Origin of the sequence: Phaeodactylibacter luteus, assembly GCF_007993045.1 — a bacterium.
GTDB classification, from domain to species: domain Bacteria; phylum Bacteroidota; class Bacteroidia; order Chitinophagales; family Saprospiraceae; genus Phaeodactylibacter; species Phaeodactylibacter luteus.
In genome coordinates this window covers 1-57,671 of record NZ_VOOR01000012.1, presented here as the reverse complement: position 1 = coordinate 57,671, position 57,671 = coordinate 1, and the positions used below count along the sequence as shown (strand labels likewise).

At 54.9% G+C, this 57,671-nt stretch carries 38 protein-coding genes (1 of these 38 running past the window's edge); 15 read left to right on the top strand and 23 right to left on the bottom strand.

Features of this window, described 5'->3' with window-relative positions; all coding sequences use genetic code 11:
• The 3 genes from FRY97_RS07540 to FRY97_RS07530 form a co-directional block, all read right to left on the bottom strand.
• Nucleotides 1-973 carry the beginning of a transglycosylase domain-containing protein gene (locus tag FRY97_RS07540; protein WP_147166836.1) on the bottom strand. 1,631 nt of this gene lie to the left of the window's left edge, so only the first 973 of its 2,604 coding nucleotides appear in the window; its start codon is at nucleotides 971-973; its stop codon lies off the left edge, out of view.
• 921 nt (nucleotides 974-1,894) lie between these two features.
• Nucleotides 1,895-6,595: a T9SS type B sorting domain-containing protein gene (locus FRY97_RS07535; RefSeq protein ID WP_147166835.1), complete on the bottom strand. Its 4,701-nt coding sequence runs from the start codon at nucleotides 6,593-6,595 to the stop codon at nucleotides 1,895-1,897.
• A 657-nt stretch (nucleotides 6,596-7,252) separates the two neighbouring features.
• Nucleotides 7,253-9,253: an alpha-ketoacid dehydrogenase subunit alpha/beta gene (locus FRY97_RS07530; protein WP_147166834.1), complete on the bottom strand. Its 2,001-nt coding sequence runs from the start codon at nucleotides 9,251-9,253 to the stop codon at nucleotides 7,253-7,255.
• A gap of 185 nt (nucleotides 9,254-9,438) precedes the next feature.
• Here FRY97_RS07530 and FRY97_RS07525 point away from each other — a divergent pair, with 185 nt between their 5' ends.
• The 7 genes from FRY97_RS07525 (at nucleotide 9,439) to FRY97_RS07500 (ending at nucleotide 21,642) form a co-directional block, all read left to right on the top strand.
• Nucleotides 9,439-10,290 carry a dienelactone hydrolase family protein gene (locus FRY97_RS07525; protein ID WP_147166833.1) on the top strand — a complete coding sequence of 284 codons (852 nt, stop codon included), beginning with the start codon at nucleotides 9,439-9,441 and terminating at the stop codon, nucleotides 10,288-10,290.
• Nucleotides 10,291-10,845: 555 nt separating this feature from the next.
• Complete coding sequence (locus FRY97_RS07520) at nucleotides 10,846-14,235, top strand: sensor histidine kinase (protein WP_147166832.1); 3,390 nt, start codon at nucleotides 10,846-10,848, stop codon at nucleotides 14,233-14,235.
• Complete coding sequence (locus FRY97_RS07515) at nucleotides 14,232-14,843, top strand: HAD family hydrolase (protein WP_147166831.1); 612 nt, start codon at nucleotides 14,232-14,234, stop codon at nucleotides 14,841-14,843. Before FRY97_RS07520 ends, FRY97_RS07515 begins: the two co-directional genes overlap by 4 nt.
• 177 nt (nucleotides 14,844-15,020) lie before the next feature.
• Complete coding sequence (locus FRY97_RS23195) at nucleotides 15,021-15,149, top strand: hypothetical protein (RefSeq protein WP_262712229.1); 129 nt, start codon at nucleotides 15,021-15,023, stop codon at nucleotides 15,147-15,149.
• Between the two features lie 74 nt (nucleotides 15,150-15,223).
• Nucleotides 15,224-18,358, top strand: a complete 3,135-nt coding sequence (locus FRY97_RS07510) for a WD40/YVTN/BNR-like repeat-containing protein (RefSeq protein WP_147166894.1) — start codon at nucleotides 15,224-15,226, stop codon at nucleotides 18,356-18,358.
• Nucleotides 18,359-18,549: 191 nt separating this feature from the next.
• Nucleotides 18,550-20,379 (top strand): cytochrome c oxidase subunit I, encoded by a 1,830-nt coding sequence (locus tag FRY97_RS07505; protein WP_147166830.1) that lies wholly within the window; start codon nucleotides 18,550-18,552, stop codon nucleotides 20,377-20,379.
• Nucleotides 20,380-20,757: 378 nt separating this feature from the next.
• Nucleotides 20,758-21,642: a helix-turn-helix domain-containing protein gene (locus tag FRY97_RS07500; protein WP_147166829.1), complete on the top strand. Its 885-nt coding sequence runs from the start codon at nucleotides 20,758-20,760 to the stop codon at nucleotides 21,640-21,642.
• A 69-nt stretch (nucleotides 21,643-21,711) separates the two neighbouring features.
• Here FRY97_RS07500 and FRY97_RS07495 read toward each other — a convergent pair whose 3' ends face one another.
• The 7 genes from FRY97_RS07495 to FRY97_RS07470 all read right to left on the bottom strand — a co-directional run bounded on the left by FRY97_RS07495 (nucleotide 21,712) and on the right by FRY97_RS07470 (nucleotide 29,122).
• On the bottom strand, nucleotides 21,712-22,410 hold the full coding sequence (locus tag FRY97_RS07495) for a thioredoxin family protein (protein ID WP_246141623.1): 699 nt from the start codon (nucleotides 22,408-22,410) through the stop codon (nucleotides 21,712-21,714).
• Between the two features lie 60 nt (nucleotides 22,411-22,470).
• Complete coding sequence (locus tag FRY97_RS07490) at nucleotides 22,471-23,037, bottom strand: TlpA disulfide reductase family protein (protein ID WP_147166828.1); 567 nt, start codon at nucleotides 23,035-23,037, stop codon at nucleotides 22,471-22,473.
• Between the two features lie 288 nt (nucleotides 23,038-23,325).
• On the bottom strand, nucleotides 23,326-25,896 hold the full coding sequence (locus FRY97_RS07485; RefSeq protein WP_147166827.1) for a carboxypeptidase-like regulatory domain-containing protein: 2,571 nt from the start codon (nucleotides 25,894-25,896) through the stop codon (nucleotides 23,326-23,328).
• A 94-nt stretch (nucleotides 25,897-25,990) separates the two neighbouring features.
• On the bottom strand, nucleotides 25,991-26,671 hold the full coding sequence (locus FRY97_RS07480; RefSeq protein WP_170254540.1) for a GLPGLI family protein: 681 nt from the start codon (nucleotides 26,669-26,671) through the stop codon (nucleotides 25,991-25,993).
• 79 nt (nucleotides 26,672-26,750) lie between these two features.
• Nucleotides 26,751-26,927 (bottom strand): hypothetical protein, encoded by a 177-nt coding sequence (locus tag FRY97_RS22290; RefSeq protein ID WP_170254539.1) that lies wholly within the window; start codon nucleotides 26,925-26,927, stop codon nucleotides 26,751-26,753.
• 301 nt (nucleotides 26,928-27,228) lie between these two features.
• Nucleotides 27,229-28,041: a prohibitin family protein gene (locus FRY97_RS07475; protein ID WP_147166825.1), complete on the bottom strand. Its 813-nt coding sequence runs from the start codon at nucleotides 28,039-28,041 to the stop codon at nucleotides 27,229-27,231.
• Between the two features lie 283 nt (nucleotides 28,042-28,324).
• Entirely contained in the window at nucleotides 28,325-29,122 is a 798-nt protein-coding gene (locus tag FRY97_RS07470) for a tetratricopeptide repeat protein (protein WP_147166824.1), read from the bottom strand.
• A 184-nt stretch (nucleotides 29,123-29,306) separates the two neighbouring features.
• Between FRY97_RS07470 and mscL the strand changes: the two genes are divergently transcribed.
• Nucleotides 29,307-29,732 (top strand): large-conductance mechanosensitive channel protein MscL, encoded by a 426-nt coding sequence (mscL, locus tag FRY97_RS07465; protein ID WP_147166823.1) that lies wholly within the window; start codon nucleotides 29,307-29,309, stop codon nucleotides 29,730-29,732.
• A 62-nt stretch (nucleotides 29,733-29,794) separates the two neighbouring features.
• Here mscL and dnaE read toward each other — a convergent pair whose 3' ends face one another.
• The 8 genes from dnaE to FRY97_RS07425 form a co-directional block, all read right to left on the bottom strand.
• Complete coding sequence (dnaE, locus tag FRY97_RS07460; protein ID WP_147166822.1) at nucleotides 29,795-33,328, bottom strand: DNA polymerase III subunit alpha; 3,534 nt, start codon at nucleotides 33,326-33,328, stop codon at nucleotides 29,795-29,797.
• Nucleotides 33,329-33,762: 434 nt separating this feature from the next.
• Nucleotides 33,763-34,953, bottom strand: coding sequence for a hypothetical protein (locus FRY97_RS07455; RefSeq protein WP_147166821.1), 1,191 nt, complete (start codon nucleotides 34,951-34,953; stop codon nucleotides 33,763-33,765).
• Between the two features lie 190 nt (nucleotides 34,954-35,143).
• Nucleotides 35,144-35,878, bottom strand: a complete 735-nt coding sequence (locus tag FRY97_RS07450) for a LytR/AlgR family response regulator transcription factor (RefSeq protein WP_170254538.1) — start codon at nucleotides 35,876-35,878, stop codon at nucleotides 35,144-35,146.
• Nucleotides 35,859-37,883, bottom strand: a complete 2,025-nt coding sequence (locus FRY97_RS07445; RefSeq protein ID WP_147166819.1) for a histidine kinase — start codon at nucleotides 37,881-37,883, stop codon at nucleotides 35,859-35,861. The genes FRY97_RS07450 and FRY97_RS07445 overlap by 20 nt, the downstream gene beginning before the upstream one ends.
• Nucleotides 37,884-38,061: 178 nt before the next feature.
• Nucleotides 38,062-39,702: a protein kinase domain-containing protein gene (locus tag FRY97_RS07440; RefSeq protein WP_147166818.1), complete on the bottom strand. Its 1,641-nt coding sequence runs from the start codon at nucleotides 39,700-39,702 to the stop codon at nucleotides 38,062-38,064.
• A gap of 533 nt (nucleotides 39,703-40,235) precedes the next feature.
• Complete coding sequence (locus tag FRY97_RS07435) at nucleotides 40,236-40,508, bottom strand: acyl carrier protein (RefSeq protein WP_170254537.1); 273 nt, start codon at nucleotides 40,506-40,508, stop codon at nucleotides 40,236-40,238.
• Nucleotides 40,509-40,640: 132 nt separating this feature from the next.
• A complete protein-coding gene (locus FRY97_RS07430) occupies nucleotides 40,641-41,357 on the bottom strand; it encodes an LOG family protein (RefSeq protein ID WP_147166816.1) in 717 nt (238 codons plus the stop codon).
• A gap of 673 nt (nucleotides 41,358-42,030) precedes the next feature.
• Nucleotides 42,031-43,302, bottom strand: coding sequence for a sigma-54-dependent transcriptional regulator (locus FRY97_RS07425; protein WP_147166815.1), 1,272 nt, complete (start codon nucleotides 43,300-43,302; stop codon nucleotides 42,031-42,033).
• A gap of 282 nt (nucleotides 43,303-43,584) precedes the next feature.
• On the opposite strand from FRY97_RS07425, the gene lepA reads away from it, so the two are divergent.
• The gene (lepA, locus tag FRY97_RS07420; protein ID WP_147166814.1) at nucleotides 43,585-45,378 is read left to right on the top strand and encodes a translation elongation factor 4; all 1,794 of its coding nucleotides are present in this window, start codon (nucleotides 43,585-43,587) and stop codon (nucleotides 45,376-45,378) included.
• A 989-nt stretch (nucleotides 45,379-46,367) separates the two neighbouring features.
• On the opposite strand, the gene FRY97_RS07415 is transcribed toward lepA, so the two are convergent.
• Nucleotides 46,368-47,168, bottom strand: coding sequence for an anti-sigma factor (locus FRY97_RS07415; protein WP_147166813.1), 801 nt, complete (start codon nucleotides 47,166-47,168; stop codon nucleotides 46,368-46,370).
• 9 nt (nucleotides 47,169-47,177) lie between these two features.
• Nucleotides 47,178-47,756, bottom strand: coding sequence for an RNA polymerase sigma factor (locus FRY97_RS07410; RefSeq protein WP_147166812.1), 579 nt, complete (start codon nucleotides 47,754-47,756; stop codon nucleotides 47,178-47,180).
• 233 nt (nucleotides 47,757-47,989) lie between these two features.
• On the opposite strand from FRY97_RS07410, the gene FRY97_RS07405 reads away from it, so the two are divergent.
• The 3 genes from FRY97_RS07405 to FRY97_RS07395 all read left to right on the top strand — a co-directional run bounded on the left by FRY97_RS07405 (nucleotide 47,990) and on the right by FRY97_RS07395 (nucleotide 50,263).
• Complete coding sequence (locus tag FRY97_RS07405) at nucleotides 47,990-48,262, top strand: hypothetical protein (RefSeq protein ID WP_147166811.1); 273 nt, start codon at nucleotides 47,990-47,992, stop codon at nucleotides 48,260-48,262.
• Nucleotides 48,263-48,628: 366 nt separating this feature from the next.
• Nucleotides 48,629-49,192: an acyloxyacyl hydrolase gene (locus FRY97_RS07400; protein ID WP_147166810.1), complete on the top strand. Its 564-nt coding sequence runs from the start codon at nucleotides 48,629-48,631 to the stop codon at nucleotides 49,190-49,192.
• Nucleotides 49,193-49,282: 90 nt separating this feature from the next.
• Nucleotides 49,283-50,263, top strand: coding sequence for a hypothetical protein (locus tag FRY97_RS07395; protein WP_147166809.1), 981 nt, complete (start codon nucleotides 49,283-49,285; stop codon nucleotides 50,261-50,263).
• Nucleotides 50,264-50,613: 350 nt separating this feature from the next.
• Here FRY97_RS07395 and FRY97_RS07390 read toward each other — a convergent pair whose 3' ends face one another.
• Both FRY97_RS07390 and FRY97_RS07385 read right to left on the bottom strand, forming a co-directional pair.
• Nucleotides 50,614-51,939 (bottom strand): ABC transporter permease, encoded by a 1,326-nt coding sequence (locus FRY97_RS07390; RefSeq protein WP_147166808.1) that lies wholly within the window; start codon nucleotides 51,937-51,939, stop codon nucleotides 50,614-50,616.
• Nucleotides 51,932-52,846 (bottom strand): ABC transporter ATP-binding protein, encoded by a 915-nt coding sequence (locus tag FRY97_RS07385; protein ID WP_147166807.1) that lies wholly within the window; start codon nucleotides 52,844-52,846, stop codon nucleotides 51,932-51,934. Before FRY97_RS07385 ends, FRY97_RS07390 begins: the two co-directional genes overlap by 8 nt.
• A gap of 264 nt (nucleotides 52,847-53,110) precedes the next feature.
• Here FRY97_RS07385 and FRY97_RS07380 point away from each other — a divergent pair, with 264 nt between their 5' ends.
• The 3 genes from FRY97_RS07380 to FRY97_RS07370 all read left to right on the top strand — a co-directional run bounded on the left by FRY97_RS07380 (nucleotide 53,111) and on the right by FRY97_RS07370 (nucleotide 56,352).
• Nucleotides 53,111-54,052: a diacylglycerol/lipid kinase family protein gene (locus FRY97_RS07380; RefSeq protein ID WP_147166806.1), complete on the top strand. Its 942-nt coding sequence runs from the start codon at nucleotides 53,111-53,113 to the stop codon at nucleotides 54,050-54,052.
• Between the two features lie 186 nt (nucleotides 54,053-54,238).
• Nucleotides 54,239-54,901, top strand: coding sequence for a hypothetical protein (locus tag FRY97_RS07375; protein WP_147166805.1), 663 nt, complete (start codon nucleotides 54,239-54,241; stop codon nucleotides 54,899-54,901).
• A gap of 350 nt (nucleotides 54,902-55,251) precedes the next feature.
• On the top strand, nucleotides 55,252-56,352 hold the full coding sequence (locus FRY97_RS07370) for an alkene reductase (RefSeq protein WP_147166804.1): 1,101 nt from the start codon (nucleotides 55,252-55,254) through the stop codon (nucleotides 56,350-56,352).
• A 219-nt stretch (nucleotides 56,353-56,571) separates the two neighbouring features.
• Here the strand turns inward: FRY97_RS07370 and FRY97_RS07365 are convergent.
• A partial coding sequence (locus FRY97_RS07365) for a Cache 3/Cache 2 fusion domain-containing protein (protein ID WP_147166803.1) occupies nucleotides 56,572-57,671 on the bottom strand: 1,100 nt, incomplete at its 5' end.

The following is a 57,671-nucleotide window of genomic DNA, read 5'->3' as shown; positions in this document are numbered from 1 at the left end:
GCTTGGTTTTCCCCTCTAGCAGGCGCTCCACTTCGTGCCGGAGGTGCTCCCGGAAATACGTGGCCAGCCCCTGATTGTGCCCTTCCCTCACATAGCGGGTCTCCAAGGGCAGCCCGGCCAGGGAATCCTTGACAGCTGCCTCCAGATAACCATAGCGCACCATTTGCCCCAACACAATATTGCGGCGCTTCACCGCCCGCTCAGGGTGGCGCACCGGGTTGTAGTAGGTCGTGGCTTTGAGCATGCCTACCAGTACCGCCCCTTCCTCTATCGTCAGGTCTTTGGGCGATTTATTGAAAAAACGCTGCGCGGCAACCTTTACCCCAAAGATGCTTTCGCCAAAGGATACGGTGTTGAGATAGAGCCGGAGCAGTTCTTCCTTGGCGTAGGTTTTCTCCAGCCGGCGGGCGATGATCATCTCCCGCATCTTGTTGACCACCATAGAGAGCATACGGTAAGACTGCCGCGGATAGAGGTTTTTCGCCAGCTGCTGACTTAGCGTACTGCCCCCTCCAGAAGACTCGTCCATGAGCAAAACCGACTTCACCAACACCCGCCCTGCAGCCCGGAGGTCGATACCGCTGTGCTCAAAGAAACGGGCATCCTCTGTAGCAACCAGTGCATTGATCAGCTCAGGGGATATTTCCTCAAAGTCGGCGTTGACACGGTTTTCTATGTAGTAACGGCCGAGCAGAACCCCATCTGCCGCGTAAACTTCAGAAGCATTGTGATTGCGGATAGCCCGGAGCTCAGGGTAGCCTGGCAAGGGGCCTAACACCTGGGTGTACACCAGCAGGGCGATGCCCAGAACGGCCGTTGCGCCTAAGGCAAAGACACTGCCTGCGCCCATTAGGGCGAGCTTCCACTTGGGGTGGCTGCGGTAAAAGCTGAGGGCCTTAGCCCGGAAGCGGCCAGCTTGGGCGCTGCCCCATTTCCTTACGGCCTTGCTCCATTCTTCTATCATCGCTCTCATTCGGAGTTTTTTTACTGCTACAGCCTGAGCGCTTAAGCGGAGGGGTTAAGCACCTGTTCTTGGCCCGGCTAAAATTACCATTTGACAGCGCCCGGCATCTGCGGCCACTTCCTCTGGCCCACCATTTTTGCGATAGCTCAATAGCCGCTAGCCAACAGAGGTGTATCACGACCGCTAAGCAGGGCGCCCTATGTTCTTGAAGCCCTACCTCTTTGCACGGAAGCACAAACGGCTTCATCCGCCTTTTCAACACCCTGGGGCACTAGGGGGGCATAAGCTTGGTTTTCGATGTGCCATACAACGCCTTCTATGCCGTTTTTATTTTGACAACCTCACCCGCCCAGTCAAAGTTAATCAATTTGTTTCAAACAAAAGCAAAACAGCCGCTGCCTGCACAATTTGCAAACAGCGGCTGCCCGCTCTAAGCGATCTGTGCCCTCTTTCTATCAAGAGGGCGGAATGCGCTATTTATGGTCATTGCGGGGGCAAAAAAGGCACTTTCCTGCCCACCCTATGGCTTTTCCAGGGGCGCCAACCCGATTGCCGTTTTTTTTCGGGGGCCTGCCCCTGCCGCAAGGGCAGGTGCCGCTATGCTCCGGGGCTCGCTGCCCGCTCGGCCCTATCGGGCTTACACCCCTGCGCAGCGCTAGGCCAATGCCAGGCTAGAGCCCAAAAGCATCAACACCTGCGGTATTTTCGTTCACGCTCTTTTTCAGTCACCTAGTGCCTTAAGTCATAAATCTCTGATACTTAAGTTGAAGTTATTTGCCGGCTAATCAAGGCGAAGGTTCGCGACTTTAGCCCGAGCTAAAGGAGCGGTTCTTTAACGAAGAGTAGACGGAAAATAACGAAACTTGGGGTGTCAAGGATTTATGGCTTGAGGCACTAGCTAAGCTCCTGAAGGCCCGGCGCATCATGTGTCTATTTCAAAATCGAGACGTCCCCACGGTACGTCAAGCGCACACCGTCCAGGAATTCGACCTGAATGACGTAGACGAACACGCCCTTGTTCATGTCTTCGCCCCGGGCATCCCCCTCCCATAGGGGCAAACCGCCAGAGCAGAACTGCCCGCTGCGCACATCTATCCCGCTGCGCTGAAACACCTGATTGCCCCAACGGTCATAAATGCTCACGTTGTTGATGGCTGTCACGCCTGTGCAAGGGTACACGCGGAACTCATCGTTGATACCATCCCCATTCGGAGAGAACGCATTAGGGATGTAGATATTCCTATTGGCATCCAGCTCGACGAAGATGCTGCCGAAAGCGGTACAGCCATTCTCATCTACCACCTGAAGGGTATACTCCAAAGATTCCAGCGGGAAGACTATAGGTGCCTCCACTGTATCCGAGGATAGATAATCAGCTGGTGTCCAAATGAAAGAGTCAATAACAATGCCTACCGGTGTGATGATAGGCTGTAGCCGGGTGGTGCTGTCGCCCAGCTCCACCTCAATGAAAGACTCTGGGAAGGTCACCAGTATTTCTTCCGGCTGATCGATATCTACAAAGTAGACCGCAGAACAGCCATTAGGGTCAAAAATCTCCACGGTATGCTCGCCATCACCGAAGATGTCTGCCGGGATGTCGGGCGGCAGCAGTACGCCGTTGCCGTCCACCATATACCGATAATCATCAAGGACAGTACCTACCCCACCGAAGACCGTATCAATGAAGACCAAGGTGGTCGCGTCAAAGCAAAGGGGGTCTTCCGGGTCTGGGATAACAGCCATGATCTCGGGTGGAGAGGTCAGTGTGACAGATACCGAATCCCGACAGCCGCGCACATCTGTGATCGTGATGCCGTACGTCCCCGCTGCCAAGCCATTGGCAAAGCCGGTGCTTGGGGAGCCTGCACCGGGCGGCACATTGGCGGAGAAGGTAAAGGGATTGGCCCCTACCGGGTTGATGTTGTCGTTAAAATTGTAAGTGACCGCCACCTGCCCATCTTCGAGCCCAAAGCAAGATACGTCTTGTGTGTTGTTGGGGTCAATGCTCAGCACCAGTGGGTCCGGCTCGGTGATCTCTACCAGCTGATCTTGCTCGCAGCCATTGGCGTCGGTCACAACGATGGTGTAAAGCCCGGAAGCCAGCCCGCTCACCGCTGCCGTATCTTCGCCCAAATCAGGCCAAGAGAAAGTGAACAGCCCGGTGCCGCCGGATGGCATAGCCAGTGCCGTACCGTCCTCTTCGCCTGCACAACTAACATTGCTTACATCTACATTAATTTCAATAGGATCGGGGCTTGGGATAAAGACCTCGGCTGTAGCCACACAGCCGTTTTGGTCGGTCACTACAACGGTTTGTGAGTCGCGGCACAGCTGTACAGCGGTAGCGGACATGACATCGAGCGTTACCTCGCCGCTTTCCCAACTGAAGTTGAACAGGCCAGTTGTCCCGTCTTCGTAGATTGCAGCTGCAGTAGCCTGCCCATCGCACACCCCTTCGAAGCAGCTTACCTGCTGAACATCACTGAAGGCAATGTCTATATCTGCCGGGTCTTCCAACACGACTGAGGCGACAGCCGGCGCACAGCCGTTCGCATCGGTGACGGTCAGGTTGTATGTGCCAGCTGCCAAGCCAGGATAGAGCACGGTAGCCAGGGTATCGTTTTCGGGGGTATTGCCCCAAATGTACTGATAAGGCGCAGTGCCACCGCTGGCAAAGACGGCGAGGCTGCCATTGGATTGTCCTACGCAAAGCGGCAAGTTGCTGTTGACACTGTCGATAGCAAGGGGCGCAGGCTCAAGGACAAAAGCGGTGTCAGAAAAAACGCAGCCATCGGCAGAAGTGATGGTAACGATATATTGGCCCGCTGCGAGCCCATTAATCGTCGGGCCCGTTGCGTTATTGCTCCAGGCATAACCACTGATCGGCGCGCCGCCGGGTGCAGGCACTGCATTGATGGTAAGGCTCCCGTTGGCATCCCCATTGCATGCCAGGGTGTCATTCTCGAAAGAGACAATGGTCGGGGGTGTAGGCGCTGTCACTGCAAAAGTATCGATCAATTCGCAGTTGTTGCCATCCGTCACGGTCAGGAAGAACACCCCTTCGCTCAGCATAGTAAGGGAAGAATCTGTCGACATATTGGACCAGTTGTACTGATAAGGGGCTGTGCCGCCGTTGGCCGCTACCGCTATCGCCCCGTCGTTGCCCACCTGGCAGCTCTCATTTTGGAGGTTCGTCAGACCGACCAGCAGGGAGTCCGGCTGCCCGATGTCGAAAGTATCGACTGCAAAGCAGCCAAGGGGGTCCATATCCGTGATGGTGAGCGCATATTGGCCGGCCCCGAGGTTTTGGATGAGCGGGGTATTGAATGTCTGTGCGCCGTCTACCTCCTCCCAGCTGTAGGTAAACGCTCCAAAAGGCGCCTGCCCCTGGCTCGACCCGTTGACCTGAATGAAGGCATCAGAGAGGCTGTTGCAGGAGACGTGGCTCGAATCTACCAAGTTGATGAGCAAGGTTTTATCTGGTGTGATATTATACGTTGCGGTGTCTGTACAGCCATTCGCATCCAATACGGCCAGCTGATAAGTGCCAGGGTTGATATCGGCCAGCTGAGCCGTAGCAGCCGTATCCGGAGGCAGCCCGAGCCCTACCCAAGTATAGATGTACTCGCCCCCAGCAAAAGTAGAGCCACCGGTAGCCATTGCGGAGATATCCCCATCTTCTGCCCCTAGGCAGGTTGGGCTATTGACCGTCAGGTTGGGATCGGGCGGCGTTTCGTTCTGCCCGGGCAACTCTAATACCGCTGGCCCGCCGAGGAAACCATTATCTGAATTCATGCATTCCCCATCCAAAGTAGTCACCGTAACAGCATAAGAGCCCGGGGCGATACCGGAAAGGACCTGACGGGTAGAATCAGCAATACTCCAAGTAAAGTTGTACAGCCCATCAGCGTTGTTGTTGGTCACCCCATTTTCAATGACCACAGCAATCAGAGCGCCATCGGCATCCCCTGCACAGGTAGGTGGCGTGAACACCTCTATGTTCACCCCAAGGTTGAGCCCCGCGCCTATCGTGATCGTATCAATGACGGTATTGGCTGGCACTTCGTTGTCGGTAATGGTCACTACATAATCATTGGGGCTCAGCCCATTGACGATAAGGCTGTCGCCAGCAGCCACTGTGCCCGTAGTGGGGGGATCGGTATCGTTGAGCTCGTTCCAGCTATACAAATAAGGAGCAGCACCTCCGCTTATCGCTACCGTAAAAGAACCATCATTGTCCCCGTCGCAAGTCTCATCTTCTGCAAAAGACTGTACAAGCAGCGCGTTGGGCGTCACAATAACGCTGCCGGGCTCTGTATCTACCGGCAAGTCCGATTGCCCTGTGCTCGCATTGCCCACCTGTATGATGGAAGGGTCATCGACAATGCTCACCCCAGCCTGATCCCCAATGTCGCCCAAGATTTCAAAGCAGACTTCAAACATCACCTCACCGTCAGCCAGAGAAATGGGGTCGCCCAAGAAGTTGAGCCAGCCCATTGTCAACCGGCCTGTATCCGTGACCGATGGAGAAGTGTTGAAGCTCCCGGTATCAAAGGAAGGCAAGTTGCCCGTGAGGTTGTCGACCCGCACAAAATCAAGCAAGGCCGGGTCCCAGGCCATAGAAAACTGCACATTGGTGAGGTCCACAAAGTTCTGTACCACAATCGGCACGCACACCGTATCGCCCGGAGGGCCGTTCACATCGCCTACGTCGAAAAGCACAGGCATATTGATGACCGTAGAAAAGGAACAGCTTTTGCCATCCTCAATAACGACCTCGTACTCCCCGTGGGCGGGCACCTCGTAGCGGAGGGTATCCCCATGCCCTGCATTGGGGGTAAGCACCGTGCCGGCCAGTGTGCCAGCTGCATTCTGAATACTCACAGTATAAGTGGCAGCAGGGTCAAACTCGGGCAGCCCCCCTTCCACGATGAGCGCGCCCTGCAGGCCAGGGCCAGCATTGGGCAGCTCTTCCGCCACCGTAATGGCTTCCAGATAAACGACGGAGAAGGCTTCATCTATAGCGACACTTACGCAGGGGCCGCCGTTCTCAAAGTACATATTCCCTGTACCTGCACCGTTGTCTACCGTTATTGGGGCAAACCAGAACTGTATCGGCTCGGGTATGCCGCCGTTGTAAGCAGATTGCAGGCTGCCGTTGTTGATCAGGTCGAGGTCTCCCTGCCCATTGATAGAGGGAGACACCCATATGCCGTTAATCTGAGAAAAATTCATGCCGTTCACCACAATAGGGGAAGTGGTATTGAGAGAAGGGTCTGCCAGTACCGCATCGAGGTCGGGGCCGTCCACGTTGGGCATATCGTCATAAAAAACGTATGCAATACCTGGAGCAGTGGCGTTGTTGGGGTCTCCATTTAAAACAAAATCCCCAGCATGATCAACCCGGAGGGTATCGCCCATACACAAATAGATGAGGTCAGGGTCGGTGTCGTTCGATTCGCCCACAAAAGGGCCAAAGCCGGCAATTGTCCCTGCATCAGCATTGGAGCAGGGCACGCGGTTCCATCCCGCAGGGGCATCCGTGATTTTAATATTGACAGGAGTTTGGGCACTTAGCCAGGAAACAGCGGCCAATAGAAGGAAGGCGGTGGGAAATACAGCTCTTATCATTGTTCTGAGTTGATGGTATGTCGTTTATGGGATTTGTTCTGCCGGCTGCGCAAAAGCCCCGGCGGCCTCTCAATACGCAGACCCCCTTCTAACTTAAACTGCTGCTTTGCAACATGGAAAAGCACAGATGGAGCTCGCACGAAAGGGGCAAAAATAGGCATCCAATACCGACTATTGTAATTTGCAGTGGCCTTTAATCGCATGCTACTGCCCCTTAAAGTGCAAAGAACGAAACGCCCAAAGGAAAAAGTGTAACCTTTGGGAAAAGAGTTGGCAGCCTTGGCGGGCCGCTGACAGAACCTTTACCGACGCAGCCCCTTTGCTTTGCCCCCAAAAGCAGATTGAGGGTATACCCAAATGCAGCAGGCGTTGATGCTTTTGGGCTCTAGCCTGGCATCGGCCTAGCGCTGCGGAGGGGGGTAAGCCCGACAGGGCCGAGCGGATAGCGAGCCCCGGAGCATAGCGGCACCTGCCCACAGGCAGGGGCAGGCCCAAAAAAACGACATTCGGTTGGCGCCCGGCAGATTTACAGGGGGATCGCCCAAACACAAAAACGCCCGGAGCCTTTGCCCCTTATGGGAACCTAGGCTCCGGGCGCATTACCCGTGCTCTGCAGCACTCGTTGGGCCGGCCCAAACCTACCCGCCCAAGACCGTCTTAATAAGCTGCTAAATGCTGCAGCTGCTCCCGCAGGCGCTGCTGAGGCATAAACTGGGCTTCCAACGCGCTCGAGAAAGGCACAGGGGTATCCAGCCCGCCCACTCTGACCACAGGGGCGTCCAGGTATTGGAAGGCATGCTCCGCCAGATAGGCCGACAGCTCGCCCCCAATGCCTCCGGTCAGGGTATCCTCATGCAGAATGAGGGCGCGGCTGGTCTTCTGTACAGAGGCCAGCACAGCTTCATAATCCAATGGGAGCAAGGTGCGAAGATCAACGATATCCGCATCTATACCCAGCTCTTCGCAAGCTTCCGCAGCCCAGTGCACGCCCATGCCATAAGTGATCACAGACAGCTCCGAACCCTCACGGGCCAGGCGGGCTTTGCCGATCGGAGCCGTGTAGTACCCCTCAGGTACTGCCCCTGAAAGCTTACGGTACAGCCCCTTGTGCTCAAAGAACAAAATAGGGTTGGGGTCTTCAAACGCGGCCAGCAGTAGCCCTTTGGCATCTTCCGGGGTGGAAGGGTAGAGCACCTTCAGCCCGGGGGTATGGAAAAACCAAGCTTCATTGCTCTGTGAGTGGTAGGGCCCGGCCCCTACGCCACCGCCAGCCGGCATGCGGATGACCACATCAGCATGCTGCCCCCAACGGTAGTGCAGCTTGGCCAGGTTGTTCACAATCTGATTGAAGCCGCAGGTCACGAAGTCCGCAAACTGCATCTCCACCATAGCTTTGTACCCCTTCAGGCTCAAGCCCAGGCCAATGCCAATGATGGCGCTTTCGCAAAGGGGCGTGTTGCGGACGCGGCTGCTGCCAAACTTGGCGGTGAACCCATCTGTTATTTTAAATACGCCTCCATAGTCTGCGATATCCTGCCCCATCAGTACCAGATTGGGGTGGGCCTCCATAGCCATTTCCAGCCCTTTGGACACCGCGTCTACAAAACGCAGCTCTACCGTTGGGCCAGAAGGGGGCTTGGCTTCCTGTTCGAAGGGGGCATACACATCGCTCAGCTCCTGCTCCAGGCTCACGTCAAGCGGCGGCAGGGCATAGGCTTCTTCCAGCCCTTGGTTGATGTCTTTCTTCATGGCTTTGCGCAAAGCAGAAACCTTGTCTTCTGAAAGGAGGCCCTCCCGCAGCAAGTAGCGCTCGAAATTCTCTAGCGGGTCGCGTTGTGCCCACTCCTCCATCAGGGATTTTGGCACATACTTGGTGCCGGAAGCCTCCTCGTGGCCCCTCATCCGGAACGTCTTGCATTCTACCAAAACAGGCTCAGGGCTGCTGCGCAGCTCCTCGGCCAAAGTTGAAAGGGTACGGTATACCTCCAGGATGTTGTTGCCATCGATGATGACCGAGCGCATGCCGTAGCCCTTAGCCCGGTCGGCCAGGTCTTCGCAACGGTACTGCTCCTGTGTAGGGGTAGACAGCCCATAGCCATTGTTCTCGATGATGAAAATAACGGGCAGCTGCCATACAGCTGCCGTATTCAGGGCTTCATGAAACTCGCCTTGGCTCGTCCCCCCTTCTCCGGTAAATGCCAGAGCGACTTTGCCCTCACCGCTCAGTTTGTGCGCCAGCCCTACACCGGCGGCCAGCGAGAGCTGTGGCCCAAGGTGAGAAATCATGCCTACGATATGGTAATCCATAGTGCCAAAATGGAAGGAGCGGTCGCGCCCTTTCGTAAAACCGGCGGCCTTGCCCTGCCATTGGGCGAACAGGCGGTAAAGCGGTATTTCCCGAGTAGTGAATACGCCCAGGTTGCGGTGCATGGTAAACAACAGCTCATCAGGATGCAGGGCAGATGCAGCCCCCACAGAGATCGCCTCCTGCCCAATGCCGGAAAACCACTTGCTGATTTTGCCCTGCCGCAGCAGGATCAGCATTTTCTCCTCGATCAGGCGGGGCAGCAAAAGGCGTTCGTACAACAGCAGGAGCGTTTCATCGTCCAGCCCCTGACGGTCAAATTGTAGCACGGGCTGCGTTACGTCGTTAGTCATGGTTGTTATCTGGTTATTTCCGGGCTTAAAGGTAAACAACGTTTGGGAAGCCTGCCACGCCTCGGCCCCAATCCCTCATAAATAACTTGCCACAAGGAAAAATCCGCTCATAGCCAGAACATTACCCCTGATCCCGCTCTTCCATAAGTGCAACTAAACTGAAAATCATAAAAACCCTTAGCCATATGCTTAAATGGACCTTACCCCTTGCCTTCTTGGGGCTGCTCAGCCTCGTAGCCTGCCAAAGCGGCGGCCAGGCAGCCGATAAAAGCCAAAGCTCAGCCGACACCACCGGGATAGAACAGTTTGCCGGCGACAAGCAGTTTCAGGAGGCGCACGAAATGCCGGGCAAAGCAGCCCCTTCCCATGAAGGGCAAATGATAGCTTTCCCGGCTCCAGACGGGCAAGACGGCAGGGCCTATGCGCTCATGCCAGAGAAAGCCTCCAACAAATACCTCCTCGTCATACACGAGTGGTGGGGGCTCAACGGCCACATCAAACAGGAAGCAGAGCGCTTTTTCGACGACTTGGAAGGGGTCAATGTCCTTGCCCTCGATCTCTACGATGGCCAGGTAGCTGATACCCGGGAAAAAGCCGGCGAACTGATGCAGGGCGTCAGCGAAGAGCGGGCCCGGGCTATCATACAGGGGGCACTCGACCAGGCTGGCCCCGATGCCCGCATTGCCACCATCGGATGGTGCTTCGGCGGAGGTTGGTCCCTAAAAGCAGCTATCATGGCTGAAGCCCGCGGGGAAGCTTGCGTCATGTACTACGGCATGCCCGTCACAGAAGCAGAGGCGATCGAACCGTTACAAGCCCCCATCTTGGGCATCTTTGCCCGTCAGGATGAGTGGATCACCCCTGAAGTCGCCCGTTCTTTCGAAAGCCTCGCCCGCGAAACCGGCAAAACGATGCAACTACAGTTGTACGATGCAGACCATGCTTTTGCCAACCCCAGCAGCCCACGCTATGTACAACAAGCTGCCCGGGAAGCCAACCAGGCTGCGCTAGCTTTTTTGCAGGCCAACCTCAAGTAAACCGCATCCGCCAGCTTGGCAGCTTGGCACTTTTGGGGCCTCCCCCCGCCTAAGGGCGCGGGGCGCTACGTTCCGGGGCTCGCTCATCGCTCGGCCCTCACGGGCTTGACACCCCTCCACATCGCTAGGCCAATGCCATCTTGAGGGCTCAGAGAGCGTGTTGGGAGTTTAAAATTTGGTCTGCACTTGCCGAATTTTGTGCTACGTTCGCCTCAAACTTAAAGTCCCAACACGCTCTTAGGCCAACACAGCTTGCGCGTCGGGGCAAGCCCACATCTTGACACTATGTTGCATGGTGCCAAAAGAGAAGGCACAGCCCCGAGCAAGCCCAAAGACCAGCTGCTAAAGCCCCCGCTGGGCGGAAAGGTGGCCACATCGCACCTCTTACCGAAAGCGGTTGGGGCTTGAGCACCACCACCTGACAGAGCGCCTCTGCTCAGCAGCAATCTCCCGATTGCCCTGCCTTGCCAGCCCTACGGCTTTGTGAAGCGTGTTTCTTTGTTTAGATTGCATGGCCATTAAGCGCCCCCCGCCACACGCAAGCTAAATAAACCATTGGACCACAAGCTGACATACCGTGGAAGAGAAGTGCCCCTCAGAGGGCTGGGCTTGTTCTTGGGGGTAGCACTATTTGCGCTATTGGCATGGGCACAGCAGCTCAATGCACCGGAAATAGCCTCCCGGCACCTACAGCAGCTGATACGCCATCATCAGCAGGCCGCAACACCCTGGCTGGCACAGCCGGCAGGGCAAGCCCCGGCCAATAGCCTGCGTTTTGTTTTCCAAGATGGCCACCTCGCTGAGTGGTCGGCAGCAGTGCCTTGGCCGCTATCGCCGGGCGCTACAGAAAAGATCATATCCCCTGCCCACGCGCCGCCCCAATATTGGCTCGCCCGAGCGGAAGGGCAGGACGTTCACGCCCTGGCCTTCCCCTTGCCCGGTTACGCCCATTATTCAGCCGTACCCACCCCATTTGCCCTACAAGGCGCGAATGGAGAACCCCTTGCCTACCTCTCCCCTTCCTCCCCCCTTCCTCCAGACTGGCAGCGTTGGATAGTGGCGCTCAGCCTGCTAAGCGGGTTGTGGTTGTTCATCTGGGCAGACCAAACCGCCCTATGGCTGAAGCGGTCAAAATGGGCCACATGCTTTGCCCCCGCTGTGCTTGCAGGGACAGCAGCCTTCTATCTGCTGCCCGTAGCCAACAACTTGCCTAGCCTGCCTTTTGTGCACGGCCTACTCAATACGCCCCTGGGGCCCGGCCGGCTGGCCCACCTGCCGTTGCTTGCTATACTCGCTTTATGGTGGCTCAGCCTGGCACAGCGGCTGGCCCCGGATGGGCTGCACCTCCCAACAAGCCATACCGTACGCCTCATGGGCAGCACCGGGCTCTACCTGAGCATTGCTATTGGCCTGCTATTCCTTGGCGGCCTTTTCCGGCTGCTCCTCCACAGCACCGCCCTGCCCTTCGATTTCAATAACGTCATGAGCTTGAGCCCGCTCGAACTCACCGCCCTGGGCAGTATGGCTTTGCTGCTGATCGCGCTACTGCTCTACAGCCTTTGGGCCGTAAGGGGCGTACACCGGATGCAGCTGGGGCGCAACGCCCGGCTGTCATCACTCATCGGTGCCATTGCACTGAGTGCGCCTTTTGCCTGGCTATTCCCAGGGCTGGGGCTACTGACCAGCCTGCTCATCTGTACTGCTTTCATTGCACTCATCGACCTTTTTGCAGAGCTTGATGCCGGAAGCCCCGCCTGGCTCATCCTGTGGCTCGCCCTCCTGTCGGCTTACGCAGCAGGGCTGCTGTTCAAAGCAGGGCTGGACAGAGGGAGCCAGGAAAGGGCAGCCTTTGCCCGTGCCATTGCAAGCCCCATAGATAGCTTAGCCGAACAAAGCCTCGCCCGGCTACAGGACACCCTGGAGCATCACACTTGGGAAGAAAACACCCTAAGCCATTTTTCCTACCTCAGCAAAAACTACAGCCCACGCCTGCTTTCTGGACAGGAGCAAGCCCTGATCTGGGGGGAGCCCCCCCACCCTGGCCCAAAGGGCATACTGCCCGCCAATAGCCAATACTTCACCTATGGGCTGAAGCTGGCCGGCACCGATACACTACTGGCCTTCCGGCCACGGCTGCAGCAGGAAAGGCGGGTGCTCCGCTCATTGATCCCCTCGGCCCCCGCCATGGCCAATGACTACCCGCTGAGCATCTACCTGGGCCCTACCCTGATTGCCCAACGGGGATACTTCCTGAAACCCTGGCTGGAGCAAGAGCTTTGGGCAGAGCCCGGGCAAACCCGGGAGACCATAAGCAGTCAGCGGGCCAACCTTTATTTCCATGCCGCCCGAGGCTACCGGGTAGTAGTAGGAGAAAACTTGGGCGGTTACCTCAAGCCGCTATCGTTATTCTCTTATCTGTTTGCGCTGCTCACACTGCTGTCCCTTCTCCTTTTTGGAGCAGGGCAAATCGTGGAATGGCTGCCCGCAACCCCGAGCAGCCTGCTGCTGGGCGCCCCTTCCCTCCGGCACCGGATACAACTGGCTGTCATAGGGCTCATCTTACTGGCCTTCCTGCTGATCGCAGCGGTGACCGTCGCCTCTCTCCAACAATCCTCCCTTGAATACCAACAGGAACAGCTCCTCAACAAGGTAGACGTTTTGCTGCGGGACCTCCAAGCATCAGGTGCTGACTTGCGCGATGGGCAGGTGCTGCAAAAGTTTGCCGATGTGCATCAGTCAGACCTGAGCACCTTTGCGCCAAGCGGCCACATGCTGGCAACAGCCAACCCTTCCCTTTTGGAAGAAGGCCTGCAAAGCCCACTGCTCAACCCTCAAGCCCTCGAAGCGTTCCGGCTGCAGGGTTTCAAACCGGCTGTCCTGAGCGAACAAGCGGGGCCAATTGCCTTTTTGGCAGCATACGTCCCCATACGGCAACAGGGGGCACAGCTCGACTACTTTTTGCAGGTGCCTTTTGCCGCTGCCACACGCAATTTGCAGCGCAGTGTACTAGATTTCCTCAGCAATCTGCTGAACCTGTATGTCTTCCTGCTGCTGATTGCCGGTGCCCTAGCAATACTGGTCGCCAATTCTATTACCAGCCCGCTCAACCGAATTGGGGAAAAGCTGAGGAGCTTCAGGCTCGGCGCCCACGAGCCACTCGAATGGGACAAAAATGATGAGATCGGCCGGTTGGTAGCCGCCTACAACACCATGAGCCGCCAATTGGAAGAAAGTGCCGAACGGCTCAAAAAATCAGAACGGGAAGGGGCTTGGCGAGAAATGGCCAAGCAGGTTGCCCATGAAATCAAAAACCCGTTGACCCCCATGAAACTCAGCATCCAATACCTTCAACATGCGCAAAAAGCAGACCCGGAACGGGCAGCCGCCTTGATCGGCCGGGTAGCTGAGACCCTCATTGAGCAAATCGACGGGCTGGCACGGATTGCCACAGAATTTTCCAATTTCGCTAAAATGCCGCAAGCCCAGCCCGAGCATTTTGACCTCAACGAGCTCGCAGCGCGGGCTTTTCAGCTTTACCATGAGCACGAAGCGCCAGAAGCCCGCATGGAGCTGATCATCCCCGAACGCGCAACGCCCGTTTTCGCAGACCGTGGCCACTTGCAGCGCGTCTTGAACAACCTCATTAAGAATGCGCTGCAGGCTATCCCCGATGATAGGGATGGCCTTATTGTACTACGCTTGGAAACAACAGCAGGCCAAGCCGTTATCGCAGTATCAGACAACGGCGCCGGCATACCTGAAGAAATTCAGGCCAAGGTGTTCCAGCCCAACTTCACGACCAAATCCTCTGGCATGGGGCTGGGGCTGGCCATGTGCCAAAACATGGTACAAGCTGCAGGGGGCGACATTTCGTTTACCACTTCTCCCGGAGAAGGGACCACCTTCCGGGTCACTATACCTCTCGAAAACCAGACAACGACATGAGCGATATCAATACCATTATATTTGACCTCGGGGGCGTCCTGATAGACTGGGACCCCCGCTACCTATATCGGAAGTTGTTTGCGGATGCCTCCGAAATGGAGTACTTCTTAGCACACATCTGTACGCCAGACTGGAACGAGCAGCAGGATGCTGGCTATCCGACTGCCAGAGCTACTGCAGAAAAAGTTGCTGCATTCCCTGAATATGCAGAAGCCATTCAGGCATTTTACGGGCGTTGGGAGGAAATGCTGAACGGCCCAATAGAAGGCACGGTACGCCTGCTAGACCAACTTGCACGGCAGCACACTTTCCGGCTGTTGGCGCTGACAAACTGGAGCCATGAGACTTGGCCGGTAGCCCTCGACCGCTATGACTTCCTCAGCTATTTTGAGGGCATCCTCGTATCTGGCCAAGAGAAGCTCAGGAAGCCAGACCCTGCTTTTTACCAGCTCTTGTTCCGGCGCTACGAAATAGACCCCGCTCGGGCTTTTTTCATCGATGACAACCTTCGGAACGTGGAGGCAGGCAGGCGCTTAGGGCTGAAGAGCCACCACTTCCATTCCCCCAGCCTATTGGCCGAAGACCTACAGCAACTTGGTGTCCTGTAGGCTGCCAACCCATCACCCATGCTACACCCCTGATAACCAATTGGTTTTACAATTTGGGCTCCGGCAGTGAAATAATCCGGCCATTATTGTATCTTTAAACCGCTAACCCCCCGTAAGCATAATAAGACGCTTAATGGCCCCCGACCCTCCGGGCCCTATTCAAACAAACATACTGGCATGGCTGCCAAACGGAGCCTTCTCCTTCCTCGCCATGCCCCGAACAACACAGGCTATGCTTCTGCTGACAGCCCCATTCAGCCCAACGATGGCTGGGCGGGCAGGCTCTGCATCAGCCAGAAAACCTAAATACGGTGAGAAGACTACACGCAAAACAGCTCGCCCATACCCCCCAAGGATTGTTCAACCTCCAATCTACAGGTATGAAGAAACAGCTTATGTTATGGGCAGCACTCTTGCTCCTGGCCCCTTGCCTTTCCGCACAGCCAGGCACTTTCGTTGAGGATGGCCTGCTAGAGGGATTGTCCTGGCGCAATATCGGCCCCCACCGCGGCGGCCGTTGTGTAGCAATTGCCGGCATACCGGGAGCTCCTTATCATTTTTATATGGGCACAACCGGGGGCGGGATCTGGGAAACCAGAGATGGCGGTATAACCTGGAACAATATATCCGACGGGTTCCTTAACCGGGGCTCTATCGGGGCTATCGCTGTCGCCCCTTCTGACCCAAACATCATTTATGCAGGCACTGGCGAACACCCCGTGCGGGGCGTAATGACAAGCGCTGGTGACGGTGTGTACCGGTCTGACGATGGGGGCAAAACCTGGCAGCACCTGGGGCTAAAAGGCTCTCGGCATATTGCAGATATTCAAATCCACCCCCAAAATCCAGACCAGGTGTGGGTAGCGGTGCAAGGAGCAGTGCACGGGCCCTCGGAAATGCGGGGCATCTACTACTCTGCAAATGGGGGGCTTACCTGGCAGCAGACCCTCTTCGTCAATGAGACCACCGGGGCTTCCAGCCTGAGCCTGGACCGGCACAACCCACGTATCTTGTACGCTGGGCTTTGGGATCATCAGCGCAGCCCCTGGCAAATACGTAGTGGAGGGCCGGGCTCCGGGCTTTACCGCTCTACCGATGGGGGCCTCAACTGGGAAGTCCTCGACAATGGGCTGCCTACAGCCATGGGCAAAACCGGTATTGCCGTTTCTCCTGCTGATCCGGCACGGGTGTATGCCATCATTGAGGCAGAGAAAGGCGGGCTCTACCGCTCCGACGATCAGGGCGAATCTTGGACCCTAATCAATAGCGACCGGGTGGGCATCGCCCGGGCTTGGTACTACACAGAAATAGTAGCCGACCCTGCCGACCCCGAGACGGTGTACGTGCTCAACGCGCCTTTGCTCAAATCGACGGATGGGGGCAAAACACTGACGCCCATCCCCAACCCTCATACCGATCAGCATGCCCTTTGGGTCAACCCGGAGCAGCCCCATATCCTCGCCTTGGCCAATGATGGCGGAGCCACCCTCTCTTACAACGGGGGCATAAGCTGGTCTGCTCAGGATAATCAGCCCACCGCTCAGCTGTACCGCCTGGCCTTAGACAATCAGTTCCCGTACCGCATCTATGCCGGGCAACAGGACAACAGCACCCTCTCGATACCAAGCCGGACACAGGGGGCGGGCATCAGCAGTAAAGACTGGTATCCTGTAGCTGGAGGCGAAAGCGCGTTTATTGCGCTTGACCCCAACAAGCCAGGCCTAGTATACGGCGGCAGCTACCTGGGCAACCTCTCCGTTTATGACCATCAGACTGGGCAGGAGACGGACATCATGGCCTACCCTGTGCTCGGGCTGGCCCAATCGCCCCGGGAAGCCCGCTACCGCTTCAATTGGAACGCCCCTTTGATTATGCCTTTATGGGAGCCCGGCGTGCTTTACCATGGGGCGAACAAAGTATTGCGCAGCGAGGACGGCGGGGTATCTTGGGAAGAAATCAGCCCCGACCTTACCCGCAACAACACCAAACAGCAAGGGCCGGGCGGTATACCTTATACCAACGAAGGGGCCGGAGGGGAAGCCTATCATACCCTGAGCTACTTAGCGGCCTCACCCCGGGAGCAAGGGGTCATCTGGGCTGGGGCCGACGACGGGCTCGTGCACCTCAGCCAAGACGGCGGGGCGACCTGGCAGGAAGTCACCCCTCCTGCTTTCAAAGAACAGGAGGCCCTCATCAATTGTATCGAGCCTTCGCCCCACCGGCCAGGTAGCGCCTTCCTTGCCGTGACCCGCTACAAATTCGACGATTTCGAGCCCTTGGCTTATGTCACGGAGGACTATGGGAAGACTTGGTCCCGGATTACCACCGGTATAAGGGGGGAGGACTTTGTACGCACCGTAAGGGAGGACCCTGTGCGGGAAGGGCTGTTGTATGCAGGCACGGAGCAAGGGCTCTATCTTTCTTTTGACCGTGGCCAACGTTGGCTGCCTTTTCAGCTCAACCTCCCACGCTGCCCAATTACTGACCTGGCCGTGAAGGGCAGCGACCTCATAGCGGCTACCTCGGGCCGGTCTATTTGGATACTCGATGGGCTGGAGCCCCTGCGCCAGCTCGATACCCAGAGCCAGCAGCAGGCTTTTCTGTTTGATCCCGCGCCTACGGTACGATACTTGGCTGCCTCCTCTGGCAAGGCTATACCCGGCTTGGGGCAAAACCCAGCCAATGGTATGCAAATTGGCTACTTCCTGCCCGACAACCTAGACAGTGCCAAACTGACCCTTGAAATCCGAGATGATAAAGGCCAGCTCGTCCGGTCTTACAGCAATCAAAAAACGGCTGCCAAACCCTACCCTGGCGGCCCTCCTCCAAAGGCTTCGCTGACTGCCAACAAGGGGCTGAATATTTTTTATTGGGACCTGAGGCACGAGCCCCTGCCTGGGGTGCCTGATGCCTTCATCCTAGGCAACTATGCCGGCTACCTTGCAGCCCCGGGCAGCTATACGCTGACCCTGACTACCCCCTATGGCGTACTGACAGCCGGGGCAGAAATCGTGACCGACCCCCGTCTGAACGCCAGTTATGGGGATTACGAAAAGCAGCAGGCTTTTCTGAAAAGGGCCACTGCGCTGGCCCTAGAAACCCAAGAAGCAGTAGCGGAGGTGCGCGGCGTAGCCGGGCAGCTCAAACGCATACTGGAAAACCTGAAGTCGGCGAAGGGGCCTGAGGAGCTGATCGCCACGGGAGAAGCCCTCCTGCTTGAGCTCACTACCTGGGAGACCAATATTGTACAGCCCAGGCAAGAGACCTTTCAAGACGTCATCAACTACCCCAACCGCTTGGCTGCTGAGCTGATGAACCTAAAGGGAAGGTTCGACACCCCTGCCCCCTCCGTTACGCTTGGCGCTCAGCAGCGGCTGCTAGATCTGGAGGAAGCCTGGTCTACCTACGCAACGGAAAAGGAAGTCATTCTACAACAGCAAGCCCAAGCTTTCAACAAGCTCTACGCAGCACATCAGCTGCCTGCAATTCTGCTGCCGGGCGCAGATGAACGGTAAGTTTTGCCCGGCGGTTTTCCAGGCCTGCTTCTAAAAAGTGCAATACCTTACCGGAAAAGGGCAAAGCACAACCTGTTGAGATTGGTTTAATTTGCATCAAACAATTGAAATATGTTCGTATTTCAATTCAATTGAAAGCACTCCTTTACAGTGCTTTACTATCGCAACAACCAAGACCAATCGCAAAAGCCATGGATCCACAAACCCACAACCCGCCTGCTGCCGGGCTGGCGGCAGCACCTGATGCACACGAACACAGCGGTGATAAGTACCAAAGCACCTTCATCACCAAATATATTTTCAGCCAAGACCACAAGATGATCGCCAGGCAGTACCTCATCACGGGCATTGTCTGGGCAGTCATCGGAGCACTGATGTCAGTCATTTTCCGGTTGCAGCTGGGCTTCCCCGAGGAGGATTACGCTTGGCTGCGCCCCATCTTGGGGAAATGGATTATCGTCAACAGCGACGGTATAGGGTCTATCGCACCAGACTTTTACTATGCCATGGTGACGCTGCACGGCACCATTATGATTTTTTTCGTTCTGACGGGCAGCCTGAGCGGTACATTCAGCAACCTGCTCATCCCTTTGCAGGTAGGGGCAAGAGATATGGCATCGCCTTTTATGAATATGCTCTCCTATTGGCTCTTCCTGCTCTCCACTTTGGTTATGGGCGCTTCCCTTTTTGTGAGCACTGGCGGTTTTGGAGGCGGCTGGACCCACTACCCTCCCCTGAGCGCACTGCCGCAGGCCATGAGCGGCTCAGGCGCAGGCATGACCCTCTGGATTGTGAGCATTATGCTTTTCATCGCCTCCGTGCTGTTGGGCGGTATCAATTATATAGCGACTATCCTCAACATGCGCACTAAGGGCATGAGCCTGTGGCGTATGCCGCTGACCACCTGGTCTTTTTTCGTGACCGCTATCATCGGGCTGCTATCTTTTCCGGTCCTACTGGCAGCGTTGGCCTTACTGACCTTCGACCGCAGTATGGGCACGAGCTTTTTCCTGAGCGAGATATTCATTGGCGGGCAGCCGCTAGACCATATTGGGGGCAGTGCCATTCTATATCAGCACCTGTTCTGGTTTTTGGGGCACCCAGAGGTCTACATCGTCATACTTCCTGCCATGGGCATCGTCTCTGAAGTGCTGGCTGTGCATTCCCGTAAGCCCATTTTTGGGTATAAAGCCATGGTGTACTCCATAATGTCTATTGGCTTTTTGTCATTTCTCGTTTGGGCCCACCACATGTTCATGTCAGGCATGAACCCATTTATTGGCAACTTTTTTGTTGTGGCCACCCTTATCATCGCCGTGCCCTCGGCCGTGAAAGTGTTCAACTGGATCGCGACCCTCTTCCAGGGGAAAATCAGCTTCACCACGCCCATGCTTTTCTCCATCGGGTTTGTATCCATGTTCATCTCCGGCGGGCTGACGGGCATTTTCCTGGGCAACTCTGCCATAGACATACAGCTGCACGACACCTACTTTGTGGTCGCTCACTTCCACATCATCATGGGGGTAGCCGCATTCTTTGGCACCTTCGCTGGCGTCTACCACTGGTTCCCAAAAATGTTTGGCCGGTTCATGAACGAGACGCTGGGCAAGATCCACTTCTGGGGCACCATGATCGGCGCTTACATCATTTTTTGGCCCATGCACTATCTGGGGATGGCCGGGGTGCCCCGCCGCTACTACCGGTTTGACTCTTTCCAGGCATTTGGCCAATTTGACTCCATCAACCAGCTCATTACGATAGCCACCATCATCACTTTTGGGCTGCAGGTCCTATTCATCCTCAACTTCTTCTTCAGCATCTGGAAAGGCCGGAAGGTAACAAGCCTCAACCCCTGGAAAGCCAATACGCTGGAATGGACGACGCCCATCACTCCCGGCCACGGCAACTGGGAAGGCCCTATCCCGGAAGTACACCGCTGGGCATATGACTACAGTACGAAGGGAGCTATAGAAGATTACGTGCCTCAACACCACCCTGTAGAAAGGCAGGGGGCTCACTAACGCGCGATCATTTGGGCATGAACCCAAATGTCGCAGGCATCTATGCTCTTCGGGGTTTAGCCTGGCATTGGCCTAGCGCTGCGAAGGGGTGACAAGCCCGACAGGGCCGAGCGGATAGCGAGCCCCGTAGCATAGCGGCACCTGCCCTCGGGCAGGGGCAGGCCCCAAAAAAAACGGCAACCTGGTTTGCGCCCGATTATTTTTTTCATAACCATCTGCGTATAGACAGTGTCAGGCAAGGCATAAGGTTCGATCACCGATTTCAACATCAGCAATTTCCTGATAACTGCAGGCTGCCAGTCAACATACTGGCAGCTTTTTTTGTATCATTTCCAACCTGTGGGCATCCGCCCGGTCATCGTAAAAGCCATAAGCAGATTGGAACCGAAAAGCTACAATATAGAAGAGTTGCGGTGTAATGCCTTCGCGCGCGCCGGCAAACATTTCGACCTGGTCAGGCATGAAGACTTTATGGCACAGACCCACGGCTTTGCCTTTCCCCACCGCCACAATTACTATATGCTGCTGCTTGTCACCAAGGGGCAAGGTAGGCAGCTAATCGACTTTGAGTCGTACGAGGTAAGGCCGCAGCGCTTTTTCCTGATGTCCCCCGGCATGATACACGCATGGGAAGAGGACCAGGGGCTAAAGGGGTACGTGCTTTTTTTCACCGCTGACTTCTTCACCCAACGGTACAACCTCAACAAGCTATTTGACTTCCCCTTTTTCAGCTCCAGTTACGAGCAGCCCTACGTAGACCTGTGCCCAGATCAGCACGCGCCTATGGTAGCGCTTTTTGAGCAAATGCTCGGGGTATACGAAGCTAGCCGGCCAGGCATGTTGAGCATGCTGCGCTCCTACCTCAACATCCTCCTCATCCGTGCACAACAGGCCTACCCGGAAAAATACGCCGGGCAGCAGGAAGCGGCTCCGCGCAACTTGCTTCAGCAGTTTGAGCAATTGGTAGACCGCCACTACCACGAAAAGCGGATGGTCAAAGATTATGCACAGCTTTTGCACGTCACCCCCAACTACCTCAACGCCATTTGCCGGGAAAAGACCGGGCAGTCGGCCGGGCAGCTCATCCGCTACCGCGTTATGCTCGAAGCAAAGCGGATGCTCGCCCACGAGAGCAAGACGGTGGGGGAGATCGGGCACGACCTCAACTTCAAGGATACCGCCTACTTCTGCCGTTTTTTCAAAAAGTACGAATCGGCTACCCCTGAACAATTCCGCAAATCACTATTTGACGGGCGGGCATAAGAAAGCCGGCTGCTGCACAAAAGGCACAACAACCGGCTTTCCTGGCAGGGCTTGCGCCTTAAAGCCAGATTATACCGTCTTGATAGAACAGCCGACTGCTTTGGTCTCTACCGGCGCAGGGGTTTGCCCGTTCTGCAGGGCTTCGATCGCATTTTCCAAGAATTTCTCTTCTACGGCTTCTGCATCCCGCACGCTGTCATCGATAGCACCGTGGTACTTCACGTACTTATCCGCATCGAGCAGGAACACCTCAGGCGTCCGGGTAGCCCCGTAAGCAGGGTAGACTTTCTGCCCTTCATCGAAGAGGTAGAGGAAGGGGTAGCCCATTTCCTTTGCCCTTTCTTGCATCGCCTCAAAGCTGTCGCCAGGCTGTGCAGCAGGGTCATTGGGCTGAATAGCCACCACGGGATAGCCCTGTGGAGCATACTTGTTGTGCAGGTCGATGATGCGCTGCTCGCTCGCTACAGCGTAGGGGCAGGTATTGCAGGTGAAAATCACGATATAGCCCTTGGGCTTTTCTCCATTGCCATCCATGATGTTATCGAGGCTATAGCTGTTGCCATCTGTCCCCTTAAGGTTAAAGTTGGGGGCAGGCTCACCGATGGCTACCCCTTCAGCGCGCTGGGCTACGGTTTTTGCCGGCGCCTTCGCTTCTTCGGTTGCAGGGGCGGATGCTGCAGCGGTGCCTTCAGCCTCAGAGGCAGGGCTGCCACAGGCGGCCATGGCCAAAGCGAGGGCTGCGGCCGGAATGAGATGTCGGAATTTCATAAGCAGTTGGATTATGGTATTGGTTGTTGATAAATACGAAGGTATTGAAGGCTGATGCCCCTAAGGCCGATAGACCGTTCCAATGGCTTCCTGCAGCTCTTCCCTGCTGTGCACCGCCTGCCCCAGGAAATGGCGCTGCCCTCCTTTATAAATAAGCGTAGCGGGGATTGCGCCGCCCCACTCTGGAGATACCTGGTCGATCCAATCGTTGTATTTGCCATCCAATAGTACCGCCACGAGTGGCTGTATACTTCGCTCCTCTACGAAGGGCAACAAGCGAGAGGAAACTTGATTGGGGAAATCCAGGCTTACCAAAATGAAGCGCACGGGCTCGCCCTGCAGGGCTTTGCTCTGCTCAATGAAGTAAGGCAGTTCCTCCACACAAGGCTTGCACCAGGTAGCCCAAAAGTTGATGACGTAGGTGGTGTCGTTCTCATATTGAAAAATAGGGGCTAGCTGGCTGAAGGACTCGTAGATGGGCATCCCGGACAAGGTAGAATCCGTAGGCGGCCATGGAGAAGAAGCTTCAGCCTTGGAAGCAGTTACAGAGGCGCCGCTTTTTGCACCACAGGCTGACAGGGCGAAGCACAAACTCAGAACGGCAAACAGGGATCGGTTTTCCATCATTTGGAGGGTATAAGCTGCTGCGGGGCAGCAATACAGTTCGGGCGCAAACCAGATTGTCGTTTTTTTTTTTGGGGGCCTGCCCCTGCCCAAGGGCAGGTGCCGCTATGCTACGGGGCTCGCTATCCGCTCGGCCCTATCGGGCTTAAACCCCTTCGCAGCGCTAGGCCAATGCCAAGCTAACGCTCGAAAAGCAGAAACACCTGTGACATTTTGGTTCACGCCCTACAGTTCCTGCTTTAAACCCATAAGGGCAGACAATTGTTTGGTGGGCTTGCTTTTTGGCTGCGGTCAAAGGGCATACCTTAGGCCGAGCAGGAGACTACCAGGCAACCGCTGAAAAGTAGTGTTGATAAGCACCTGCCCGTCCCAAACGGCCCGGGCATCAGTAGCGCCCCTGAGATGGGTGAGGTCATGGCCTGACAGGGTAACCCCCCAATCTGCACCTTCCTGTGGCTTCCACTCTACAGACAGCTGTACGTTTTCCACCGTCAGCCGCTGAGCACCATTGCGGAAGTGGGCAATCTCCAGCCCAGGGCGAAAAGCAAACCCTCCGGCCTGTACTACGGCCTCCCCCCTTGCCTGATAGCGGTGCACTTGATTTCGGAAAGAAAGCTCGGCAGACTTCCGGTCAAACTGTGCAAAAGACAAGCTCAAAGTGCCATTAAGCCGCTCCTTCCTGACCGTCCTGCCCTCTGCCTGCAGCTGATAAGAAAGCGCCTGAAAAACAGCTTCGCCCTCTGCCCGTGGCAGGTACCCCTTCTGCCATTGCTGACTGCCTCTAATGCTCCATTTGAGAGGGTAACTGGCCAGGCTTTTCCCCCAGTGAATGGAGCAGTGGCTGCCCCATGCGCCTGGCACTACTACCGTTTGCAAAAGCAGAAACCGCTCCAGCCGCTCACTGCTCACCCCCGGCGCCTGCGGTGCGTACTGCAGGCTCGCCTGAGCGGCCCACCTTGACCGGGCAGCAGCATTGACTGAAAAGTAACCGGCGGAGAGCTGCCAACCGGTGAACAAGGCGCCTACAGGCACGGTATACCCCTCGGCACGGTCATAAGAAGAAAACCGCCTGATGCCAGACACCTGCAAAGGGGCGGCCTGCCGCACGTTCCTCGACAGCTGAGCAGTCAACCGCTGCCCTTTGCCCAGCTGCTGCCGGAGGCGGAAAGCGCCCAGCATTGCCCATTGCCCCTGTGGGGCTTGCCCATCACGAGCAGCCTCAAGGTAAGCTATAGCCGGCTCTAGTTCCAGGCTGCCCCTTTCGCCCGACCGGCGGGCCAGCCAGCTCATCTTTGCATGTTGATTGATGACGGACACCTGCTGCTGCCCGTCCTGCCGGTACGCCCACTGCTGAAGCTGCCCGGATAGCGCCAGCGAGTATTCCCATTGGCCAGACCGATAGGCGTGCTGCAACTGCAAATCTACAATGCCCTCTCGGCGGTTGTCCCCTTCAAGGAGTGCAAGGGCTCCGGAGGGGTGCTCAAAGTTGCTATAAAATTGTTGTGACAGATGGGCGGAGCGCCCTTTTACCAAAGCTTCTGAAAACCATTTGGCAGACCACTGCCGCTGAAACCCGAGCTGTGCCTGCAGCCGAAGCTGTTGATTGAGCAGGCGGTCTTGCAGCAGCTCCGGGCTGCCTTCGAACTGCTGCCGGTGCCGGGCCCGGTTTTGTGTAAACAGGGCGGAGGCACTTGTCTCCAACGTCCATGCTTCCGGCTCCCAACGGGCATAAGCGCCCTGCGCCTGCTGTACCCAAGCAGGCTGGCCAAGTTCCTGTTGCCCGGACAGCACCTCACCGCCATCGGGGAATACCCAGGTGAAATCTTGGGAGCGCGCCCTTCGCATAAGGGCGCTCAACCCAGCCGCCCGCCACCGGTGGCGCTCGCCATTGACTTGCATATTGCCCGCCAATAAAGCATCGGCATTGGCTGATAGGCCCTCCTCTATCAGCAGGCCTTCAGGGATGAGCTGCCGCAAATCCCCATTAGCGGCTGTTAGCGCGGCAGGCAGATCAGGCTGTAGCCTGAGAAAATCGGCAGGCCTGAGCACAGGAGTGCCATTGTTGTTGGCTCTGCCAAAAGCCAGCCCCGCAGACCGGCTGTTCACTTTAAGGCCATTGGCCTGCCCATTGTAAGCAAGCAGAGGCCAGCCTGCCCCCATTTCCAAGTCGCCCTGCCAGGCACCTTTATAAGCTTCTTTCAGGCGGATATCGAGCGCCAGCACCCGGCTGTCGGCCGACTGCAAATCGGCTGCCTCACGGAAGTTGTCTACCACCAGTATCCTGTCAATGTAGGCAGCCCGGAGCCCACTGCCTGCCAGCTGATGCTGATTGTTGAACACATCATTGCCTTCGAGCCGGAGCTCATCAATACTACGGCCCTGATAAGAGAATTGCCCCTGCTCATCTACACTGAGCCCGGGCAGCACCCCCAACAGATCGCTCAGGTTGCGCTCCTGCCCCGTCGCGAAGCGGTCTGCTTTGAAAATGAGCGTATCTCCTTTGATCTGCATAGCAGGGGCCTCAGCAGTAACTTCCAGGGAGGGCAAGTCTAGCCCACACTGATCGAACACCAGTTGTACAGGCTGCTCCATGCCGGGCCCTACTTCAAAAGCAGGGCGTACCACCTCTTGGCACCCCAGATAACGGGCGGTGAGCCTGTACCGCCCAGGGCGGGCCGAAAGCTCAGCACGCCCAGCCTCGTCCGTAAGTGCATAGGCCAGTACGCTGCCTGCACTGTCTGCCTGCAAGGTGACAATAACCGAACCCATTGCAAGGCCTTGCCCGTCTATGGCCTGAAGCTGAACAAGAGCCCCCTCCTGTGCAATAAGGCGAGCAACGCCCAACAGCATGATGGCTGACAAGCTTACGAGCAATCGGGCTAAATGGCAGCAGTACATGCAAGCCTGTGCCTTTCGGCCATCCCCCCACGATGTGCGCAATGCAAAGCAAAGCATATCAATAGGTGCTTGCCCGGAGCATCATGTCTTTATGCTCAGAAAGCGGGACTACCTCATCCGGCGAATAGTCTAGCGTATGGCCCGCCGGCAGGGCCTTCAGCCGCTTGATCCGGGTGGCTTCAATGCTAGCTGTTGGCGTTTCTACCGCTAAAATCAAGCCCGGCAAGAGCGCGTACCACAGTGGGCCGTCGGGGTAAGGCAACTGTGGGGCATACCAGGCAAGGGTCTCCCCTCCTCCGGTGGCCATGCTTGCAGCCTGACAAGAATAGCCCAATATGCGCTTAGCAGGCAGGTCGGGGCGCAGCTGCCAGGTATTCAGCGGCTGCAGCGGCTCGTCTGTGCCAATATGAGGCGTGTTCTTCTGATCGCTCCTGTACAGCCTGCGCTGAGCGCGGTCCTTAAAGTAATGCAACGAGGTATTGAGCCCGCTCCTGACTGGCACATTGCCGATAAGGGTATCCATTGGAAGAAAGAAACAATCGCTCCGCTGCCCTTCTAAGTACAATAGTGCAACGGTAGGGGCTTTCGTTGCCATAAGGCCTCCGGGGCCTAAGGCCGAAAGCTTGGCTAAAGCCTCAGCCGGAAGGGATTTCTGGTACTGATAGGAAACTTCTAAAGCCTGCCCTTGGGACAGGAAGCTGCAGAACAGCAAATAAAATAATACAATGGGCTTGTTCATCAGGTCTAGATTTAGGTGCTGACAGGATGAGGGAGGCTTCCTCCCCCACCTTAAGGTAGTAGGTCTAATATAGCATCTCTTAGCATTGGCGCCCGTAGATGATGGAGCTGCCCGTAGCTTCATCGTATACTTGGACCGCACCATTGCAGCCATCATCGTACACTTCGACGTTGCCGCATTCATCTACAAAAATGAACCAATCGGGCTGCCCGCCTCCGTCTAAAGCAGGCAGAGCGCCCCATGCAAACATTGCCAATAATAACGAAAATAACACTTTTATAAAATAAAGGGTCTAAAGGTTAACAATGCTGCAATTTACCCCCCCCCTTCAAAAAGCAAATAATTTCTATAAAAAATTAAACCTCGATATAAAAAAACAAAAAAAACGCAAACCCCAATTTAAAAATCAAGCACAACAAAGCCGGCAAGACAAAGGCAAACCCTTGCTTAGGCGTAGCATTTTGCGCCAAGCACACAAAACCCGGGCGCCCTGCAAAGCAGGCAAGCACCCGGGCTCAGACTGATTACTATTGTTGCAGCTTGTTAGCAAAGGGGGATCAATCGCGGATACCACTCTGCCGGACATTGGTATCCTGTAGATCCATCAGCATGGGCATATCGCCATCTGTGATAATGACTTTGGTGTTGGGCGATTTGGCCAGCTCAAGGAAGGCCTCTATCGACTTGAACTGCAGGAGGTTGGGGTCTAGCCCCTGAGAGATGATGTTTTGTGCGTCCCTTACGCCTTCGGCTTCGATCCGGCGGCGCTGCGCCTCCTGTTGCGCTTCTTGCAGGACAAACTCCATCCTCAGCGCACGCTGCTCTGCTTCCAGTTTTTCCTCTATGGCACGCGCCAAATTGGCCGGCAGCTGAATGCTCTTGATGAGCACGGCTTCGATGATGATCCCCCTATCTTTCAGCAAGCCGCCCATCTGGGTTTTGATGGCCTCCTCTATGATCGCCCGCTGCCCAGTGTGCATATCTTTGGCAAAGTAGCGGGCTGTGACATCTGCCACAGTGGACCGGAAAACAGGGAGGATGACGTTCGCTTCATAGCTCCGCCCGATCTCGCGCAGGATATCCGGCGCTTTGCTCGGCTGCAGGTTGTACAGTATGGAAATATCCGCCCGGATGTTTAGCCCTTCTTTTGAAGGCAGATTCAGGGAAACCTCCATATTCTCTGTCTGTACAGGCACCTTGACAATCACCGAAGTAAAAGGGTTGAAGGCACGCAGCCCTTCGGTGTAAGGCCGGTCGGCATAGCGGCCAAAAGTGCGCTTTACGCCCACCTCGCCCTGCTTGACAACGGTGCAGCTCATGGCCAGAGAAGATAACATCAGGCCCACGAGGGCATACAGAAAACTCTTCATAGCATTTTAGTTTAAGGCTTAAAAATGCGGCTTTTGCCGTATGCCCTTCCCGTGCCTCCCCGCACAGGAAGAGCCATGGGAACGGCCAGGAACGAAGCCGTTTTCATCAATAATCAGTATTTGGCAAGCTCCCATTGAGGCAAAGGTTTGAGGCCTGCAGGAAAACATTGGCTACAGGCGCTAGCCCCCTTGTGCAACAGGCAGCTAACATCATTCAAAAGACAAACAAGGCGCAATCTGGTTCGCGAAAGCAGGCAGCCTGTGCCTGGCGGGCATCAAGCCCTTACATAGGGCAGGACCAAGGGTTTTCCGTGCGGTACTCCGGCACATAGCCGAGCTGTACGCTCTGCGCGAAGTCTGCGCAAGCCCCGCTGTGATCGTAGAGCAATAGGCGGTTGAGGCCCCGGTTGTAATACGCCTGAGCGAAAGCGGGCGCTAGGGAGATGGCCCGGGAGTAGCTCGACTCGGCCTCTAGGTGGCGCCCGAGCAGCAGTTCTAAATTGCCTTTCATCTTATAGAGGGCTGCATCCGGGCTATCCGACAGACGGATCGCGCGGTCTATATCAGACAAAGCCCTTGGCACTTCCCCCTTCGACTTCAGGGCCATGCTTTCCTGCAGTAGGCGCACGACCTCCTCCTGTGGGGCCTGGCCAGGCGATTGTATCAACCGCTGAAGGAGCTCATCGGGCTCGAAGGCTAAGACCTCCAAGCGGTTGACAGCACTGCCAAAACCATACAAACGGCTGACTTCCGGGCTAATGCGCTGTGCCTGCTGATAATCGGCCCGTGCAGCTGCCACCCTGCCGAGATGGTATTTTGCTAAAGCCCGCTTGATAAGAGGCTCTGCCATATTGGGCCAATTGGCCACGGCATAATCGTAGGCTTCCAAAGCCAGCTCCGACTGCCCGCGCTGTAGGTAGGCGTCCCCTGCGGCAAGGTGGCGCCCAAGCCCATCTGCCCAGGTCACGCTGCTGGTTTTTACAAAAACCCGGCTTGACTGCCCTGGGCTAACCTGTCCATTCAGGGAGACATAACCTATTAATAAGCAAACAGGAATATATAAAAACAAGTAATTTTTCATAGCAAAGCATTTTAATGAAATAGCTTTACTATTAAAGTGGTTAGCAGGCGGTTTTGTTCACCATATAACGATGCCCCTCCAATAAAATATCAATTGGCACGGTTACCGATTGGCAGGGTGTGCGTCTCTAAGCTGAGACCCACCAAAATTCCTTACTTTTAGACAACAAAAAACCTATAAGACTATGTGGAAAGAGTTCAAAGCTTTTATCATGAAAGGCAATGTGCTGGACCTTGCAGTTGCTGTCATTGTTGCCGGGGCGTTCAGCGCTATTGTTGTTTCTTTCAACAAGGATGTCCTCATGCCCCCTATCGGGCTCCTGCTCGGCGAGGTGGAGTTCAGCCAACTGGCCCTCGTTTTACAAGAAGGGATAGTCAATGACGCAGGGGAAGTGGTACAGGAAGAGGTTGCTATCCGCTATGGCATATTCATACAGCGGGTTATCGATTTCCTTATCATAGCCTTCGTCCTTTTCATGGTCGTGCGTTCGTACAACAAACTGACCGAGAAAAAGAAGGAAGAGGAAGCCAAGCCTGCACCGCCCAAAGGGCCTACACAGGAAGAGCTCTTGGCAGAAATCCGTGACCTGCTAAAGCAGCAGCAGGGCTAAGACAACATAGGCGGGCGCTGAACGGCGCCCGCCCAATGCCTTTGGGCAGCCTGTAAACGTTGCTAATTGAGGGTGTAATCCAGCCCCAGCTTTTCCACCGCAGAGATAAAGCCATTGGCGGCATTTACTTTCCTCTCCTTGGCTTTCATGAGCAGCTTCAGCCGCTTGGTGCGGTCTATGAGCTCCATGCGTAGGCTATGCGGGCCAGCGTGAGCCGCACAGGCTTCGTCTACCGCTTCTATCAACTCCATAGACAGCTGCTCCACCGGTATTTTCAAGGTGATGGCGTCCGTCATATTCTCAGCCACCCCTTCCAGCAGGCGCACCTCCTTCACTTTGACCTCCATGCTTTCGCCCCGCCAGCTTTTTTGCCAGCCGACGGTAAGGAACAGGGCTTTGCCCAGTTCGAGCAGGTGTTTGAACTTTTGGTAATCTTCCCCAAACAACTTGAACTCCAGGGTGCTCCGATAATCTTGCAGCTCGAATATGCCCCATCCGTTGCCGTTCTTGCTGATCATGTGCCGGGCCTGTATTACCATGCCAGCGATATTGAGAGCAGGCCGGTTTTGGTGCTTTTCAACCTCATCGAGCGTGCAATTGATGAAATTATCAATCTCCATTTTGTAGTCGTCCAGTGGATGCCCGCTGATGAAAATGCCCGTTACTCCTTTCTCGTTGTTGAGCTGCTCCACCAGCGGCCAGGGCTCGCAAGCCGGCACGTCAGGCTCCGGGATCATCACTTCATCCGTATCGCCAAAAAGGGAATTGACCGCTTGTGCTTTTTGAGACTGATAGGCGTTCCCGTAGCGCAGCGCATGCTCCAACAGGCTATCGAACTTTTCGGAAGGGGCGAAGTACTGCGCCCGGTGGGCCCCTTCAAAGCAGTCGAACGCACCACCTAATGCGAGGCTCTCCAACACTTTCTTATTCACTGCCCGCAAGTTGAGCCGGCGCATCATATCGAACAGGCTTTCGTATGGCCCGTTGGCCTGACGCTCCTCCAGGATAGCCTCCACAGGGCCTTCCCCTACCCCTTTCAGGGCTGTCAGGCCAAAACGGATGTTGCCCTCTTTATCCACCGAAAAGTCGGCTTCCGACTCATTGACACTAGGGCCGAGCACGCTAAGCCCCATCCGCTTGCACTCCTGCAGGAAGAAGGTGACCTTGCTGATGTCGCTCCGGTTATTGGTGAGTACGCTGGCCATAAACTCTGGCGGATAGTGCGCCTTGAGGTAAGCCGTCTGAAAAGCGACGAAAGCATAGCAGGTGGAGTGCGACTTATTGAAGGCATAAGAGGCAAAGGCCTCCCAATCCTTCCAAATTTTTTCGAGCTTCTCTTTATCGTGCCCGCGCTCCATGCCGCCCTCGATAAACTTGGGGTGGAGCTCGTCAATGATTTTCTTTTTCTTCTTGCCCATGCCCTTGCGCAACATATCTGCCTGGCCTTTGGTAAAGCCTGCCAGTTTTTGCGAAAGCAGCATCACCTGCTCCTGGTAAACCGTGATCCCGTAGGTCTCCTCCAGGTACTCCTGCATAGCATCAAGATCGTAAATGACCGGCTTGCGGCCGTGCTTACGGTCAATGAACTCCGGGATATACTCAAGCGGGCCAGGGCGGTACAGGGCGTTCATGGCGATAAGGTCCTCAAAAGTGGAAGGGACAAGCTCCTTCATGTACTTTTGCATGCCCGGCGACTCATACTGGAAAATGGCTACTGTCTCGCCCCGCTGAAAGAGCTCGTAAGTAGGCGGGTCTTCGAGCGGGACCTCGTCCATATCTAGCTTGACACCGTGGTTGCGCTCCACCATTTCCACCGCTTTTTTGATGATGGTCAGCGTTTTGAGCCCCAAGAAGTCCATCTTCAACAGGCCCGCGTCTTCCGCTACGCTGTTGTCAAACTGGGAAACGAGCATGCCGGTTTCTGTATCTGCTTTGACCGGTACGTATTTGGTGATCTCATCGGGGGTGATAACGACACCGCAGGCGTGTATGCCTGTATTTCGGACAGAGCCCTCTAGCTTTTGCGCTGTACGTATCATCTCCCCTATCTGATCCGGGGCTTCCGCCAATTGCCTAAACTGATAAGCCTTTTCCAGTTCTTCGCTATTAAGCGCCCCTTTCAGTTTGCTGTCCACATCGCCGTCTGCCAGTACCTTTTTGAGGGTAGCCTTCAGGTGAGCGGGGAAAATTTTGGCCACCCGGTCTACTTCAGGCAGGGGCACGTTGAGCACCCGCCCCACATCCCGCAAGGACATTTTCGCGGCCATAGTGCCATAGGTGACAATTTGGGCGACTTGGTTCTGCCCGTATTTGTCAATCACATAATCAATGACTTTCTGCCGCCCCTCATCGTCAAAGTCGATATCGATATCTGGCATAGATACCCGCTCGGGGTTGAGGAACCTTTCGAACAGCAGGTCATATTTGATGGGGTCTACGTTGGTGATCCCAATACAGTACGCGACTGCAGAACCGGCGGCGGACCCCCGCCCAGGGCCTACGGACACGCCCATCTGCCGGGCCGTAGTGGTGAAGTCTTGTACAATAAGGAAGTAGCCAGGGTAGCCGGAATTTGCGATAACGGAAAGCTCAAAGTCCAACCGTTCCTTGATCTCTGGGGTAATGGTGCCATATCGTCGTTTCGCCCCCTCGTACGTCAGATGGCGAAGGTAGTCGTCCTGTGTTTTGAAGCCCTCCGGCATAGGGAAAGCAGGCAGGAGGATGTCCCGGGCCAACTTGAGGTGGTCAATTTTGTGGAAAATGTCCATCGTATTGTCCACTGCTTCGGGCACATCCCGGAACAGGCCGTTCATCTGATCCTGTGTCTTGAAGAAGAAGTCAGAGCTTGGGAACCGGAAGCGCTTTTCCTGATCGACCTGGCTGTTGGTATTGATACACAGCAGGATGTCGTGGGGGATGTAGTCATCCTCCTCTAAGTAATGGGAGTCATTGGTACAAATGGCCTTGATATTGTACTTTCGGGCATAAACCAGCAGCTGCTGATTGATGTCTTCTTGGCTGATGCCAAGGCCATCGATATTTTCCAGCCCACGGTGGCGTTGCAGTTCTATATAAAAATCCTCCCCGAACACTTCCAGCCACCACTTGACCATCTTCTCGGCTTTTTCCAGGTCGCCCTGCATAATGGCCTGCGGGATTTCAGCACCTATGCAGCAGCTTGTAGCAATCACCCCTTCTGTATGCTGCACCAACAGCTCTTTGTCAATCCTGGGGAATTTGCTGTACTGCCCTTCGATGAAGCCTAGGGAGCAGAGCTTCGACAAGTTCTCGTACCCTTTTTGGTTTTTGGCCAACAACAGCTGATGATAGCGTACATCTTTTTCGCCTTTGGCCCGGGAGAAAGACTTCCGGTGGCGATCTTCCACCAGGTAAAACTCACAGCCTACAATCGGCTTGAGGTTGCGCTTTTCGGCCTCTGCCACAAATTTGAACGCCCCGAACATATTCCCGTGGTCGGTCAAAGCTACGCCCTGCTGCCCATCTCGGGCGGCCTTATCCATCATGGCCCCGATCTCAGTGGCCCCGTCGAGCAATGAATACTGGGTATGGCAATGTAAGTGAACGAAATCTGGCATGTCGGTCGGTTTTGGTCTGGCAGAGCGCACCGGGCGGGGCTCCATTCAATAGAACATCTAAAGTACCCTTTTCGGTGCAGGGGCCGAAAAAATATCAGCTCCATTTTTCCACACTGCCACAGGCCACAAAGCCAAGCGGCTGCCCCTTCCGTAGGGACAGCCGCTCTGCAAAACTGGAAAAAACAGTCAACTTTAGTTCAATGGGATGATCAAGTGGGCTGGGCGTGAGCCAAAATGCCGCAGGCGTTTATGTTTTCCGGGCTTTAGGCTGGCATTGGCCTAGCGCTGCGCAGGGGTGGCAAGCCCGACAGGGCCGAGCGGATAGCGAGCCCCGTAGCATAGCGGCTCCTGCCCGCTGGCAGGGGCAGGCCCCCATAAAAGAAAACGATACGCTAGTTTGCGCCCAGTGGGCTTTAGGTGCCTCTGTTGTACGACTAAGATCCACAGAAGACATCGCCGGCTACGCCATCGTAGGTGTTGCCCGATTCAGAGAAGTTGGGGTTGTCGAAAGGGTCGCTGTTGCTATCGCGGTAAGCGCAGCCGTCGATGCTGCGGAACGCTGTGTTCAATACTTGCAGGCGGGGGTTGGCCCACATATAGATGGCCGCATCAGAATCTCCTGCACCGGCATACTCCACGATGGCATGCTCTATGCGGTTGTTCACACTTTGCGTAAAGCCAAAGTATAGCCCTTCCCATCCGCCGGGCGCTTTGTCTACACCTGTGAAAAGGATAGGCATTGCAGGAGCCCCTACCGCTGTGAAGCCCGCGTTGTCATCTACCTCGAGGCCTGTGCCCGTGCTGAACTCCATAACGACGCCTGGCTCAACATTCACGGTGCAGCCAGAAACGAGGCGAGTGTAAGTGGTAATGCCAAAATTGGTAGGGATGAACCGGTAAGGGATGCCCAAATTTTGCCAAGTGAACGTACCGGGGAGCGTAGCGCTGCTGCCCACAGTAATATAATTGTTGACATTATTGGCAAAGGTATTGCTCTTATCAAGGAAGTGGATGGCCTCTGCAAATGCGAATACCGGGTCGCGGTTGTCCGTAAAGGTACAACTGCTGATGTCACGGATTTCGTAATCGTAGTAAGCTAGGTTAAGCCCATAGGCGGCACTGTTGCTGATGCGGCAGTTGTTCATAGAGATGCCAGCGTCTGCCCAAAGGATGAGCCCTCCACGGTCGTCGTTGGAGTTGAAGGGCGCGCCTCCTGCGTATTCGATCACTGCGTGCTCCAAGCGGTTTTTGACGTCTGCCGATTCGATTAGGATGCCCGACCAAGCGCCAGCAATTTTGTCCGTGCCTGTAAAGATGATAGGGTTGTTCATGGTGCCGATGGCGGTGATAGAGCCGTTATCGCCTACTTGCAGCCCTGAATCCGATTCGAAGGCGATGGTCACGCCAGGCTCGATGGTAAGGTCTGCATCAACAAAAGCCCGGCAGTCTACGATATAGTCTACGTCCAGCCCTCTGTCTTCCAAGGTGAGGTTTTCTCGGAAAGCACTACAATCTAACAGCTCAGGGCCTCCGGAAGGGCCGTCATTGCCAAGGGGGTCTAAATCACAGGCTGCGAACGCCATTACAACGAAGAGGCCCAAGGGGAAATACTTTAACAGATTCATAATCGTAAGTGGGATTTGAGGCCAGATGGCCCGTTAACAGGAAAATGGTCAACCGGGGGGCTTTTTGGATGATGCAAAGATGCCTTCTGTAGGGTGTGGGCACAATGAAGATTGAGCCACCTGCCATTTTTCCGGGTAACTGGCAAATAAGAGTGAGTAGTTGGCGGAGGGGCTGATGAAGCCGTATGGCTTATGCAGGCCCGATACGCTCGAGCAGGCTGGCCTTGCGGCTGCGGGAAACGTTGATGTGCTCCCCATTGGAAAGGACTACCACGCCCCCTTCCCCTTTTTGGTAGGCCTTGAGGTGGGCTAGGTTGATCAGGTGGGAATGGTGGACGCGGACGAAGTTGTGGGGCTCCAGCATCTGTTCCAGCTCTTTCAGGGTTTTGGTCACCACTATTTTATCGCCTTGGGCAATAATGAGGGTGTAATTGGAGTCGGCCTCACAGCGGATGATACGGTCCACTTCCAGCATTTCCAAACCTTTGGTGGAGGGGATGGCAATCTTAGGCTGACGGCTGGCAGCCAGCTGCTGCACCAAACGGGCAATATCAGGCTCAGGGGCTTGTTGATGTTTTTTCAGCACCCGCTCAATCGCCTGACGAAGCTCATCGGCATCAATAGGCTTGAGCAGGTAGTGCACCGCACCGACCTGAAAGGCCTTGAGGGCATGCTCATCGTGGGCAGTGGTAAAGATGAGCTCAAAGGAACGGTGCTGTAAATGTTCCAACAGCTCAAAACCGCTCATCTTGGGCATAGAGATGTCAAGAAAGACCAGCTCGGGGCGGAGCTTGTCTACCATGCGGATACCCCGCTCTGCATCATTGGCAACGCCGACCACTTCCACTTCGGGGCAACAAGCCTCAATGAGGAGCTCTGTCGTTTCCAAGCTGTCCAGCTCATCATCAATTATAACTGCTTTCATGTGTTGGGGAAATAATGTCGTATACAATTTCCACACGGGTGCCCGTGGGGTTTTCCGATCCATCTTTTAAGTCGACAATCTTGAAGGCAGCTTTCTGGTTCATCGACTGCCGCATGAGCTCCATGCGCTCCTGCGTGATGCGCAGCCCAAAGGATTGTGTTTTCAACTGCTCCTGCCCGGCTTTCATGGCGGAGGCTTTTTCGCGCCCGATACCGTTGTCTTCTACAATGATAAGCAGCTGCCCGCCTTGTTTTTCTACCTGTACCGAAAGCCTGCCCGGCCGGCTGTTTTGCATCAGCCCATGCCAGATGGCATTTTCTACAAAAGGCTGAATGGTCAATGGCTGTACTTGGCAATTGGAGGGCTGTACCCCCTGCCCCACAACAAATTCGTAATCAAAGCGCTGTTTGAAACGCATCTGTTCGAACTCTACGTACAGTTGTAAAGCATCAAGCTCTTCCTGTAAGCTGATGAAGTTGGCCCGGGAATGGCTCAGCATAAGGCGCAGCAAGCGGGAAAACTTGGTAATGTAAGCGTCTGCTTTCCGCGTTTCATTCTTCAGGTAAAACAGCCGGATGGAGTTCAGGCAGTTGAAGAGGAAGTGGGGGTTCATTTGTGCCTGAAGGGCTTTCATCTTTATCGTTTCCAGCTCCCGCTGAAAGGAGGTCTTCAGCTCTTGTGCCTTGGCCTGTTCCGCCTCCCGCGTTTTGGCGACTGCCAGGCTCGTCTGCCGCTCCACTTCTTCTTCCAGCTTCTGCTGCATCTGTTGCTGTATGCCTGCATTGATCTCCAGCTGTCGGATCAGCTCCTCCCTTGTGCGCAAGCGCTCCAAGTCGCGCTGCCTTACCTGATACCCTAGAGCAAGGGAGAAGATGACCAGCTCCACCAGCAGGAAAGGGATGGACAACTGCATGCGGACGAGCAAGGGCGGGAGCACAGCGGCCAGCAAAAGCATAAGCCCCCCGGCAAGGACAATCCACTCCAGGCGGGTCGGGCCTTTTCGGAGAATGGCGGCCATAAACAGAACGGACAGCAGGACATTCGCAGCCCTGAACACGGTCATCAGCCAATGATGAAGCGGATTGAAGCGGTCTATAAAAAATACAAGGTTGTAGAAAAGCATGAAAGCGATGAACCCTGCCAAAAAGGCTTTCAGGATTTTATCAAACCGGGGGTAGCGCTCTGGCCCATTGAGCAGGCTGCGCACAAAAGCAAAATAGAACACTCCGGAGAGGATCTGGGTATTCTCGTTGATGTAAAAAAACCAGAGCGGGTTGATCTCTATCAACCAAGATCGAAAGTGCTCCAGCCGGTTGGCAAAATAGAGGAATAACATGAGGGCATACAGGCTGTACAAGAGGTAAACTTGCCGCCGGGTCATGCCAAACTGTGCCATGAAATAGATGAACACAAAAAACAATGCCCCCAGGAAGCCCCCGAAAACAAGGAGCTCTTCGGCCCCGCTCTGATCATAAACCACTGGCGTGCCAATGGGGTATTTCATGATATAGAACTGCCTGAAGCTCCGGTCGACCCCCCATTTTGAAAAATTCCTGACCCGGACGTAAACCGGCTTTGCCAAGTCTACCCCCTCCCCTACTTCAAACTGATAGCGCAAGCCTACCCGGTCGGCGAGCGTGTCCGTGAAAGCCCCAAAGTGATGGACAGAATACCCTTTCCCCAGCCGGGGCACAAAGTAGGTTACGGAGTCGAATGCCGCATTGAAAAGCTCATACACGGTGCCCGTATCCTGTGGCAGGTAGAACCGCATCCAATACGCATGCGCGATAGACAAAGGCTCCGGGGCTTCTACCGGCCCAAAGCGCTGCCTCTGGGCTTCTGCCAAGCCCATCGTGCTTGTGCTGTCCACAAAGGCAGCAAGGTCCTGCGGCAGCAGGTATTGCTGGTACGGGCTGTCCAGCTGCAAGGTATCTGCAGCCCCCTGCGCCTGCAAGCCTATGGCCGCAGCCAAGAGCGCAAGGAGTATGAGCGTTTTCTGCATCATGGGCGGTTGGAGTTAGCAAACGGGTTATACGGCAACGCTACAGGAACGGCATGGAGCCGACCATTATCCCCGATAGCCGCTTGGCGGGATAGGGGTTGAAGGGGTAAGGAGGCTTCTCTAGATAGGAGCTTGCCTGCCGAGAGGCGGCAGCAATTCCTCAGCAAGTTAAGTTTTTTTCTTAAGCACCAGAAAGGATAGGCAGGGTTTCCTTTAGCACCACATCCCAAGCCCTCGATAGCTCTTCAATGCTCTGCCAGCTTCCTTGATCACAAGCCCACATGGCCTCCTTCAGCTGCCCGAGGAATATGGCATAATCTGCTGCCTGAACGCCGGCCCGCTGATGCTGTTCCCAAAGTTGTTGCAGGCGTTGGTTCATCGCTGTAGATACAGAAGGGAAACGGAGCATCCGTTCTACGGCAAGGTCGAGCATACGGTGCTGATACTTCCATATCCGCTCTTCGGTATACCCGTGCTTGTCCATACGCCGCTCCCATGCCCGGTTGAAGACCTCGCGAGCGTGCGGGGCGGCATCCAAAAACCGGCGGTAGAAGTCTTCATAAAACCCCGGCGCCCTGCGGCAGCGGTTGTAGCTGGCACGGAGCTTTCGGATGAGCTCATAGTCGGGGTGTTGAGGGGTAAGTTCGCCTAGAGGAGCAATGCCCTCAATGGCCCGAAGCACTTCCTCCATATCCCAGTGCCGGTCTGCAGGGACAGGCCTGAGCATACGGGCTATGGCCTGGGCAAAATGGGGTGGGCACTGTGTCGTTTTTAGCTCTTCTAGGAGCAGCCCGGGATTTTCATCAAAGGCCAGGCGTTTCCGCAGAATGTCCAAAACCGTCTCTCCACGGAAAAACGGCCTGCCGGCAAACAGCTCAAATGCGAGCAGCCCGAAAGCATATTGGTCGGATTGCTCGGTAGCTTCATCCCGGTTGATCTGCTCCGGGCTCCAATACATGGCAAACAAGCGCAAGCGCTCAAAGGTACGCTTGACATAAGAAGCCCGGACAACCTGAAAAGGGGACAAACGCGGCCCCCGCTGCCGGTCAACCAAGACATTGCTAGGCCAAAGGTTGTTGTGTACTAGACCGCTCGCATGCCCCTGAGCCAGTGCCCGGGCCATAGTATAGAGCATATCCCTGACTTCGCCTACCTGATAAGGCCAGCCTTCTTTCAGGCGGTCGGAAAGCCGCATACCGTCCACATACTCTGTGACGATGTAACGGGGCGGGGCGTCAAGCCCTTCGTCTAATACGCTAATGATGCCATCCAGGCCAGAAAGCTGTTTGGCTTTCGCCAAATCTGCACGGATGTGCTCGAGGTTCTCATCATCAATGACCGAAAGGGGCTTGATGACCTTGATGGCCACCTTGCGCCCAACCCCTGTCACGGGGTCTACCTGATCTGCACGGTAAATGATGGCGTTGTCCCCAGAAGACAAATGCTCAAGATTGGTGTAGCGGAGGGCCAGCTTGTGCTCCAAGAGCCGCTTAAACTCTGCCTCGTTTTTGGCCAGGGTGATCTGTACCAACTGCCCTTCCTGCTCATCCGAAAGCGCGCCCTGTGCTGTATCCCTGATGTGGGCCAGCAGCTGCAAAATAGATTTTTTGATCTGTATGAGCCTTACGCGCTCTTCTTCCTGTGTGATGACGCGGACCATCGCATCCTGTTTGAGGTCGTTGTAATCGCTCAATAATAGAGAAATCGTGACTTGGTACTCCGAATACTTGCCCCATCGGCTCAGCTTTTGCAAGGCTTCTCCTACCCGGTTCTCCTCTACCAGCTTCCGCAGCTGTCCAATATTTTCCTTGAGTTGCACCATACCTGAATTTAGGATGAAAGGACGCGAATACAAAGATATGCTACGACGGGCAGCCTGAGCGCACGCTCAGAACTCGTTCCTATTGTAAGCCAACACCTTACAAACCTGGCTCCCTCACTATTTCCCCACTCGGTCAAAAGAGGTGAAATATTGAGGGCTTTATTTTTATGCCCTGCAAGGCAAAAAAGCACAGGCATAGCCTACACGAAGCGTGGGGAATAAAGGCCCCACGCTGAAGCCGGCGAGGCTTTTCAACTTGCCTGCGGTGCGCAAGCAGGCGCAGCGAGCGGGAAAAGAGCAAGTCAAAATGCATCAATTTTGCCCTAGGGAACTATAAACCTACATTTAGCCCCGCTAAGCCCAAATCTAGCGGCTCCGAAAGGAGCCTGCCGCCCATGCTGCAAAGCAGGCGGGCATATACCCTTGATTTTCAAAACAAAACCTCTCCAAACAAGGGCTGACATACAAACAGCCCACCCCGTACTATTGCAGAGTGGGCTGTGCCTGCCAGCAGTGTGCCGATTACAGCAGCCTTAGGCAGCGTAGCGCTGTAGGTAGCGGCTTGCGTCCTGCACGGTCTCTATCGACTCGTACTCTTCTGCAGAAAGATAGACGTTGAAGCGGCTCTCCAGTTCAGCGATCAGCAGCATCAGGTCGATCGCATCGAGGTGCAAATCATCCTGAAGGCGGCTGTAAGGGTGAATATTAGCTACAGGGACGTTGAGGCGCCAGCTGATGATATCAATGACGCGGTCCTGCAGTTTAGGCTCCGCTGTTACTGCGGAAAGGGTGGTATGATCTGTCATAGCGAGTGGTTGCATTAACTTTCGGTACAAGAACGAACGGTTGGCCCGATAGGTTGCCTGCGTAAATTCGCTTTTGTCGAAAAAAATGCACTTTTGGCCGTAGCCCCTACTGTTTTCAGCTGGCTGACAACGCTATAGCTCGTAATTCGGGCTGAGCTCCTCGCCCCGTTCCGCATAAAAAGCATCAATAATCTGCACCACTTCCTCTGCCTCATCCACAATCGGCATGAGGTCGAGGTCGTCGGGGTTAATGTTGTGGTTCTGCTCAAGCATGACGTTGCGGATCCATTCTTTCATGCCGTTCCAAAATTGGCTGCCCACCAAAATAATCGGCACTTTGGAGATTTTGCGGGTCTGTACCAGCGTAAGCACCTCAAAGAGCTCGTCCATCGTGCCAAAGCCGCCGGGCAGCGCAACAAAAGCTTGTGCGTACTTCACAAACATGACCTTGCGGACAAAGAAATAACGGAAATTGAGGTTGGCGTCAAAATCGACATACTGATTGGAGCCCTGTTCGAAAGGCAGGTCGATATTAAGGCCTACAGAGCGGCCACCGTAAAGCTGAGCCCCTTTGTTGCCGGCTTCCATAATGCCCGGCCCGCCGCCAGTAATGACGCCATAGCCAGAATCGGTGAGCAGGCGGGAAATATCCACTGCCAGTTTGTAGTAAGGGTTCTCTGGCTTGGTGCGTGCAGAGCCAAAAATAGATACGCAGGGGCCCATTTGGTTGAGGGTCTCAAAGCCATCTACAAACTCGGAGATGACCTTGAACATGGTCCATGAGTTTTCTCCTTTAAGCGCACGGCTCCACTGCCGCATTTCGTGTTTTTTAACCTGATTACTGGTCATAGGTATTGGTTTTATTACACTGCTGAAGTGCATGTTCTTAACGATGCGGGCTAAGCGCCCGGGTAGGGCGCAAACCAGATTGTCGTTTTCCCTCCCTGCCCCTGCCCAACGGGAGGGGGCCTGCCCCTGCCAGCGGGCAGGTGCCGCTATGCTACGGGGCTCGCTGTCCGCTCGGCCCCTCGCCCTACAGGCGTCGGGTCTGGCCTTCAGCCACCCCTTCGCAGCGCTAGGCCAATGCCAGGCTATGAAGCCCAAAAAGCATAACCACCAGCGACATTTTGGTTCACGCCCCCCGGGTATGCACCCTGCGATGACACAAGGCAAAACATAGCCTTGCGCTGCTGAGGCGGGCGGCCTCCCAAAATGCTCTGGCCAAACTTTTTCAGAGATGGCGCTGCCGGGCACAAGGGCTAATACTGCCAAGCAAGAACAGGAAACAAGCGCAGCTTCGCGGGGCTTAGGCGCTCACCACATGAGTTGAGCATTGGACAAGAGCCAGCCGGCAGTCAGCAACACCGACAGGCTGAAAATACTGCTGTGGGGGCAATCCTGCCCTCCCTCCTGATAGCGGCCTGCTCGTACTGCCCCTAAATCATAGAAGGGCTATTGAAGACAATACGAAAATGAAAAAAGTTTAGCTCAGCCAAAAAAAAGCGGGCGTTAGGGGCAGATATCAGGAGGGCGTTTGCTCTTTGTATATTTTTTCAACAAAATCGAGCACCTCGCCCAAGCTGTCGTACCGGGCAAAAATATCCCTCAGCCGCTGACTCGGCGCAGCACTCGTGGGCAGTACGTACTGCTCGACTTCATCAGCAGAAATACGGTCTTTGCTCAAGATGACCAAGCGCTCGATCACATTGCGCAGCTCTCTGATATTGCCCGTCCAGTTGACCTCCTTTAACAATTCTAAGGCTTTGGGGGCAATGAGCTTTTTGGCAATTCCGTACTCGCTGCAAATCTGCTCCACAAAGTGCTTGGCCAGCAGCGGGATATCCTCCCTGCGGTCGTTGAGCGCGGGCACCTGTATGATGATGACCGCCAAACGGTGATAGAGGTCTTCCCGGAACCGGCCCGCCTCAATTTCTTTGCGCAGGTCTTTGTTGGTCGCAGCGACAACACGCACATCCACACTGATCTCCTTGTCTCCTCCTACACGGGTGATCCGGCTCTCCTGCAAGGCCCTCAAGACCTTGGCCTGAGCAGAAAGGCTCATGTCCCCGATTTCGTCCAAGAATAGGGTGCCGCCGTTGGCCTGCTCGAACTTGCCGATGCGCTGTTTGTGGGCCGAAGTAAAAGCCCCCTTTTCGTGCCCGAACAGCTCGCTCTCGATCAGCTCAGCGGGAATGGCCGCACAGTTGACCTCCACAATAGGCTGCTCGGCCCGCGCACTGTGCTCATGCAGCCAACGGGCCACGAGCTCCTTGCCTGTGCCATTGGGGCCCAAGACCAGCACCCGTGCATCCGTAGGCCCCACCTGTTCGATCGTTTTGCGGACTGCCGCAATGCCCGCAGATCCCCCTATGATCTCCTGCACCTTGGCCTTAGACACCTTGCGCTTCAGCTGCTTTGTCTCCGTGACCAAGGAAGACTTGTCCATAGCATTCCGGATGGTGATCAGCAAGCGGTTGAGGTCGGGCGGCTTAGAGATGAAATCAAAAGCACCTTTCTTAACGGCTTCCACCGCAGTATCAATGTTCGCATGCCCTGAAATCATGACCACGGGGGTATCAGGCGCCAGAATTTGCACCCGTTCTAGGGCTTCCATGCCATCCATTTTGGGCATTTTGATATCCATGATGATGACATCATAGGCCGCACGCTTGAGCTTGACCAAGGCGTCCATGCCATCCACGGCCTCTTCTACCTCATACTTTTCAAACTCAAGGATGTCGCGCAGGGTCCGTCGGATGCTCTGCTCGTCGTCTACTATCAATACTCTGGCCATACTTTTAGTCGGTTCTGTTTACTGGCAGGGGCCCCATAAAGCCAGGCCCTTTAACAAAAGTTTACGGGAAATGCACGAGAAAGGTTGCGGAAAGGAAACCCTCTACATATTCACAAAACTATCATTTATATCAAAATCTACAGGCCTCTGGCCAACTTTTCGGCACATTAATCCTTTTGCCTGAGTGAGGGTGGGCCAAGGGCGTAAAATGGCTGTAATAATTATCTTGCCCTGTTTGCTTTTGTGCACACTAAGATGTAAAATGACGTATATTTGCGAGCTATGAAGAATATTAGGAACTTTTGTGTTATTGCCCATATCGACCACGGCAAGAGTACGCTCTCTGACCGGCTGCTTGAGTATACCAAGACCATTTCCGAAAGGGAAATGCAAAACCAGGCATTGGACAATATGGACCTGGAACGGGAGCGTGGCATCACCATCAAGAGCCACGCTATTCAGATGTACTATGACCGGGGGTCTGACGGGCAAAAGTATACCTTCAACCTGATCGACACCCCGGGCCATGTAGACTTCAGCTATGAAGTATCTCGCTCTATCGCTGCCTGCGAGGGGGCGCTGCTCCTAGTAGATGCGTCACAAGGCATACAGGCACAGACGATTTCCAACCTCTACCTCGCTATTGAGCACGACCTTGAAATCATCCCTATCCTCAACAAGGTAGACATGGACAGCGCCATGATTGATGAGGTCTCAGACCAGATCATCGATCTGATTGGCTGCGAAAAGGAGGACATCATCCTGGCCAGCGGCAAAACCGGCCGTGGAGTTCCTGATATTATGGAAGCCATTGTAGAGCGGATCCCCGCTCCTGAAGGGGACGTGGACGCTCCTTTGCAGGCGCTCATCTTTGACTCGGTCTTCAACCCTTACCGCGGTGTGATCGCTTACTTCCGCATCCTGAACGGCACGCTGAACAAAGGCGACTTGGTCCGCTTTGTGAACACCGGCAAGGAATACGAAGCAGATGAAGTTGGCGTCTTGCGCATGTCGCAGCACCCACAGCCAAAGCTGCAGGCTGGCAATGTAGGCTATATCATCACAGGCATCAAGGAGTCTAAAGAGATCAAAGTGGGCGATACCATCACTACCGTGGACCGCCCCTGCGAAAATGCCATTCAGGGCTTCGAAGATGTGAAGCCGATGGTTTTCGCCGGTATCTTCCCCCTCGACAACGACGACTTTGAAGACCTGCGCGACAGCCTTGAGAAGCTGCAGCTTAACGATGCCTCCCTCGTCTTTGAACCGGAAACTTCTGCCGCGCTTGGTTTCGGCTTCCGCTGCGGCTTTTTGGGCATGCTGCACCTGGAAATTGTGCAAGAACGGCTGTTCCGGGAGTTCAATATGGATGTCATTACCACAGTCCCCAACGTTTCGTATAACCTCAGCACTAAAAAAGGCGAGATCTCAACCATACGGACGCCATCAGAACTCCCCGACCACAACTATATCGAATACGTAGAAGAGCCCTACATTACGGCTCAAATCATAACCAAGCCTGACTATATCGGCACCATTATGACACTTTGCATGGACAAGCGGGGCACGCTGACCAAACAGCACTACCTCACCCCTGACCGTGTGGAGCTTTCTTTTGACCTCCCGCTCGCTGAAATCGTTTTTGATTTCTATGACCGCCTGAAGTCTATCTCCCGCGGTTACGCCAGCTTTGACTATCAGCCGATCGAATACCGGGAAACCGACCTCGTCAAGCTCGACATCAAGCTCAACGGCGAGCCCGTCGATGCCTTGTCGGCTTTGGTACACCGCAGTAAAGCAGAAGCCTTTGGCCGGCAAATCTGCAAAAAGCTCAAGGAGCTGCTCCCGCGCCAGCAATTCGTTATTGCCATTCAGGCGGCTGTGGGCGCCAAGGTGATTGCCCGGGAGACCATCTCTGCACTGCGCAAAGATGTTACGGCTAAATGTTACGGCGGCGATATTTCGCGAAAGCGGAAACTCCTCGAAAAGCAGAAGGAGGGCAAGCGCCGTATGCGGCAGTTTGGCAAGGTGGAAGTGCCACAGAAAGCATTCCTCGATGTCCTCAAGCTCGACTAGCCGGGGGCTTAGATTGCCCGGCATGGCCGCCACATCCTCGCCATAAACCATTTTCCCTGACCGCTTTCGGCCCGGGGCGCCCTGTACCGGGGCCAGCCACCCGCTCAAAGAAGCAAAGGCACCTGAACGAACAGATGCCTTTGTTAATTTTTGGCAGCACTGCTGTGCCGCCAAGCACTTGAATAATAATTAACACAGCAAAGTACAGCCCTTCCTTATCAAGGAAGAGCCCAAATAGATTGGCAATTGCAGGCACACAGCCCCGCAAACTGCATTTTTGTCGGTTTTTCGTTTCGCCAGAAAAAAGTAGGGACAGGCTGAGGCAAGTTGCGGCTCAAGCCAGCAACTGCCCACTTTTAGCTTTGCAAGCCGGAGCTGCAGAGCATCAGCACTGTTTTGTTCATGGGGCAGGATAACAGCCACTCTTTATGAAGCCGAAGGCTGCCATTGGGTGCTGCAAGCAGGGCAACGGGCTTTTTAGAGTGAGACCGGCCTAAACCGGTGTTGATAGTTCTGTGTGACTGTATTGTTTTGGGATAAGCGGCCAATTTAGATAGGCTGGCCAGAAGCCTTTGGAAAAGTACGTAGGGGGATTTTTGACCGTTATCGAGTTAGAAATAACGGCTGTCCGTTTTCTGTGCAAACAGATTAGATACGAACACCAACCCTCCGCCTACTACGAATGCCCCAGTGGCAATGTAAAGGATCAACATAAGCCATTGATTTGAAGTGAACAAAAATGTGATTTTCTCTCTAGGGTGGATATGTTCTGAGGGCACGACTAAAATGAGAAAAAAAATGCGATCTGCCAATTTTTTTCCATTCAAAAATGAAACCCATCAACATTGCAACACCAATTTGCTCATTTCCACTGTTTTGGACTTTCCCAAAACCATGCCAACTTGCAAATCACAGGCCCATGACCAAGAAAGCCGCTTTGCAGGTGGTTGCAAAGCGGCTTTCTAAAAGAGGCATTGTGTCTGCTGCGGTCAGACCTTTACATTGGCCAGCAGAAGCTCAACGGTAGGATGATCGCTGCCGCCCTCGGGCTCGATCGTGATGTTAAGGCTTTCCGCCCCTGCGATGAAATTCATAAGCTGCAGATCTTTCTGAAGATAATCGACTACCCCCATATTGATCATCTCCCCCTCTACATCAGCCCAAAGTTGATAGGTTTTGCCAGGAGGGGGCGCAGGCAGGGGCTGAGCGTTGAGGTAAGCAACCTGTTCTTCTTGATTGAGATAGACCCAAGCCACGGCATTGGGGTTGAGGGCAGTGCCTTTGAGCTCGTAAGGCCGGGTGCCCGGCTGATTGAGGGATGCATAAACCCGCTGTGCCTGCCGCAGGCTTTCCTTCTCCTCCTCGCAATCTTGCCGGAACACGCTATACTCATTGCTCAACGAAGACAACTGCAGCTCAGCATTGGCTTTCCCACGGTAAAACAAAAAAGACAGGCACATAAGGCCGATGACCAAGATCGGATTGACCCAAGAGCTCAAGGCAGAGAACGATCCGCTGCCATTAATTTCTTGCCCGGCAGATGGGGCAGGGTCAGAACGGTGCCCTGAGCCCTCGATCTCCTTCATAACCCTGGACTTGAGCTCTTCCGGCGGCATAATGGCATATTGGCGGGCATAATCATCTAAGGCCCCGCGCATCTCTTTGATCTCCTGCGCAATCTCAGGATAGGCTTCCGCATAAGCTTCCACCTCGCGCGCCTCGGCTTCGTCAGTAAGCCCGAGCACATACTGCTCCAATAACCCAGTTTGTAAAAATTTATCTTTGTTCATGGCTTATTCTTAAACGAATGGCAATGCAAGTGCAATAATTATGGTTTTGGACACGCCGGCTTCCGAGAAAAACTTCCGCAGCTCCCTCAATGCTATCCTGGCCCTGGTTTTCACGGTGCCTAGGGGCAGCCCCAGGCGCTCCGCTATTTCTGGCTGCGTGAACCCCTGGAAATAAGCCAGCTCTATCACATCCTGGTATTTGTCTTCCAGCGCACCGACCATTTTCCGCAGCCCGATGTGGTCGGTTGCCGTTACAGTGCTCAAGGCGCTGCTGTTCCGTTCCCCATCCGAAATGCTGGCAGTCTGCCGCTGATTGCGGAAGGCTGCCGAACGGGTTTTGTCAATGGCCCCATTGCGGGCAATATTGAGCAGCCAAGTGAACAGCGTCCCTTTGCCGGGGTCATAACTGCCGCCATTTTTCCAAGCCTTGATGAACGTCTCCTGAACGATGTCCTGAGCTATCGCCTCATCGTGCACAATACGCAGCACTACGCCATAAAGCGCCGGCGCAAACTCGTCGTACAAAGTTGACATCACAGCCCTGTCTCCCGACTGCAAGCGCTTTATTATGGTCTCCAGATGCTTCATGATGCCAGTTGGTGTGTGAAAAAGGGCACAGCTTTATTTGGCTTAAAGCCTATCTGTCCAATCTACTTAAGGCGGAACAGGCTTAGGGTTGAAATGTTCAAAACCATGTCAACAATACTGAGCGCAACAGTTTTTGTCGATTTTTCGCCCATGCTAGCCGATGCAAGTAGCCCTCAGCCCCTCCTAACCTGCATCTTGATGTGGTATTACGCTTCACCCAAAACACTTCAACTATGCGATTGGTATCTGTTTTTTACGGCAGTCATGAAATATCTGTCCATAACAATATGTGGACCGGAGTGGAATCGGTACGCTACAACGGAGAAAAGGTAGCTTCACAGTTTTCATGGTTTGGGGCCGTCCACAAATTTACCGTTGAAGAAGACGGCCAGCTTGTTGATTATGAAGTAGAAGTAGGCTTCACCCTAAGCGGCATTGGAGTCAATATCTGGCGCAATGAAAACCCCATCCTCCTCGGGCTCAGCCGGGGCACTTGCAAAGCTTAGCCCCCCGAGAGCACACCAACCCCATACTCAGCGCCTTTTTAGGCTTTGGCAATCAGGCCATAAGCAGCACTTTTTGCCTAGAAGGCCAAAATCCAAACAGGCGCTTTAAGAAATGGCGCGCCCAGCCTGCTTCACAGGAGGGGCCTCCCCCTGCCTTTGGGGCAGGGGGCGCTATGCTGCGGGGCTCGCTATCCGCTCGGCCCTAACGGGCTTGCCACCCCTCCGCAGCGCTAGGCCAATGCCAAGCTAAAGCCCTCGACACTCAGGCCTGTGCCCACAAAAGGGATACCGGCCCGGTTACCACCTTCTGCCGATTGTTGTACCTTTGCCTTTATTATCGCATCAACCTTAAGGCACTGTCACCTCATGTACCTACTCCGCTTGTCCTGCACTGCCCTGCTCCTCCTCGCCCTTGCTGCCCCCACGGCTGCCCAAAGCCGCGAACTTGCCCGCAGCCATTACAGCGAGCTCAATCTTGGGTACAGCATCATTCAAGAGCAGATGCGCGAAGGATATGCCTATCAGCCTGCCACCTTGCTGCCCACCACCTCTCTCTGGCTTATGGGCCGCTTTTCCGTTTACGCAGAAGGGCAAATCGTCTATGCAGATATCCCCACGGGCACAGGGGAGGCTTTCGAATTTGGCCTCAATATGGGCTTCCGCTATCAGCAGCCCATAGGCCCAATGGCCTTGCTCACCGCAGCCGTAGGCTCCGGGCCGCATTACATTACGCTCCAAACAGAAAGCCAGGCGCAAGGCTTTATTTTTAGCGACAACTTCGAGCTGGGCTTATCTGTCTTGCCCCCGGGCAGCACCTACGGCTTTAACCTACGTGCCCGCTTCCGGCACATTTCCAATGCAGGCTTCAAATACCCTAACTTGGGCATAGACAACCTCTTCCTCATCCTTGGCATCCGCCGGGAGCTTTAAGCCCGCAACATCTCCCCCCCATTCTGGTGTTATAGGAGAAACTGCGCCCCGCAGCAAGGGGCTGCTTCTTCAACCATAAAACACCGAGCTATGAAAACCAAAATCCTTGCGGGGCTGCTTGCCCTGTCTGCTGCAGCCTGTACCTCCCCGGGCGAGCCCCAATCCAATTCAGCCCCTCAAGCTGAGCCCATGGAAATGGCCTTCAAGAGCCAAGAGAAAGCACCGGCGCTAAGCGATTACTGGTATCAGGGAAAAGCAGAGATCAACCGCTATACGCTTTCGCAAAACCGCTACCAGGACATCCACCCCGGCGAAGCCATCGCCATCTTCGTCACTGAGGATTTCCTGACCGACAAACACGTCAAAAACGACAACTATACCAACCCCAACAGCACTGGAGCCTTAAAAACCAACCTCCTGCGGCGCTTCCCTACCGGGCTCTATGACTACAGCATCATGACCTCCGTCTTCACCCCGGTCAATGCCCAAGCCTTCCCCCAAACCCTCAAAGTAGCTACCGCTGCCCAAGACTGGTGTGGGCAGGCTTTTATGCAGCTCAACTACGAGGGCGGACAGTACCGTATGCAGCTGCGCTCTTATTTTGAAAACGAAGGCGACCAAGAAGCCAGCATCCCTTATGCCGTGCTGGAAGACGAGCTGTTCAACCGCATCCGGATCAACCCGGATGGCCTGCCGACTGGGCCCGTGAAAGTCATCCCCTCTACTGTGGTGATCCGGCTAAAACACTTGCCATTCCAAGCTTATCAGGCCAAAGGCAGCCTCAGCGATTACAGCGGCAGCCGCTTTCAAGGGGCCGGGCTGCGCAGCTATACCCTCGAATACCCCAAGCTGCAGCGCACCCTTGAAATTGTCTTTGAGCAAGAGCCCCCTTACCGAATTGTGGGCTGGACAGATGCCTACCCTTCTGCCTTCGACCAAAAGGTACGGACTACCGTCGCCCAGCTCGACACCACAATACTTGAACCTTATTGGAAGTACAACCGCCTGGAAGACATGAGCCGGCGCTCCTCGCTCAAGCTGAGCGCTTTCCCTGGCACTGCCGGCCAATAGAACCAAAGTGCCGCAGGCGTTTATGCTTTTGGGGCTCTAGTGGTCTGTCAAGGCTAAAACTAGGGGTTGCCTGCGGCGGCTTTTGAGGCTACTCTTCGTTGGACAACCCCTTACGTAGCGCTGCTATGCGCGGGAACATCCGCCTTGATTAGCCTCAAAATTCGCTCCCACTCAACCCATAAATTAACACTTGACAGACCACTAGCCTGGCATTGGCCTAGCGCTGCGAAGGGGCGGCAGGCCTGATAAGGCCGAGCGAAGAGCGAGCCCCGTAGCATAGCGGCACCTGCCCTCACGGCAGGGGCAGGCCCCCCAAAAAAAAAACGACAATCTGGTTGGCGCCCAATAAGTCAATCTTTATAAAACATCCACTTGCCCAATTCGCGCAGTGTGATTTTCTTGCCGTACATCAATATCCCGACCCGATAAATACGGCCAGAAAGCCAGACGAAAAAAATGGAGGTAGCTGCCAATAGCCCTATAGACAAAGCTATCTCCCAAACCGGAGGGGAGAAAGCCAGGCGGGCAGGCATAACAATGGGGGCGAACAACGGGAAAATGGAGGCCCAGACCGCAAGGCTCGAATTGGGCGCCTGCACCGCTACGATCATGATGTAAAAAGCAATGATAACGGGTATGGTGATGGGTATCGTCAGCGACTGCCCTTCGCCCAGATCGTCGCCCATAGCAGAGCCCACCGCCGCAAAAAGGGACGAATACAAAAAGTACCCCCCAAGGAAGAAAAAGATGAACAAAGGCAATATCGCCCACCAGTTCAGGCTTTGGAACTCCTGTAGGGCGAGGGCGGCCATAGCTTCGGCATCATTGGGGTCAAAAGCAGCAGCACCAGGCTGCTGCTGCGCCATCTCCAGCTGTGCGCTGGAGTCAATGCCAAACACCAGGCTGGCTATTAATATCAGTACAGGTATGAGCACCACCCAGATCGCAACTTGGGTGAGCCCTACTGCCCCCACCCCCACTATTTTGCCCAACATGAGCTGGAAAGGCCGTACACTGGAGATCATGACCTCCACAATCCTGCTGGTCTTTTCTTCCATGACCGAGCGCATGACCATCATGCCATATATAAACACCACCAGGTACATAACAATGCCCATAATGCCGCCTATAGCAGCCGCTATAGCACCGGTCAGTTTGGAGGCATCCTGGCTGTTCTCATCTATCGGCTCCGGCTCCAGCTCAATACGGGTGTCCAAAGCTTCCAGCTGAGCAGGGTCGAGTGCCAGGGCTTCAATCTTATAATCCCTCAACCGTTCCGACAAGCGAGCCCGTATCAAGCTTTCTATATCCAAGGTAGGCTGCTTCGGCGCGTAGTAAAAAACGGTATGCCTGCGGGAGAGGATATCGTCAAGGGGCGGCACAAGGAGGATGCCGTCAAAGTCCGACTCTTCAAAGCCCGCCCTAAGCTCAGCGAGGGGCTGTGTGGTAAATTTAAAAAACAGGTTTTCCTCATCTTTAAGGACACCGCCCAGCATACCGCTCTCATCAATGACCGCAATGCGCTTGGAGTCATCGCTTTCGTACTGGAAAATCAGCCCAACGACCACAAAGAACAAGGCAAAAGCCAGGGGCGTAAGCAGGGTAGCCAAGATGAAGGACCGGCGAGTGACGCGGGTCAGGTATTCCCGCTTGATGATCAGCCAAAGTTTATCCATAAGTTTCAGCCGGGTTTACTTGTTGAATGAATATTTGGTTGAGCGTGGGCAGTATTTCGTTAAAGGCTTGTACGTAGACCCCTTTGTCCAATAGCTCGCGGAGCAGGGCATTAGCCTGGGCGTCTTCGCTTACCTCCACTGTGATCTGCCCGGCCGACTGCCCCACGACCTTTACCTGGCTGAGCAAGCCTTCCGGCAGCTCCCCTTTGTAATCAATACGGAAACGGTTTTCCTTAAAACGGTCTTTCACCTCGCTCACTTTGCCCTCTAAAATATTCCGCCCCTTATTGATCAAGACGATACGCTCGCAGACTTCTTCGACCTGCTCCATGCGGTGGGTCGAAAAGATGATGCTCATGCCCTGCTCCCGCAGCTGGTATATCTCATCTTTGATCAGGTTGGCATTGACGGGGTCAAGGCCAGAGAACGGCTCATCCAAGATCAGCAGCTTGGGCTCGTGCACAACCGTTGCAATGAACTGTATCTTCTGCTGCATCCCTTTGGACAGCTCCTCTACTTTCTTGCCCCACCAGTCTACGATGCCAAACTTTTCCATCCAGGAAGTGAGCCGGGCTTTAGCCTCAGTTTTAGAGAGCCCCTTGAGCCGGGCCAGATAGAGCAGATGATCGCCCACTTTCATTTTTTTGTACAGCCCGCGCTCTTCCGGCATATAGCCAATCTGCTCCGGGTGGCGGCTGTGCAGGCGCTGCCCATCAAGCCATACCTGCCCTTCGTCGGCCTGCGTGATGGTGGTGATGATCCGGATGAGCGAAGTTTTGCCGGCCCCGTTCGGGCCGAGCAGCCCGAAAATGCTCCCCCTGGGCACAGCAAAGCTGACCCTGTCCACAGCCAGGTGGCGGTCGTACGCTTTTACGATGTCTTCCAATACTAAAATGTGATCTGCCACGTCCTGCTATTTTTGATGATGCCTGTATTCATTTATGCAAGCAAAGCCCAAGAGGCAAACTAAGCCCTGCCCCTCAGGCAGGGTAACTTTTTCTATGCTAAGGCCCAAATCATAGACCAAATTAGCGCATATTTAAGCACAATCTCAAACCGCACTTCCAACACGCTCGCTATATTCGGTTATGCCTGCTCTCAGGCTGCAGGCCAGGGCGCACCGAGCCATTTTTTTCAATACCTTGCAAAACAGCCTGAAAAACATAAGCCTATGCTCAGACAGTGGTTCGTTATCGCCAACCTAAAAGCAGGCCGCCTGCATGCGCAATGGGGAGCCCTACAGCAGCAAATCGCTGCGGCCCTCCCCGTTGGCGGATGGGCTTGCACCCAATATAGCGGGCATGGCATGGCATTGGCACAAGACGCGATAGCAGAAGGCTACCGGTACATCCTTGCTGTGGGGGGCGATGGCACCAACCACGAGGTTGCCAACGGTATCCTGCAACAGCCTTTTGCCCCACCTACAAGCATTACCTATGCCCTGCTGCCATTGGGGACAGGCAACGACTGGTCTAGGACATATGGCATGCCTAGGCGCCCGGCAGATGCCTTGCAGCTCATCGCCCGCGGAACTACCCGGCTTCAGGATGCCGGACTGCTGCACTACCACCGCACCTCAGGGGAAGCAGCCAGCCGCTACTTCGTGAATGTCGCTGGCCTTGCCTATGATGCTTTCGTGGTGCAACGGTCTATAGCGGAGCCTGCAGGCCAGGGCGGGCCCCTGCGCTACCTGAGCTTAGTTGCTCGCTGCCTTTTTGAATACCAACTAAAGGAAGCCATTGTCACCTCAGAAGGGCAGGCTTGGCAAGATTATTTTTATACCATCAACCTGGGCATTGGCCGCTACTCGGGCGGGGGCATGCAGCTCGTCCCGCATGCAGTGCCAGACGGCGGCACCTTTGCCCTGACCATGGCAGGCCCGCTCAGCAAAGCGGGGGTACTGCTCAACACCTGGCGGTTTTACAACGGCAGTATTGGCAGGCACCCCTTGGTCAAAACCCTACATGCCCGGCAGATAACGGTGTCCGCTGCGCCCGGGGCCGCGCCCACTCTGCTCGAGGCCGACGGGGAGTTTTTGGGGCAGACCCCAGTCCGGGCTTCCATTTGCCCTGCTGCCTTCCAGTTCATTGCGCCCCAGCCTCAAACAACATAAAAGCCTGTTTGGGCTTTGGCAATCGGGCAGTAAACAGCAGTTTTTTGCTTTTAAGGCCAAACTCCAAACAGGCGCTCTAAGTCACAGCGTTTCGCTATCTTAACCATCAAGGTGACTTCAGCGGCAGGCCCGGCGTCTCAATTGCAGTATCCGTCACCCCTCTTTTTAACCAAACCCGCAACCCTTATGAAACAGCTCATCTTCACCGCCTTGCTCACCCTCAGCGCCATAATGCTGCACGGCCAAATTTATGAAGGCACCGCTGGCATGAGCGCCGGCACCCAAAATGCGCTCATTATCGATCTGCCAGGCGTAAACGACGACATCGTCAACGACGTATGGAAAGAGTACATGAAAGATTTTTATAACGCCAAGCCCAAGTACCAGCGCAGAGACCGGGAATGGCTATCCGATGATGCGGATATTGCAGCCATCGGCAAAGGCAACTCTGTTGATATTTACGCGAAAGCGGAACAGCAAGACGCCAATACCCGGTTCTTTATGTGGGTAGACCTTGGCGGGGCTTTCCTGAACAAAAGCGAACACCCTGAAGCTTATACTGAAGGCGAAAAACTGCTCATGCGGTTTGGCCTCGAAGTAGCCAAGGCTAAGGTGCGCATTGAGCTCGAAACGCAACAGGATGCCCTGAAAAACCTACAGCGCGACCTCGAGCGGCTGCAGTCGGCCAAAGAACGGTATGAGCGCGAAATACAGCGGGCCAAAGAAACAATTGCCAAAGCAGAAAAAGATATCGAACAGAACCTACAGGACCAAGAAGCCATGCAAGAGCAGATCAAGGCTCAGGAAGGCGTGGTAGAACAGGTGAAACGCCGCCTTAACGATCTTTAGCCACTTTGCCTTCTCGGTGCAATCAGGGTGTACAGCCATGGCCAGCCCTGATTGCATTTGCCCCCCGCTCTTTCACCTGGGCGTAAGCCAAAATGCCGCTGCCGTTTGTGCTTTTCAGGCACTAGCCTGGCATCGGCCTAGCGCTGCGAAGGGGTATAAGCCCGATAGGGCCGAGCGGGCAGCGAGCCCCGGAGCATAGCGGCTCCTGCCCATTGGGGCAGGGGCAGGCCCCTATCCTTACGGAGGGGACAGGAAAAAAACGATAATCTGGTTTGTGCCCCTTTTGCCTCAACTTACGGTCAGATAAAACGTTGTTTAGACATTGATTTACCATTCAATGTCTAAACAACATGTCTAACCCACTATTCACCCCCTACCAATTGGGCAGGGCCCGGCTGAAAAACCGGCTCGTCATGGCGCCCCTGACCCGTTCCCGAGCGATAGGCAATATGCCCAACGGCCTTATGGCCAGGTATTATGAGCAGCGCAACGGAGCTGGCCTCATCATTACAGAAGGGACGAGCCCCTCGCCCAATGGGCTGGGCTACCCCCGCATCCCCGGGCTCTTCAATGCCGAACAGGCTGAAGCTTGGAAAAACATCACCGCCCGCGTTCACAAGGGCGGGAGCCACATCTTCGTTCAGCTGATGCACACTGGCCGTATCGGGCATGCGCTCAATTTGCCGGAAGGCGCTAAAATTCTTGCCCCTTCTGCCGTAAAGCCTGACGGCCAACAAATGTACACGGACCAAGAAGGCATGAAAGAAATCGGCACGCCACAAGCTATGACCGCGGCAGAAGTGGAGGCGGCTATCGGCGAACACGTGCAAGCCGCACGGTATGCCATAGCAGCCGGATTTGATGGCGTTGAGCTGCATGGCGCCAACGGCTACCTCATTGAACAATTCCTGAACCCCAAGTCCAACGTCCGGGCCGATGAGTACGGCGGCAGTGTAGAAAACCGGGCGCGTTTTCTGCTTGACATGGCAGACCGGGTTGGGGAAGCTATAGGAGCAGACAAAGTCGGCGTACGCCTTTCCCCCTTCGGCGTGAACGCCGGCATGCCGGTGTACGACGAAGCAGAGACGATTGAAATGTACCAATACCTAGCTGAAGCGCTAAATGGCCGCGCGGTATACCTGCACATTGCCGACCACTCTAGCATGGGGGCGCCCGAGGTGCCCCAATCCCTGAAAGAGAGCATGCGGAACGCCTTCAGCGGCACCTTCCTGCTATCTGGAGGGTATGATCAGGAGCGGGCAGTAAGCGATTTAGAAGCTGGCCGGGGCGACCTTGTTGCATTTGGCCGTATGTGGCTCGCCAATCCGGACCTGGATGAGCGCTTCCGCGCCGAGGCTGAGCTAAACACCCCGGACTTCGACACCTTCTATACACCGGGAGAAAAAGGGTATACAGATTACCCGGCCTTGGCGGAGGCTTCGCAAGGCTGAACCGCTACGACTGGGCGTTAGCGCCTATTTGGAGCATTTCCGTTATGATGATCAAGAGCTTATACCCGCCTGCGGTGACAGCATGACCGGCGAGGCCGCTAAATGCAAATTTTGCAAGTAAGCTAAGCTCCTGAAATACTGTTTTTAACAGCAACGAGCTCAAAATATGCGCTTGGCCTAGCAGGCCGGCTCTCGGGACATACGGGGGCCGGCTTTCTTTTACCCGGCAGCTTGCAGTTCAACGATAGATTCCCGGTATTGCCGAGGTGTGAGCTCGTAGCGCTGCCGGAACAATTTAATGAAATAAGAACAGTTTTTGAACCCTGTGCGCAAGCAGACATCCTGAACGTGGGCTTCCGGCTCTTCCCGGAGCAGGCGTGCAGCTTCCTTGAGCCGTTCTGCGTTGATAAACTCCACCGGGGTCAGGTTGAGCTTTTCGCGCAGGTAACGATAGAGGGAAGCTTTGCTCGTACAGGCCAGCTTGGCCAGCACATCTACTGAAATCTCTTCATCCAGATGAGCCTGAACATAGTTGCGCAGTAGGCGGAGCTGCTGTTCTTCCCAAGCTTCCTCCCTAGACTGCCGCCTCATCCGTTCCTGCATCAGCAAGACCGCAAGCTCCTTAAGCCCCAGCTCCAGCAAGGGGTGGTTGTGTAGGGCGGGCTGCCGGCGGGGGTTGGAAAAGTAATCAATCAACTGATGCAAGGGGACCACCCCACCTGCATTCTGCCCATTGTGCCCCTGCAGCATCTGCCGGGCCAAGGCTTCGATGTGCTCATGCTGTAATATATCCTCCCCTCCGTCCGGCAGCTCTTCTTTTACGCCCACATATAAAATCCCCTTGATTTCGCCCCCGACCTCAAAAGGCTCATACACAGAGGCATACCAATTGCTCAGCACAAAGGCGCTTCCACGGTAAGCCTCCCCTTGCAAAGCAGCCTGAGCAATCGGGGAATCGTTGGGGATGAAGGTACCAACCGCCCTTTTCCCGCTAAGGGTTTCGATATTGGTTGAAATGCGCAGAAAACCTTGCGGTATCCGCTGGAAAATGGTGGCTTTGCAATCCGTTTGCTCGCTGATCTGGTCTACCAGCTCTGTACTGTACTGCAAGCGTTGCCTGCCTATATACCAAGCTGGCACACGTACGGTGAGCTGCTCCTGAGTGAGTTGGTGCACAGCAGCCATACGCAGCAGCTCCTTGCTATCTTCTCGGATAGTGCCACTGTGCAGGAACCACTGCTGCGCTTGATCGAAAGCCCGGTTGACCCGCTCCTGAATTTTGCGGCTCCGCTGTTTCACGAAAGCGGCTACCTCATCCC

Coding starts and splice junctions, on each gene's coding strand:
- FRY97_RS07535 (WP_147166835.1), bottom strand. CDS start 6,595: ATGATAAGAGCTGTATTTCCCACCGCCTTCCTTCTATTGGCCGCTGTT.
- FRY97_RS07530 (WP_147166834.1), bottom strand. CDS start 9,253: ATGACTAACGACGTAACGCAGCCCGTGCTACAATTTGACCGTCAGGGG.
- FRY97_RS07525 (WP_147166833.1), top strand. CDS start 9,439: ATGCTTAAATGGACCTTACCCCTTGCCTTCTTGGGGCTGCTCAGCCTC.
- FRY97_RS07515 (WP_147166831.1), top strand. CDS start 14,232: ATGAGCGATATCAATACCATTATATTTGACCTCGGGGGCGTCCTGATA.
- FRY97_RS23195 (WP_262712229.1), top strand. CDS start 15,021: ATGGCTGCCAAACGGAGCCTTCTCCTTCCTCGCCATGCCCCGAACAAC.
- FRY97_RS07510 (WP_147166894.1), top strand. CDS start 15,224: ATGAAGAAACAGCTTATGTTATGGGCAGCACTCTTGCTCCTGGCCCCT.
- FRY97_RS07505 (WP_147166830.1), top strand. CDS start 18,550: ATGGATCCACAAACCCACAACCCGCCTGCTGCCGGGCTGGCGGCAGCA.
- FRY97_RS07495 (WP_246141623.1), bottom strand. CDS start 22,410: ATGAAATTCCGACATCTCATTCCGGCCGCAGCCCTCGCTTTGGCCATG.
- FRY97_RS07490 (WP_147166828.1), bottom strand. CDS start 23,037: ATGATGGAAAACCGATCCCTGTTTGCCGTTCTGAGTTTGTGCTTCGCC.
- FRY97_RS07480 (WP_170254540.1), bottom strand. CDS start 26,671: ATGAACAAGCCCATTGTATTATTTTATTTGCTGTTCTGCAGCTTCCTG.
- FRY97_RS07475 (WP_147166825.1), bottom strand. CDS start 28,041: ATGAAGAGTTTTCTGTATGCCCTCGTGGGCCTGATGTTATCTTCTCTG.
- FRY97_RS07470 (WP_147166824.1), bottom strand. CDS start 29,122: ATGAAAAATTACTTGTTTTTATATATTCCTGTTTGCTTATTAATAGGT.
- mscL (WP_147166823.1), top strand. CDS start 29,307: ATGTGGAAAGAGTTCAAAGCTTTTATCATGAAAGGCAATGTGCTGGAC.
- dnaE (WP_147166822.1), bottom strand. CDS start 33,328: ATGCCAGATTTCGTTCACTTACATTGCCATACCCAGTATTCATTGCTC.
- FRY97_RS07455 (WP_147166821.1), bottom strand. CDS start 34,953: ATGAATCTGTTAAAGTATTTCCCCTTGGGCCTCTTCGTTGTAATGGCG.
- FRY97_RS07450 (WP_170254538.1), bottom strand. CDS start 35,878: ATGAAAGCAGTTATAATTGATGATGAGCTGGACAGCTTGGAAACGACA.
- FRY97_RS07445 (WP_147166819.1), bottom strand. CDS start 37,883: ATGATGCAGAAAACGCTCATACTCCTTGCGCTCTTGGCTGCGGCCATA.
- FRY97_RS07440 (WP_147166818.1), bottom strand. CDS start 39,702: ATGGTGCAACTCAAGGAAAATATTGGACAGCTGCGGAAGCTGGTAGAG.
- FRY97_RS07435 (WP_170254537.1), bottom strand. CDS start 40,508: ATGACAGATCATACCACCCTTTCCGCAGTAACAGCGGAGCCTAAACTG.
- FRY97_RS07430 (WP_147166816.1), bottom strand. CDS start 41,357: ATGACCAGTAATCAGGTTAAAAAACACGAAATGCGGCAGTGGAGCCGT.
- FRY97_RS07425 (WP_147166815.1), bottom strand. CDS start 43,302: ATGGCCAGAGTATTGATAGTAGACGACGAGCAGAGCATCCGACGGACC.
- lepA (WP_147166814.1), top strand. CDS start 43,585: ATGAAGAATATTAGGAACTTTTGTGTTATTGCCCATATCGACCACGGC.
- FRY97_RS07415 (WP_147166813.1), bottom strand. CDS start 47,168: ATGAACAAAGATAAATTTTTACAAACTGGGTTATTGGAGCAGTATGTG.
- FRY97_RS07410 (WP_147166812.1), bottom strand. CDS start 47,756: ATGAAGCATCTGGAGACCATAATAAAGCGCTTGCAGTCGGGAGACAGG.
- FRY97_RS07405 (WP_147166811.1), top strand. CDS start 47,990: ATGCGATTGGTATCTGTTTTTTACGGCAGTCATGAAATATCTGTCCAT.
- FRY97_RS07400 (WP_147166810.1), top strand. CDS start 48,629: ATGTACCTACTCCGCTTGTCCTGCACTGCCCTGCTCCTCCTCGCCCTT.
- FRY97_RS07395 (WP_147166809.1), top strand. CDS start 49,283: ATGAAAACCAAAATCCTTGCGGGGCTGCTTGCCCTGTCTGCTGCAGCC.
- FRY97_RS07390 (WP_147166808.1), bottom strand. CDS start 51,939: ATGGATAAACTTTGGCTGATCATCAAGCGGGAATACCTGACCCGCGTC.
- FRY97_RS07380 (WP_147166806.1), top strand. CDS start 53,111: ATGCTCAGACAGTGGTTCGTTATCGCCAACCTAAAAGCAGGCCGCCTG.
- FRY97_RS07375 (WP_147166805.1), top strand. CDS start 54,239: ATGAAACAGCTCATCTTCACCGCCTTGCTCACCCTCAGCGCCATAATG.
- FRY97_RS07370 (WP_147166804.1), top strand. CDS start 55,252: ATGTCTAACCCACTATTCACCCCCTACCAATTGGGCAGGGCCCGGCTG.